This window comes from Marinobacter sp. LM1 (assembly GCF_042763285.1).
Taxonomy (GTDB): Bacteria; Pseudomonadota; Gammaproteobacteria; order Pseudomonadales; family Oleiphilaceae; genus Marinobacter; species Marinobacter nauticus.
In genome coordinates this window covers 4011003-4068332 of sequence record NZ_CP114373.1, presented here as the reverse complement: position 1 = coordinate 4068332, position 57330 = coordinate 4011003, and the positions used below count along the sequence as shown (strand labels likewise).

Here is a 57330-nt window from a genome sequence, read left to right as displayed (position 1 = left end):
CTGCCGCCCGCCAAGCCCAGCAGATCGCCGTCGTCACTGACAATGGGAGCCAGAAAAGACAACAGCGGCAATCCGGTGGTACGGCCGATAATGGGGCGGCTGATCACCGCTTGTCGGCTGGTCAGGGCTTCCCGGAAATGCGGGCGGTCTGAGTAGTTGGTGCCGATTCGTCTGGGCACAAAACGGTTCTCTGCAATGGCGACACCCTTGTCATCAAAAATGAGCAGACCGCCTTCGAAATAGCGTTCAAGACTGGGTTGGCGCCCGAGAAGCTCTTTCAACTCAGGCAGAGGGCGCAGGTTGTCGCCGTCTGTGAGAAAAGCCGAGAAGGCCTTCAGGGCCTCCAGGCGAATCTGAAGTTGTTGGTCCACGATGCGCGCAGCCGAGTCGGTTTCCAGCAGCTGCCTTTGGGTCAGAACGTTCTCGAAATCCCTTACCAGCCCGTTGTAGGCAAAAAACAACACGGCTGCCATGGTCGCAATACTGCTGGAGATCGTAATCAGGGTAACGCGTATACCTAACGATGGGGATCTCAACGGTAATCCTTAGTGGCGTGGTCGAGAGCGGAAAAACGTGGTTACATAGAGCTTAGAGTATTTCCAGAGTCGGAAAAACCAGGATTCGGGGAGTTTTTTTGGATAACCAGCAGCAAGATTACATCAGTGATCGCCTGAACGTTTTGAAACTGCGTTTTATCGAGCGATTGAGGGGCGAGTTGGCGTACCTTTCAGGCTTTGCTGACCAGGTTAGGAAAGGTCATGTTGATGAACTGGCACTTAATGACTGTCGTCAGAGACTTCATAAGTTGGCGGGATCTGCAGGCACGTTTGGTTTCCCCTCCCTTGGAGAATTTGCACGAGATCTCGAAAAACGTCTCAAGCGGGAGCAGAAAGCGTTGGCGAAGGGATCCGACGCCCAGTTCGATTTTCTTCCCGTTGATGAAAACGTCGCCGACCAGCTCGAACTCCTGATTGGCATCGCCGACCTGGATAACCCGTTGTCCACGGAGCGGGAGCGGTCGGCGCAAGCCGATGAAGAGCTGGTCTCCCATGGCATGCAGGTTCGGCTGATCGTGGTTCTTGACGCCACGGATCAACTGGAGTCCTTGCCGGATGAATTGCAGAAATACGGGTTTTCTGTCGAGACGATAGAGAGCCGGGAAGGCGTGGTGAAGGCCTCAGGTACTGATCCTGGTAATGCCGCAGCCGTGCTCTGCAGCGATGCCAGTATTGAAAGTGTGGCTCGTTGGTTGGAGGCCCATCCCCGCGGCGCCTATCAGCCACCGGTGCCGGTTGTTTGCATCGGACAGGCCGAAAACTTCGATCGTCGCTATCATGTTGCCCAGCACGGGGCACGTGCGTTCATGTCGGCGCCGGTGGATTTGCCCGAGCTGGTGGAGCGGCTGGAAACCCTGGTTCAGGAACTGGCCGCCGGCACCAAGGGCCGCGTGATGATCGTCGACGACGACCGGGAACTGGCCGAGCACTATTGCCTGGTGCTCAATTCTGCCGGTATTGAGGCCCATGCCGTATCGGACCCTTTGACGCTGCTGTCAGAACTTTATGCGTTCGAGCCTGAGCTGTTGCTGATGGATATTGAGCTAGGCGCGCATTCTGGCGTAGTTCTGGCTCGGATGATCCGCTTCCATGCTCGCTGGTTGAGCCTGCCGATTGTTTATTTGTCTTCCGAAGATGATCCGGAGCGCCAGCTTCGGGCGCTGTCCGGCGGTGCCGATGAGTTCCTGGTCAAACCGATTTCCGATGATTACCTCATCCGGGCCGTCCAGATGCGCTGTCATCGGGCTCGGCAGCTGTCTGAGCTGATGAACCGCGATAGTCTGACGCGACTGCTGAAGCACTCGGTAATCAAACAGGAAGTGGAAAGGGAGCGTCAGCGTTGCACCCGGGGCGATTACAGCTCTGTTGCGGTACTGCTGGACATTGATCATTTCAAGCAGGTGAATGACACCTGGGGGCATGCACAGGGTGATGTCGTCATCCGGACTCTGGCCAATCTTTTGCGCAACCGGCTGAGGGAATCCGATGCCATCGGTCGCTACGGTGGTGAAGAATTTCTTGTGGTACTGCCGCATTGTGAGCCGTCAGCAGCCCTGCGACTGATGTCCGGTATTCTTGAGAGCTTTTCTGAACTGGAGTTTTCCAGTGAAGACGACGTGTTCCACGTGACGTTCAGCGCGGGGGTCGCAAAAATCAATGATTTTTCTGCCGGTGATCAAATCATCGAGGCGGCTGACAAGGCACTCTATGAGCGGAAACGAAACGGCCGCAATGGCGTTACGTTGTATACCGATAACGCGTAGGTCAATCATGTTGCGGAGAATGCCTTGAAAGCATTGGTGCTTGAAGACGATGATCTCTTCTCGGAACTGCTGGAGACCGTAGTGGCGGGACTCCGTCCAGGCATGCGGGTGACGGTGGCGAGCCGGCTGTCCGAGGCCTTCCGGTTTGTTGACGATGACGATTTCGATCTGATTATTGCGGACTGGAACCTGCCGGATGGTTCGGGGCTGGAACTGGTTCGCAGGGTTCGTTCAGCTAAAGCGACCATGCCCGTTGTGATCGTCTCGGCCCGGGCCGATCGGGACTCCGTATTGAAGGCCGCCCATTACGGCATCAATGGCTATATCACCAAGCCTCTGGACGTTCGTGTCCTGCATCAAAGACTCACGGAGCTTCTTTCTGACACACCCGCCCGGTTGCCCGCGGTCTCGAGTTATCTGGCTGATGCTCTGGAGAACATCACGCAGTTGCCGTCCGATCTGGATGCTGCTGAGATTCTGGATTTATACCGGCGTCAGGAAGAGCTTTCTGCTTCGCAACTTGCAGAACGGTGGCGGGATCACCCAGCGCTGACGCTGCGCCTGCTGGATGTGGCCAACAGCACCTCCTTTCGCCGTACGGGTGAACCTCTGGATACAGTCCGGGACGCGATCAGTTCGATCGGGGTTGCGATGGCGTTAAACCAGGCGCTGGCATTGTCTCTGGATGTCTCGCGGAATATCCAGCATCCGCCGTTGCGCGCCCGGGCTGACGTCTATTATGGCCAGGCGCTCAGTGTCGCAAAATCCGCCCAGGCTCTGGCGCTGAGACTCAAAAAGCAGCCGATGCTGTTCCAGCAGGCTGGCTTGCTCAGTCGCCTTGGTGAGATGGCCCTGGTCAAAGTGCTGGATGAATACGTGGCGCTGGGTGGCGAGGTCGAGGAGGCCGCGTTTGAAGCCCTGTTTCGGGAATGGTCCGCACCGTTTGGAAACCGACTGAAAATTCACTGGCATCTGCCACTTGGTTTGAGGGAATTGATTGGGGCAGTGCATTCGCTTGGTTCTGACTGTACCCGTGAAGACCGGCTGCTGATGCGGGCGGCCTCTCTGGAAGCGGCGGGGGCGAAAGCCGGCGAAGAATGCCAGCGTTTACTGCGACGGCTGGGCCTGGATGAGACACAATCAGAGGAGTTAAAGCCCTCGTGAGCCAACAAGTTGATCGCGTGCTTTACGTTGAAGATGATGAGGACATTCGCAGTGTGGCTGAGCTGGCACTGGTGGATGTGGGCGGCTTCGACGTCTGCCTGTGTGCCTCTGGTCAGGAAGCCTTATCGCGCATTGAGGAATTTGGACCGGATCTGGTTTTACTGGATGTGATGATGCCGGGTATGGATGGGCCTCAGACTCTGAAAGCCTTGCAGCAGCGCCCGGAGGGGCTGAATATTCCGGTTATCTTTATGACCGCTCGTTTACAGCCCTCGGAAATTGAGGAATACCGGTTGCTGGGCGCCATTGGTGTCATTCCGAAACCCTTTGATCCCATGACTCTGGCCGATGATATCCGGCGTCTGGTGGCCGACAACCCGGAGCGTTGAACCGGATGCGTCGTCGTCGGTTTTAGGGTAGGCTGGCGCCCCGCAAATGAACTGATCACCGAGGTTGTCATGTCATCCCCCCAGTCGCCGGAAGAAATCAAGGCCAAACTCAACCTGGAGACCTCCCGCATTCACTGGCATGAGCTGCAAACCTATTATGCCCGGGGCCAGGTGGTGCGAGTGGCGCCAGAGCTGGACCTGCTGAATGTGGCGGCCCAGTTGGCGGCGGACAACAAGGCGCAGTTTGAGCACTGGATGTCCGGTGGGCAGGTGGGCGAGGTGGCACCGGACCTCGCGCGCGCCTGGTACGACCGCAATGCGGAACTCTGGGCAGTCGTCATTGCCCCCTGGGTGCTGGTACAGGACCGTTCTGGTGAGTGTCTTCACTGAACTGCACCGTTTTTATCCCTAGCTGTTCTGCTCTTTATCCCTGTCTTCGTCCGAGGTTTTCATGCTGACCGGTGCGCTCCTGATCCTGGCCCCGTTATTTCTGGGCTTTGCCATTGCCCTCTCCAATCGTCAGTTGATGACCGTGATTCACTATTCGGTGGAGGGCCTGGTGTATTTCATCCTGGCCCTGTTGGGATTGGGGCTGGGACAGATGGAAGGGCTATTGGGCCAACTGGGTACCATGGCTGCCCAGGTAGCGGGGCTGGTGCTGGTCCTGCTGGTGGCGAACATGGCGGGCCTGTGGCTGTTTCACCGTTGGCAGCCCATGCACACGGAGGCGGCTGAAACCGGTTCCAGGCCCGGTTATGGCCGCTTGTTTCTGGCAGGCCTCAAACCGCTTTTGTCCGTGCTTGTCGGTGCTCTGCTCGGGTATTTCCTGTTCCCGGAACTGCCGATGGTGGACGACGTGGCCACCTGGGCGCTGATGTTGTTGCTGTTCCTTATAGGGCTTCAGTTACGCAATGCCGGCCTGTCATTGCGCAAACTGCTGATGAACCGCCAGGGGCTGGGGATTGCACTGGCTCTGGTGGTTAGCTCCCTGGTGGCGGGGCTGGCTCTGGTGCCGGTACTGGATATCCCCTGGCATCAGTCTTTGGCCCTGGCCTCCGGGTTTGGCTGGTATTCACTTTCAGGCATTGTCATTGGCGATGCCCTGGGACCCGCCTGGGGCGGCGTCGCTTTCCTGAACGATGTGCTGCGGGAAATTATTGCCCTCGCCCTGATACCGTTGGTAATCCATACCCGGCCAGCCATGGCCATCGGCTACGGCGGAGCCACCGCCATGGATTTCACACTGCCGGTAATTCGCAGTAGTGGTGGCCTGGCCTGCGTGCCGGTGGCCATCGCTTCCGGCTTTCTGCTGTCTTTCCTTTCGCCGGTGCTGATGGGAGTCTTTCTGTCGCTGGGATAGCTTGATTTTGCTCAATTTGACCCGGTGCAATGCTTTGGTCAGATTTACGGTTATAGTGGCTACGGATTAGTATGCAAAGAATACCCACCTCTGTCCCGGAGCTTCTGGATGCACCGCCGTCACTTTCTGCACCTGACAATAGCTGCCGCTGTTGCTGCGGGAATGAGTGGTTGCTCCCGGCGAGATCCTCTGAGAACCGGTATTCATCCCTGGATTGGTTACGAACCCCTGTACCTGGCAGAAGAATTCGGCTGGCTGCCGGAGACAGTGCAGTTGGTGAAAGGCCAGGCGGCCAGTGATTCCATCAGCGGACTGGTCTCCGGCAATCTGGACGCCGCAGCCCTGACTCTGGATGAAACCCTCAGGGTTCTTGTCGCCGGGGTGCCCGTAAAGGCCGTTGCCGTCACTAATGTTTCCGTGGGCGCGGATGTGCTTCTGGTGCGGCCTGCAATTACCAGCCTTTCGGGTTTGCGGGGCCGACGGGTCGCGGTGGAGCTCGGCGGCGTGTCCGGCATCATGTTGTTTTCTGTGCTTGAGCGCGCCGGCTTGACCAGTAACAACATATCGGTGGTGGATTTACCGGTCCACGAACACATCGGGGCCTGGCAGCGTGGTGATATCGACGCTTCCATCAGCTACGAACCGGAGGCCTCCCGGCTGGCGGCCGAAGGCGCGGTGCGTCTGTTCGACAGCAGCCAGCTGCCGGAAACCATCTTCGATCTTCTGGTGGTCACTGATGCAGCGGTCAGTCGGCAGCCAGGCGCGGTAAGGGATCTGGTAAAAGGTCATTTTCTGGGCCTGCAACATCTGGTGCGCAACACGCACGATGCGGTCTATCGTGTTGCTACGCGCCAGCAGGTATCTCCGGAGATGGTGCGTCAGTCTCTGGCGACGGTGATGTTGCCGGAACTGTCTGCCAACCACCGCTATCTCACCCACAATGGCCGGCTGGAAGTGGTGGCAAAGATGCTGGCGAGTATTATGGCTCGTGAGGGGCTGATAGATGCGCCCCTGCACTATGAGCATCTGACCGATCCGGCTTTCCTGCCTCGGAGCCTGCCATGATGAAGGGGATGCTTTACCGCTGCCTGGTTTCGCTGTTGGTGGTTGCTGTCAACGTGCCGGCGCAGTTGGCAGCCAGCGACTCGGTCACGCTCGGCGTTTTTGCCTACCGGCCTGACAATGTGATCAACGAACGCTATCAGCCGCTGGCCGACTACCTGACCCTGGAAACCGGCATGGCAGTGAACCTGAAGGTTTTCAATCAGGATGACATGAACCGTGCCTTGGCGGCCAACCAGATCGACTTCTTCCTCACCAATCCCAGCCACTTTCTGGTGATTCGCAGTGAACGCAGTCTGACCGGAGCCCTCGCAACCCTGCGCCGCAGCTGGCGGGGTGAAACCACGGGCAGTATTGGTGGCGTGATTATTACCCGTGTTGAACGGGACGATATCAACCGCCTGCAGGATCTGGAGAAAAAGAGTATTGCCACGCCAGGGCTGACCTATCTGGGTGGCTATCAGGCCCAGGCGCTGGAGTTGGCCAGCGTGGACGTGGATGTTCGGCGCCATAACCGGATGGTGTTTCTGGGTAATCACGACCGGGTGATCCGCTCGGTGCTGACGGGCGATACCGATGTCGGATTCATCCGAACCGGCATCTATGAAGAACTGCTGAACGAGAACCCGAGCCTTGCAGATGAGCTGAAAATCATCAATCCGCAGCAGCTGCGAGGCTATCCGTTTGTTCTGTCCACCCGGCTGTACCCGGAGTGGCCTCTGGTTTCTCTGCCCCATGTCGACAGCAGGACGGTACGCCGGGTTGCTTCCGCCCTGTTTGCTCTGGAGCCAGAGCATGCGGCGGCGCAGGCGGCGGGTCTGGCCGGGTTTTCGCCGCCTGCAGATTACCAGTCGGTCGAAATGCTGAGCCGAAGCCTGCGGATGCCGCCGTACGATCAGGTGCCGAGGGTAACCTGGGTCGACATACTCCACCAATACCGTAACTGGGTGATTACCGTTGCTGTGCTGTTTGTACTGCTGGTAATCACCAGTCTCTGGCTCGGCCGCAAGAAAAAGCAGCTGGCCTCTGAAGAGCGCAGGCTGCGCACACTGATTGCCAGCTGGCCCCAGCCGATGCTGATGATCCGCAATGGTGAACTGGTGGACTGCAACCGGGCGGCCGTGGATCTGGTTGGCTATACCTCCGAAGCTTCTTTGTTGGGCAAGTCCCTGGCGGCTTTCTCTCCCCATAGCCAGCCGGATGGAGCTCCGTCGTCACAGAAATCCGAGGCGCTCTTTACCCGGGTGACGGCTGGAGAGGTGTCCCAGACGGAATGGCTGTTTGTGCGTTCGAACGGGGAACGGGTGTGGGTGGCCATGACCCTGGCCCCGGTTTATGAACACGGCAGCGACATCCCTTCGGTACTCTGTTCCTGGCATGACATCACGCGCAGAAAGCAGGCCGAGGAACAGCAGCGGTTGGCGTTAAGGGTGTTCAAGAATGCCCGGGAAGCGATTTTTATCACCGATGCCCACGGCGTGGTGATGGACATCAACGAGGCCTACACCCAGATCACCGGGCGGGATCACAAGTCTGCTATTGGCAGCCTACCGCCCATGCCGGTAGATGAAGGCAGTGCCATACTGGTGGCCGCCAGCAGGCATGGAGTGTGGAGCGGAGAGTTTGCAGCCCGGCATCAGGACGGCCAGGCCATTGTCTTGAACCTGAGTCTGAGCAGTGTGCTGGACGAGCAGGGCGAACTGTCCCATTTTGTGGGTGTCTTCAGTGACATCACAAGGCAGAAAGAGATCGAGAAGCAGCTCCGGATCATGGCCCACTACGACGCCCTGACCAATTTACCGAACCGGGTACTGTTCTCGGATCGTCTGCACCAGTCCATGGCCCAGGCCCGTCGGCAGAATTACCGGTTGGCGGTTGTCTACATCGATCTGGACCAGTTCAAACCGGTGAATGATGCCTTTGGTCACGATGCCGGTGATGGCTTGCTGGTGGAAGTGGCCCGGCGCATGCGTGCGACCCTCCGGGAGGAGGACAGTCTGGCACGATTGGGCGGCGACGAGTTCGCCGCCATCATCGTCAATGTCCCGGACGCGGTTACCCTGGATATATTGCTCTCGCGTTTGCTAACGGTCATTGCCGAACCGGTGTGGGTGGCCAATCACAGCGTTGAAGTGTCTGCGAGTATGGGTTACACCCTGTACCCTCAAGGCGAGGAAATAGACGGAGATCAGCTGCTTCGCCAGGCTGACCAGGCCATGTATCGGGCCAAGCGTGAAGGCAAGAACCGCTATTACTGTTTTCAGGATGCCGATGCCTGATCATGGCTTTGGTTGAGTAGCCCCACGCCGTCCTGCCAATACAGCGCCTTGCTCCACTGATCGGTGAGCCGGCGCACGGCGCTGAGCTCATCCAGAACCTCGGCCCCCAGGCTGGAACTGAATTCCCGCCGGATCATCTTCTGCAGGGTGGCTGCTTTCAGCTGATGGTAGACGGTTTCGGCTTCCTGTAGCTGCTCCGGTACGGGCGTTTCTGAGGCCACCAGCGCCCGAATAACCTCGAAATAGCGGTTGAAAACCGACTCCAGCGTCTCGAAATCCCTGCGCCGGGCCAGCGCCCGGAGTCGAACCAGATGCAGGGTCAGCTCGGTGGCTTCCGCCAGGTAACGGCAGGTGCGAATGCTCAGCGTCAGGGCATCCACCACCGACGGATGCATTTTCTCGGCTCTCAGGCGCCCGATGTAGTCGGTAATGGCCAGGTTCAGGTTGCGCACGGCATCGGCCTTCGGGCGCACATCGGATTCCTCCAGGCTTTCCCGGTCCAGGCATACCCGCAGCAAACCCCGGCTGTGACCAATCAACCGCTTCATTTCCTGATCCACGGCGCCGATGGCCAGTTCCGGTGTCGTCACCAGAGTGTCATCGAGATAGCGGGGTTCGGCGTTGTCCTCTTCCTTGCTGCGAAACAGCCGGCCGAGAAAACGGGCGAACGGTTGGGTGAAGGGCAGCATGATGGCGGCACCCAGAACGTTGAACAGCGTATGGAATAAGGCCAGCGAAACCGCCGGGTTGGCTTCCAGGTCCAACAGGTTGGTCAGGGTATTCACCAGCCAGAGCATGGCCGGCAGCACCAGCAGGGCGATGACGCCGGTGACCAGGTTGAACAGGATATGCCCGGTGGCCAGCCGGCGGGCGTTTGCCGTGGCTTTCAGGGCCGACAGCGCGGCAGTCGACGTTGAGCCCAGATTGGCCCCAATCACGGCCGCGGCGGCATTGTCGAGCGGGATCAGGCCGCCAGCTGCAGCGGTGAGTACGATGGCCAGGGCGGCGCTGGAGGACTGGGTAAGAACCGTGGCCAGCAGGCCAATCAGCATGAAGGCCGGCAGGCCATAATCGGCGTTGATCAGGTGGCCGTTCTGGAAGCCGAGAGCCGAGGATTCGAGCGCGGTTTTGAGAATCGACAACCCCAGGAAAAACAAGGCAAAGCCTGCCAGAGCTTCCCCCAGAAACTGGTTTCTCGGGTTGCGGCTGACCAGTTTGAAGCCCACCCCGGCGGCCAGCAGTGGCAGCGCCATGGCTTCGATCTTGAAGCCGAAGCCAATCAGGCTGACCAGCCAGCCGGTCATGGTGGTACCGATGTTGGAACCGAAAACAACGCCCAGGGACTGGGCCAGAGTCATCAGGCCGGCATTCACAAACCCAATGGTTGCCACGGTTACCGCCCCGGAATGCTGCACGATACCGGTAATAACAAAGCCGGCGAATAGTGCCCGCAGAGGCGTTCTGGTCCAGTGCCCCAACATATGGCGGAGATGATGGCCGGCGGCGTTTTTCAGACCATTGGTCATCATCTCCATGGCCAGGAGAAACAGGGCCAGACCGCCCAGAACCTGGAAAACCGATGACAGCATGATGGATTATCTTTTTTATGGATGGGGCGTTAACACAAGCCTAGCAGAGCCCGGGCAGCTTTCAGAGTGTCAGACCAGAAACTTTCGGATATCGAGTTTGTAGTCGTCTGGATCGACCGCCCGAACGATCCGGTCCTGGTTGCCGGGGCGAGACAGATCAATGGTATGCACGGTTACAGGCATTCGGAACTTCGTGTTGTACATAACGCGCACCACGGGCAGTCTCTGGTCAGATTCATTCGTTTCGATGACCACGCCCAGCTTGCCGCTTTCAAGCAAGACCAATGAACCTATCGGGTACAGCCCAACGCAACGGATAAACTGTTTCACCAGCGTCGGATCCAGGTGATCCCCGGACCATTCCAGCAGTTTCTTCAGCCCTTGAGTCGGCGTCAGGCCTTTGTGGTAAACCCGGTCAGCAGTGATGGCATCGTAAACATCCGTGATGGCAACCATGCGTCCGTACTCGGTGATTTCGTCGCCTTTGAGACCCTCCGGATAGCCGCTGCCGTCCAGTTTCTCATGATGTTGGGCGGCGGTTATCACGGTGATCTCGCCGATGCCTTCGGTGCTGGCAAGAATGTCACGGGAATGGCGGGCGTGCAGCTTCATGACCTCGAATTCTTCCGCCGTCAGTCGGCCAGGTTTGTGCAGAACCTCATCGGGCGTAAGAATTTTTCCGATGTCGTGCAACAAAGCACCTACGATGGTCTGGTGCAGAACATCCTGAGAGAGGTTTCGGTAATGTCCGAACAGTGACATCAATACGCTCAGGTTGACTGAGTGTTCCAACAGGTAATTGTCTTTCTCGCGGATCCGTCCCAGGCAGCTCAGGGCATTGGCATTGCGTAGTACTGAATTTTGCAGCTCGTCTGCGAGCTGGTGGATCGGGGCCACATCAATTGCACCACCAATCTTGACGTTGGTCATGAAGCTGCCCACCAGGCTTTGGGCCTGGCTGTGCACCTGTTGAGCAATAACTATTTCTTCCGCCAGAGGGGCCTTCGGGGTGTATCCCGGCTTCAGGGCTCCGGCGTTCTGCAGGGCCGTTTCATTGCGCTGATCCACATGCGCCGCCGGCTCGGAATCCTGGCAGTCGGCGCCCCGGCTGACATCAATGTAGATGTATTGCACGCCCATCTTGCGGATTTTTTCAATGGTCTCTTCCCGCTTGATCACCCCTTGCTTGCGCTGTGTGTTATGGGGGATCCAGTCGTTGTTCAGGTCGGTGATGTACATGCCGACCTTCAGGGCGGAGACAGGAATGCGCTTGATCATTGATGGGGGAAAAACGTTCTCAGGCTGTTTTGATAGGTCTGACTTAATACCTGATCCATCGGCAACTCCTTAACGTCGGCAATTTTCTCGGCCACGAACGGCAGGTAAAACGGTGCGTTTTCGCGGCCGCGATAGGGTACGGGTGTCAGGAACGGGGCATCGGTTTCCAGCAGGATCTGTTCGATGGGCGTCATGCGTACGATATCGCGCACGTTCTCGGCCTTATTGAAAGTGGTGATGCCGTTGAAGCCCAGGCACCAGCCCTGGTCGATGGCGTATCGTGCCAGCCCGGGCCCGGAGGTGAAGCTGTGAATAACCCCCCGGCGCTCAAGAGAATGCTCGAACTCTTTCAGAATAGCTATGGTATCGTCGTCGGCGTCGCGGCTGTGAATCACCACCGGACGGTCGCTGTCGCAGGCAATCTGAAGCTGCCGGCGAAACACCTCTCGTTGCACGGAGCGATCGGCATTGTCGTAGAAATAATCCAGCCCGATCTCGCCCACGGCCACGATCTTGTCGTCGGTGGCATGCTGGCGGATTTCCGCTTCCACCTCATCAGTATAGGTTTCCGCTTCATGGGGATGAATGCCCTGGGTGCCAAACACCCAGTCAGCGGAACCCGCCAGTTCGCGCACGGCGGCGAGGTTATCTGGCGACACCGCAATGGTGATCACCTTTTCGATGTTGACCCGCTGGCTTTGCTCCAGAGTATCGGACAACGGCCGGTCTTTCAGGTAGTCCAGATGGCAGTGGGTCTCGATGATCGGATGATCAAATACGGGAATCTCCCGACGTTTCTTGCTCATGCCAGGGTACTAGACTCCATCAGGGTCGGTGTATGGATGCTATTCTGAGAATCTGATCACGTAAGTGTATCACTTTGTACGATTATTGACCTGCAACGGGGCGATAGGGAGTTTCCTTGATGAAATATACGGCATTTGCCCGTTCCTGGTTCTTGAATCCTGATCAACCGGCTCTCGAAGGTTATCCGTCGCTGTATGAGGGCGACGACAAGTTGCCTGCGCTTGAAGCCAGTCTGGAGGAGATCGGAGAGTACCAGCGGCGGTTGTGGGCCAATCGTAAGCAGGCATTGCTGGTCGTCATCCATGGCCCGGACACCAGCGGCAAGGACAGCCTGATCCGGACGCTGGCCACCTACGCTGATCCGGCCGGCTTTCACGCCTGGTCATTCGGGCGACCCAATGCATCGGAAGCCGCTCATGATTTTCTCTGGCGGGTGACACCCTATCTCCCCGCCTATGGCCAGATGGTGGCCTTCAACCGCAGTCATCACGAGGCCGTCATCGGCGAGCGAGTATGGCCCGTGCGAGATGCCGGCACCTATCACTGGCCGGCCCGGTTCGAGGCCATACGGAATTTTGAGCGTCACCTGGTCAGCGAAGGCACCTGTGTCGTAAAAATCTGGCTCAACCTCTCCGAGGATGAACATAAACAGCGATTGCTCAAACGCCTGGACAAGCCCAGGAAGCGCTGGAAGTTTGACCGCTCCGACATCGAGGGCTGGAAGCAGCGCGCCCGTTATCAGGCCTTCGCCGAGGAAGCCCTGGCGCAGACCCACACCGAGGAAGCGCCCTGGTTCATTGTGCCCGGGGACCGCAAACCCCAGGCCCGGGCGATTGTGGCGGCCTTGCTGGCCGGGGTGCTGAAACAGCTTGCGCCGGACTACCCGGCGGAGCATCCGGATGTACTGGAAGACTATCGTCAGCTGCTGGCAGCGAATGGCGTCAGCTAATGGAGGCAATATGCACATCGCAGTGGTAGGGGGTGGCGTGGTCGGTGTCACCACCGCCAGGGAACTGATTCGCCGGGGGCATCAGGTAACCCTGCTGGAGCGACACGACCTTGCCGGTAACGAGACCAGCAAAGGCAACGCCGCCCAGCGGTCTTACGGCGTGGTTTACCCCTGGGCTGATCCCTCCATGGTCTTCAAGGCACTGCCCTGGCTGTTGAAAACCGACGGCCCACTCAAGCTGCGGGTGCCGCCTTCGGTCGACGCCGTCAAATTTATGTTTGCCACCCTGCGCTATGCCTGGAGTCCTGGCCTGTTTGGTCTCAACAAGCGGGCCATGCTGCGCCTGGGTGTCCACAGTCGGGAGCGATTTCTGGCTCTGGAACAGGAGCATGACCTGAACTTTGATGGCGACCACAAGGGCCTTCTGCACCTGGCCAGCAGCCCTGAGGCCATGGACGGTTATCGTGAGATCCACGACCTGCTGAATGAGCTGGGCATCGCCTCGCGGCTGCTCACGCCCGAGCAGGTGCGCGCCGTGGAGCCGGGTATGACCGGGGATGGACCTCTCTATGGTGCCATCAGCTATGACACGGATGGCACCGGCGATTGCCACCTGTTTTCCCGGGCACTGGCGCAGGTGTGTGAGCAGCATGGTGCAAGTTTTCACTATGGTGTCGAGGTTGAGCGGCTGTTGTTTGATGATGAAACTGTGAACGGGCTCGAGTATCGAGCCCGCAGCGGCGAATTGGTCACCCTGGAAGCCGATGCGGTGGTGGTTTGCGCCGGATGCTGGTCACCGCAGTTGGTTCGGCCCCTCGGGCTGGACCTCCCGATCTACCCGGTCAAGGGTTACAGCCTGACGGTGCCCCTGATTGATCCGGACAAGGCCCCGGCCAGCACGATCCACGACGATAACCTGAAGGTGGTGTCTACCCGGTTGGGTAACCGGCTCCGGGCCACGGGCTTTGTCGAATTGGCGGACTTCAATCGCGACATTCCCGAGGCGCGCATCGCCACCATCAAGAAATCCGTGCGTTCACGCTTTCCCGGCTGCGCGGATCTTGAGGCTGCCGAAACCTGGACCGGTTTCCGCCCCATGACTCCGGATGGCCCGGCCATCATTGGCCGCGGACCCCGCCGGAACCTGTTCTTGAATACCGGCCATGGCACCTTCGGCTGGACCCTGTCGGCGGGCAGCGCCTCGGTGATTGCCCAGGTCATCGACGGTGAAGAACCGGCCGTGTCGCTGGATGCGTTCCGGCCCGGGAGGTTTCAGGAATAGGCTCAGAGTTTGCGCTCGAGGTTGCCGCACAGGGTGTGAGCAAAGCCGACGTCACGCTCGGAAAGCATGGGCAGGCGCTGGAATACCCACTGCGACAGCTTGCTGTCGGCCGGTGCCTCCAGCGCCGGTAACAGTGTTTCCAGGCGTTGTCGCAAGGCACTGAGGCTGGCATCCGAGGCGACCTTGGGCGTGCTGTCACTCTGGCGCGCCAGTCCGGACAGCTCCCAGGCATACAGCATGACCGCCTGGGACAGATTCAGGGACGGATAGCTGACCGCCATCGGAAAGCCGGTAAGCAGATCGCACAGCGCCAGTTCTTCATTGGCCAGGCCCCGGTCCTCACGACCAAACACCAGCGCCGCCGTCGCCACCGAGCCGCCTTTATTGGCCAGTACCGAGCGCAGTGCGCCGGGTTCATGCCAGTCCCGCCGATGATGGCGGGGCTTGGCTGAGGTGCCCATCAGCAAATCCGCGGAGTTTCTAACCGCGGCCAGATCGGGGAAAATGCGCGCATTATCCAGAATGTGGTCACTGCCATGGGCCAGCCAGTGGGCTTCGGGCCGCGTATGCAGGTCGGAATTGACCAGCCATAGCTCGGAAAAACCCATGGTGCACAGGGCCCGCGCAGCGGCGCCGACATTTTCCGGGACTTTCGGTTCAACCAGTACAAAGGCCAGTTTCATGACATTACCTCCGGCGGCGAGTTTACACCAAGCCTCGGGTTGTTTTTACCAGCGCTGGCAGTCTTTGAATGACTGGCTGCGAGAACTGGAGCCACTCTGGCGCCCCATCCCGTTCATGGAACCTGCCCCCGCCTGGCGCGACGCGCATCCGGACCTGGCGCGCTGGCTGGAGGCGCTTCCTGAGGAGGACTGTCAGGACTGGGAGGAGCGGCTCCCGGAACTGTCCTCGGTGTTAGCCGGGTATGTCCCGGCGCTGGCCCGGTACCGGGATCTGCTTGATTTACCCCGTCTGGCGACCGAGGCCGAGGGCCGGCAGGCGGAACTGGCGGAGGTGGCCGCCGTTGATATGCCTGGCCGAAAACGACAGCAGGCCGGCGCATTCGCCGCTGCAATTTCGCCCCTGGGCTATCCGGTACTGGACTGGTGTTGTGGCAAGGGGCATCTGGGCCGGACCCTGGCCCGGCGGGGTGTGGTGCAGGTAACCGGATTTGAGTGGAATCCGGAACTGGTGACCGATGGCAACCGCCTGGCCGAACACTATGGCGACCCGGTTCGCTTGTCTCATCAGGATGTGATGGTTGATGGCCTCAAACTGCCTGAGCGCCACCATGGGGTGGCGCTGCACGCCTGTGGTGATCTGCACCGCCGGCTGATGCAATCCGGTGCCCAGGCGCGTTTGCCCCGGCTCAGTCTCTCACCTTGCTGCTACCACCTGACCGGGGATGAACGGTATCAGCTTCAGGCCCGGCAAACCCGGGAGTATGGCGAGTGTTTGTCGGTAGACCGCAACGATCTGAGGCTGGCGGTTCAGGAGATGGTCACGGCACCGGAGCGGGTGCGCGAGCAAACCACACGCATCAGTACCTGGCGTCTGGGGTTCGATGCGCTGCAACGGGAGCTGACCGGCAACGGGCACTACCTGCCGGTGCCGTCGCACCCGGCCCGGCTCAATAATGGCCGTTTCGAGGACTTCTGTCGCTGGGCGGCGGCAAAGAAACAACTGACTCTGCCCGCCGATGTTGACTGGGCAGAATGGCTGGCGCGCGGCGAGGCACGATATCGTCAGGTGCGCCGGCATGAACTGCTGCGCCATCTTTTCCGGCGGCCCCTGGAGCTCTGGCTGGTCCTGGACTACGCCGTGTTTCTGGAAGAACAGGGTTACCGGGTTCGACTGGGTATCTTCTGTGATCGTCAGCTGACGCCAAGAAACCTGTTATTGGATGCAGAACGTGAGGGCGGTTGAAAGCCTGAGCGCTTTCTGACTGCGGAATCAAAAAGAAAGGCGCCCGAAGGCGCCTTACCGAGGTTGCCCGGATTACCTTAACGGCGAACCTGGATGCGTGCCTCAACACGACGGTTCTGGGCACGGCCAGCCGGCGTATCATTGGTTGCAACAGGCTCGGCTTCACCATAGCCCACCGCGCTGACACGGTCCGGATCGACACCCAGAGGCCCGGTCAGTCGACCAGCAACCGCTTCCGCCCGGCGCTGGGACAGAAACTGGTTATAGCCCGCTTCACCGGCGCTGTCGGTATGGCCAGCGATCTCAACGGTGGTTTCCGGGTATTCCTCCATGAAATCGGCGACGCGACGAATTTCGTTGTCATAGGCGTTGTCGATAACAGAGCTGTTGGTGGGGAACTGAACCCGCAGTTCAATGGTTTCCACCGTTTCAGTAATGCCCTCACAGCCGGTTTCATCGACCGTGGCGCCCGCGGTGGTGTCCGGGCATTGATCCTGGCTGTTCACCACACCGTCGTTGTCGCTGTCGAGCTCACAGCCGCGACTGTTAACCTCGGCCCCGGCTGGGGTGTTGGGACACTGGTCGCGGCTGTCCGCCACGCCGTCATTGTCGCTGTCCAGCTCGCAGCCGCGGCTGTCGACGCTGGCACCGGCCGGTGTGCCCGGGCACTGGTCGCGATTATCGGGCACGCCGTCGTTGTCGGCATCGGCCGGGGCTTTCGGGGCCGGGGCAGAAACCGTGCGGGTAAAGGCCCAGCTCAAGCCAAGCGAGACCATGGTGTCGAAGGTGCTTTCATCAATGCCATGGAATTCCCGCAGATCGCCACGAATGGAGATGCCATCACTGACGTTGTAGCGGAAGCCGGTACCCACATTGACACGGGTTTCATCGTGATCGGTACCTGCCGAGCGGTAGGAAATGGAATCTCCCAGCCCGAAGTCGGCATGGCCCGCCCCCAGAGACACGTAGGGATTCCAGGCAGCTTCCGGGCCGGCGAAGTAATAGGTGCCGTCTACCCGGATTTCGTCGAAATCGGATTCGCCAGACACATATTTGCGGTCGGCATCGGCCCGTGAGTACACGGCTTCGACTGACCAGTGAGGGCGGAAACGGTACTCAACACCAACACCGAAGGTGCCGGTTTCACTCAGGTCCCGTTTATCGTCAAAGAGCTGGAAGCCGGCAAACGGGTTGATGTAGATGGTTTCCTGGCGTTCCGCCAGGGCTGGCGTCGTAAGGGATGTTGCAAGGGCGGCCAGAGCGACCGGGCGCATGAGTTTCATGCAGAACCTCCTGTCTGATTATTATGTCCTGAAGCTGTCTCCGTTGAAGACGGATAAACTCCGGTAAAACACCACGTTACTGAAAATCTAGGCCAGTAAGCCATAAAACACAAAATTTGGCATCTCTCGACGTCTTCGCATTTGTACGCAGCCTTCACAAGCGACAGATCAATCATTCGCTGGCCTGAAATACAGGTGCGCGCTTTTTTTACTGAAATTCAGCGTGTCGCCATTGCCAAACCGGACCTCGAACGAGCTTTCATCTTCCGAGATAACCTCGCCCGTGCCAAAGATGGCATGGGTCAGACGCTGCTGATGCCACACTGGTTCCGCCGTGTTTTGGCTGACCGTTCCTTCGCTTTCCAGCTGAACACCCTCGCGTTCAGCGTATCGCAGACTCACGGGGGTTAACGGATGGTCCAGCTTCAGGGGCTGGTCTGTTGGGGCAGTACCGGTATCCAGCGCGGAGCCGAGTTCCTGAGCCAATCCAAAGCACAGTTCGGAAACGAATCGACTGGGGCCTAGTTCGCCCGCCAGGTGCGGGCTGGCCGTGGTGGGCCGGGTGATCAGGTGCAGATGGTGGCGGGTGCGGGTCATGCCCACGTAAAGCAGCCTGCGCTCGCTTTCCAGCAGGGCCCGGGCATCGTCCTGGGGACGCGGGCTGTAGGGCAGATATTTCTCCTGCAGGCCGGGAATGATTACCACGGGCCATTCCAGTCCCTTGGTCCGGTGAATGGTGGACAGCAGGACACCCTCGTCCCGATGTTCGCTGGCCTGTTGTTTCAGCAGGCTCAGGTGGTCCAGGGCTCCGTCGGCATTGACTTCCAGGCTTTTCAGGTAGTCGCGAAAACCCTGAATGGTATCAATCCGCTCCTCGGCACTGTCATGGGTCAGTGCGAGACTGCGAATACCCTCATAGAGATCCATGTGCTCGGCATAGACGGTGATCAGGCCAGCTACCGGCCCCTGATAGCGGTCGAGTTGCTGCAGGACTTCACCGAGTTTTTTCAGCTTTCTGGCCGCCATGGGCGCCAGGGCGTCGAAATCCAGACTGAGCAGCCGTTCGTGCCAGCCGGTGTCGAACGCCGCCAGGAACCGGGCCAGGTTTTCCAGTTCCGGTTCTTTCAGGCCCACATGGGGGAACCTCAGAATCTGGCGGGCAATGTCCAGTCGGTCATTTTCTGCCAGCTTGTCGAGCCGACGGGTAACCACCAGCAGCAAGGCCTGCACCGCCTGAACCTCGCGGCTGAACAGCGCGCCCTTACCGGCGTCGATCCGGTAGGGGATCTGGCGTGCCAGCAGTTTCAGTTCAATCGGCACGCTCTGGCTCCAGACCCGGAACAGGATGGCGCTCTGGCTCTGTTGTTCCGGCGCGAGTCCCTGCAGGATAGAAAGCACCTGGTTGCCATCGTTTTCGGCCTGATGCAGATGGATTTCGGTGTCGGGGGTACCCGGGTGGGAATGGCACATCACATCCCGGCGGCCGGTGTTGTGGCAGATCAGATGGTTGGCCAGCAGTGCCACCCGGTGGCCGTAACGGAAGGTGTAGCTGAGGGTCTGCTCCAGCGGGCTTTCAAACTCATCACTGAACTTGCGCAGAATGAACTCGGGCCGGGCACCACGGAATTCGTAGATGGTCTGGTCCGGGTCGCCGACCACGGTTACCCGGGCGCGGTCACCGGCCACATAACGCAGAAGCAGGTGCTGGATCTCGTTGGTGTCCTGGTACTCGTCCACCAGGATCAGATCCATTTTGTTACCCACCAGGCGCTGCAATGGCGGGTTCTGATGGATGGCCATCACCGGCTCATACAGCATGTCGGCGTAGCTGATACGGCTTTCGCTTTTACGCCACTGCTCGAAGGAATGGAACAGGTCAATCAGGTAGCGGTGTTTGTCGGAGTAGCCCAGCTCCTCGAACACCACCTCCGCGGGTGCCAGCCCGGTTTTGACGCGGTCGATAAAGCCGGTGGCGGTTTCGACAAAATCCTTCTTGTTGCGGCGGATTTCATCGGCCAGTTCCTCCGGTGCCAGCCGCCGGGTCAGCAGCCAGGCCTGGAAGCCGATCTCCTGTTCGGTCAGGATCTTTTCCGAAAAGCCCGGCAGATAGCCTTCGCGGACGAACCGACGATACAGCCGCAGGCCCATGGCGTGGTAGGTGCGGATTTCCGGCAGAGCCAGCCCGCTCTGATTGCAGACGGACTGTAACTTGCGCTCAAAGTCCACCTTGGCGCTGCGGTTGAACATCAGCACCAGCATCCGGTCCGGATCGTGGCCCTGGGCCAGCAGGTAGCGGATGCGCCAGGCCAGCGTGGAGGTTTTACCACTGCCCGCCACGGCCGTAATCACCGCATGCTCGTAACCGGCCGTGATGATGGCGCGCTGCTCGTCGGTCAGGTAATCCGGTAGGGACAGGTGGTCGGGGGCTTGGGTTTGGCTCGGCATAGTCGCTATTGTACTGGCCAACTGGTAGTGCGGATAGCGCTGCCGCATAATCCCGGCATAGCTCAGGCGCAAATACCTTCTTATGGCCAGCAGGTCCGAATTGACGTGAATGATAAAACCGAGACAATCGCCTCAGGCTGGCGCGCGTTCCAGCACATCCTGGCAGCTCGCGGCCATCGCCGGCTGGTATTGGTTGAGGGTGATCGGCAGGCGGCGATCGCCTGGGTAGCCGGGTTGTTGCAGGCGTTGTCGAGCGCCGAAGGTATTTGGGTCGGGCGCGAGCAGGATGCGGCCAGGGCTGGGCTCGGTCATCTGCGTGTTAAAGACTACCGGCGTGTACTGGGCCGGGAACTGCCCGTGCTGGTCTGGGATGGCTGGGAGGGAACGTCTCCGGACGCGTTTGTGGCACTGTCCGGCACATTGCGGGCCGGTGGGTTGCTGTTCTGGCTGATGCCGCCGTTGGCGCAGTGGTCGGATTTTGATGACCCGGACTATAGCCGAACCGGGCTGGATCGGACGAGTGCTCATCCCTTTGCTGCCCGGTTGGCGGCGATACTGGCCGAAGATCCCGATGTCATTCGGCTTGTGGCGGAAGATGCCAGCGTGCCTGATCTTAACCGGCCGGAACCGGGCAGGGCGGGCTTTCAACCCGGGCAGACGGCCGAGCAGCAGGCTCTGGTTGCCGACATTGTGCGCACTGGCCAGGGCCGCCGCCGACGGCCGCTGGTGATTACTGCCGATCGCGGCCGAGGCAAATCGTCGGCCCTTGGCATGGCTGCTGCCCGCTTGCTCGGAACCGGCCGCAAACGGGTGCTGGTAACGGCACCTTCGGCTGATAACGTGGCTACCCTGTTCGCTCACGCCCGGCAGGCACTGGGTGATGCTCTGGCACTGGATACGCCGACCCATCTGACCACCCGGTCCGGTCATGAACTTTGCTTTCTGCCGCCACAGGAGTTGCTGTCGCAGCGGCCGGAGGCGGAAGTGGTCTTGGTTGATGAAGCGGCGGGTTTACCGGCCCAGTGGTTGAAAGCCGTGTTGCTGGGCTGGCCGAGGGTGGTGTTTGCCAGTACGGTGCATGGCTATGAAGGTACCGGCCGGGGCTTTGCCTTGCGCTTTCGACAGATTCTGGAACAGGAAACTCCGAACTGGCGCGCCGTCAGCGTTCGCGAGCCCATTCGCTGGGCGCAGGGTGACCCGCTGGAGCGACTGGTTTTCCAGCTGTATCTGTTATCGGCAGACGCGCCGGAGCCGCAACCGTTCGTCGCCGGCGACGTGCGCATTGAACGCTGGCAACCTGCCGCGGCCAGCGAACAGACCCTGGCGGAGGCCTTTGGTCTGCTGGTCAATGCCCATTACCGGACCACGCCCGCCGATCTTCGGCAATGGCTGGATGACCCCGCCGCGATGACCTGGCGGGCCAGCGTAGAGGGGCGGACCATTGGCTTGCTCTGGGCATCCACTGAAGGTGGCCTGGCTCCTGATCTGGCTGAAGAGGTGGTCGCTGGAAAACGGCGGCTCAGGGGCCATATGCTGGCCCAGTCACTGGCCAATCATGGCGGCGCCCCCGCCGCTGCTACCCTGAAAACCCTTCGAGTGGTCCGCGTAGCGGTGGCGGAATCGGCACGCAGGCTTGGGGTCGGCCAACGGTTGGTGGCGGCTGCCCATGAGGCCTGTGTTCAGGATGGAATGGATGCATTGGGTACCAGCTTTGGCGGCGAACCGGGTTTGTTGGCGTTCTGGCACCGATGTGGCCTGCGCATCGTGCGTATGGGTCTGAGCCAGGAGGCGTCCACCGGAGAGTTTCCCCTGCAAATGCTGATGGGCACCTCTGAGCCGGGGCAGCAACTTCAGCAACAGCTGAGCAGCCGGTTCGCCCGACACCGGCAACATCTGGTGTCCCGCCATTGGTACCAACTGGACCATGAACTATTGCTGGCCATCTGCGACGCCCTGCCATCATCGGCGTGGCTGGATGACGATGATCGCCGGGATCTGACTAACTTCGCGTATGGCTTTCGCGGCTTTGAACTAACCTTGCCGGTTTTGCAGGAGCTCTCTGGCTGCAAGGGTATGGCTCAGCGAATTCAAAGCCATCCGGAGGCAAAGCTCTGGTGTCGTGCGGTATTGCAGGGCTGGTCCTGGGTGAAGTTGCAGGAGGCCGGCCTATGCCGGGGCCAGCGCGATGCAGAGGCGCGGCTGCGGTTGCTGGCTCGAGAACTTCTGCAAAACGAGACGGAGTTGTGACCGGTTCGATTTAATTCCGGTGACTGGCTGAGCAGAATAGCTGCAAAACGCAAACAAGAGACTTCCGACATGGGCAGGGACGCGAGCAGCTATTTCCACCTGGTATTTTTCCTGGCACTGACGCTGCTGGCCGGATGCAGTACAACCGGGTCAGCACCTGAAACCGGAGAGGCCGGTGCCGGCCCGGAGGAGCTGATGGCTGCGGTGCGCGCGAATGAGGATCGGGCGGTACTTGAGCTGCTGTCCAGCGGGGTAAGGCCGGATGCCCAGGCCGGAGCGGAGCAAACCCCGCTTATGGTGGCTGCCACCAACGGTAACCGCCGCATTGTCCGTTTGCTACTGGCTGCAGGCGCAGAGGTGAATGCACGCAGTGCCGACGGCAATACCGCGGTGATCCAGGCTGCTGAAAATGGTCATCTTGCGGTGGTCCGGGCCTTGCTGGCGGCGGGCGCCAACGTGAACGTCAGCCAGGGTGGCGAATCCCTGTTGATGAAAGTGGTGGCCAGCGGTGATCTTCTGACCGCCGAAATGCTGCTGGCGGCCGGTGCCGATGTGCACTATCGCCGGGCGGATGGCACCACCGCTCTGGATCTCGCCCGCGCCAGCAACAATCAGGATCTTGAAATGCTGCTGGTGCAGGCGGGCGCCGCCCGCTGATTCAGAGGCTGTCCAGCATCATCGGGTCGGTCGTGTCGTCCCACACTGGCTGGAAATGCCGTTCAACCACCTCTTGCGGCACTTCGGCAACCGAGGGGTAAGACCACTCTGGGGAGCGGTCCTTGTCGACCAGCAGGGCGCGAATGCCTTCGGCCAGATCGGGTCTCCGGGTGCATTCTTCGGCCATGGCCAGTTCCATACGGAATACATCTTTCAACGACATCTGCTGGCCTTTCTGTATCTGGTGCCAGATCAGCCAGGCGGTGACCGGGCAGCCGGTCTTCAGGGTATGGATGCACGCCTGCCACCAGGGGTCGGTACTCTCCGAATTCCCCAGTTTTTCAACGATGGCCGGTAGCTCATCGCCTGCACTCAGGCGTGCGATGGTCTGTTCGTGCTGTTCCAGGTGCCCCGGAGCCAGCGTGCGGTAATCCAGCGCTTCCAGCTGGTTCAGCAGGCGGAACAGGCGGTTGTCGTCGGCGGCGGTTTCACCGCTCCAGCGTTCCTCCTGCAGCCGTTCAAGCAGGGCGCTGCTCTGGTCTGCTTCGATCACCATATCAGCCAGGCCCACTCGCAAGGCGTCGGCGACATTCAGTCGAGCGCCAGTCAGACCCATAAACAATCCGAGCCGGCCCGGGAGACGGTTCAGGAACCAGCTCGCGCCCACATCGGGAAACAGACCGATGCTGATCTCGGGCATTGCCATGGAGACATTCGGGTAGATTAACCGGTAGCGGCAGGCTGCCAGCAAGCCCAGGCCCCCGCCCATGACAATGCCGCCGGCCATGCCCACCACCGGCTTGGGGAACCGGTGCAGGGTAAAGTCGAGACGGTATTCCGCCGCAAAGAACCGCGCGGGCGCGGCTTTGTCGCCATCGCCTGTCAGTGCCGGGTACAGGGCCCGGATATTGCCTCCGGCACAGAACGCCCGGTCTCCCGCCCCCTGCAGAACCACCAGGCAGATACGGGAATCCTCGGCCCATTGCGCCAGCGCCTGCTGTGCCTGGTTGACCATCTCCTCGGTCAGGGCATTGAGTGTGCCCGGCTCGTTCAGGGTGAGCAGGCCGATGTGTCCTTCCCGGCAGGGGAGCTCCTGTACCTCAACTGGCATGGCTTGGTTCTCCGGTGGTATCTCTGATTGGGTATTTGTGGTTTGTTCGTACTGTCGTTCACAATGCTCAGGCGTAAAAGAGGACTATGGTCGCACGAAAGTCCTTGATCTATCACATTTGAGCTCACGGGCGGGTGTGCTATAAGTGAAACCTGAGTTACTGACCGGTTTTATGCCGGAATGTGAACGTTAAAACGATGAGAGGGTTAACACAATGAATCTGAAGCATCTTGCAGTAGCGGGCCTGTTCGCAGCTGGCGCGATGGTACCGGTCGCTTCCATGGCCGCCGGTGACATCGAAGCTGGTAAGGCCAAGGCCGCCGTTTGTGCCGCGTGCCATGGCCAGAACGGTATCTCTCAGGTGCCCATCTATCCGAACCTGGCTGGCCAGAAAGAGCAGTACCTGGTTGCAGCTCTGAAGGCGTACAAGGCAGGCCAGCGTCAGGGTGGACAGGCTCCGGTGATGCAGGGTCAGGCCACAGCCCTGAGCGATGCTGACATTGCCAACCTGGCAGCTTTCTACGCCAGCCTGCCGGCCGACGGCGGCAAGTAAGGCGTTGTGTTTGTCAGTGCTGCGGCTCAGGCCGCACCACTGACAATGCGATAGCTCGGACGGTAGGCTGAGGACCCGGGTAGCTTCATCCGGTTCTGCGCCACAAACTGCTCCAGCATGGCCTCCAGAGGCTTGATCAGCGTCGGGTCACCGGCGATTTCAAACGGCCCTTTCTCCTGCACCTGCCGGATTCCGCTTTCCTTCACGTTACCCGCCACAATCCCGCTGAACGCTTTGCGCAGATTCGCCGCAATCAGGTGAACCGGTTGATCGCGATGCAGTTCCAGAGCCCGCATGTTGTCATGGTTCGGCTCGAACGGTAGCTGGAATACCGGATCTATCTTCAGCATCCAGTTGAAGTAGTAGGCATCCTGCATGGCGCGGCGGAAGGTCTCCACGTCTTTCATGCCCTGCTTCATGGTCTGGGCGACCCGTATCGGATCATCGATGATGATCTCGTATTTGCTGGCAGCCTCATCGCCCAGGGCGTTGCGGATAAACTTGTCGATCATTTCGAAGTATTCGGCATTTTCCTGGCGGCCGGTAAACACCACCGGGAAAGGCAGGTCAACGTTGTCCGGGTGCAGCAGAATGCCGAGCAGGTACAGAATCTCCTCTGCGGTGCCTACGCCGCCCGGGAATACAATCACACCATGGCCACAGCGAACAAAGGCCTCGAGACGCTTCTCGATATCCGGCATGATCACCAGCTCGTTTACAATCGGGTTTGGCGCCTCGGCACCGATAATGCCCGGCTCAGTAATGCCGATGTAACGGCCATTCTTCACCCGTTGCTTGGCGTGGCCGATGGTGGCGCCTTTCATCGGGCCTTTCATGGCGCCCGGGCCGCAACCGGTGCAGATACTCAGGCCGCGCAGCCCCAACTGGTGCCCGACATCCTTGCTGTACTGGTATTCGTCGTGGCTGATGGAATGGCCGCCCCAGCACACCACCAGGTCTGGCTGACGCCCCGCCTCCAGTACCCTGGCGTTGCGCAGAATGTGGAACACCAGATTCGTTAGGTCTTCGGGGTTGTCTTTGCGGAAGCCGGCCACGCTGTTGGGCAGGGAGTGGCTGTAAACGATATCGCGCAGCACAGAAAACAGGTGTTCCCGGATGGCGCGTAGCATTTCGCCGTCCACAAAGGCGTGGCCGGGCGCATTGATCAGTTCCAGTTTCAGCCCCCGGGGCTGGGGCACCAGCCGTACATCGAAGTCGGCGTGGGCTTCCATCAATTCCTTACAGTCGTCGGTTTCGACGCCGGTATTGAGCACGGCCAGTGCACACTGACGGAAGAGGCGATACAGACCACCCTCGCTCTTGTCCTTGAGCCGGTTTACCTCGTAGTTGGAAAGGATCTCGAGGCTGCCCTCGGGGGAGACCAGGGCATTCATGGTGGTTTCAGTCATCGTTGGTGAAGCTCCTGATGGTTTCGGCAATGACGGATTTTGAGCCAGTCTGGCGAAAGGGTACACTAAGGCCTTTCTGGCTTTTACGCCACCCGACGTTATTCCGATCAAAGTCTTTTTTATGAAATTGCTGATTCGTCCCGCCCCGGAAGTGGCTATCAAGAGTAAACCCGTTCGCCAGCAGCAGATGCGCCAGTTGCGGCAGAATATCCGTAAATTACTGGCCCGGCTGGATCCGGAGATCCGTGTGGATGGCAGCTGGGACCGGGTGGACGTGGATGTGCCCGATGGCCGCAGCCTTGCCGGCCCGGTGATTGATGAGCTGGTGCGCATCCCCGGCATCTCGACCATCCAGGAGATCGGGGTGTTTCCGTTTGTCGATCTTGACGATGTGGGCGAAAAGGCGGTGCAGGCCTATGCCGAACGCCTGAAAGGCAAGACGTTTGCCGTTCGCGCCCGCCGTCATGGCGATCATGATTTCCGTTCCATTGACCTGGAGCGTTCGGTGGGCGCGGCGTTGTTGCAGGGCTCCGACGCCAAAGGCGTGGATCTGAAATCACCGGATCTTGAAGTTCGTATTGAGGTAAAGGACGACAGCTACCACATTGCCCATCGTCGCCACGAGGGGCTTGGCGGTTATCCGCTGGGGACGGTGGAAACGGTGATGACGCTGATTTCCGGCGGCTACGACTCGTCGGTGGCTGCCTACCTGATGATGCGCCGCGGCATTCGCAGTCATTATCTGTTCTTTAATCTGGGCGGTGCGGCCCATGAAGTGGGCGTGCGCCAGGTGGCTCACTACCTGTGGGAGCGTTATGGTTCGTCCCACAACGTCAAGTTTATTTCTGTGCCGTTTGAGGGTGTGGTCGCCGAGATCATGCGCTCGGTCAACCATCGCCATTGGGGCGTGGTGCTCAAACGGATGATGCTCAAGGCCGCTGCCGAGATCGCCCGGGATTACAACGCCTCGGGGCTGGTGATGGGCGATGCGGTGGCTCAGGTCTCCAGCCAGACCCTGACCAACCTGAATGTGGTGGACCGTGCCAGTGACGAGGTGGTGCTGCGCCCGCTGATTGCCATGGACAAGCAGGAAATCATCCAAATTGCCAAGGACATCGGTACCGAGCCGTTCGCCCGCAACATGCCGGAGTATTGCGGCGTGATTTCCAGCAAGCCGGTCACCCGTGCCAAGCTGCATCGGGTGGAGGAAGAAGAGGCGAACATGGACCCGGCCGCCCTGGCCGATGCCATCGCTAACCGTACCGACACCATGGTCAGCCAGCTCCTGGACAGCACCCAGACGCCGGAAGAGGTGGAGTTGATCCAGACGCCGTCGGTAGATGACGTGATTATCGACGTTCGCCACCCGTCTGAAGAAGAACGCTCGCCACTGACCCTGACCAACAACGACGTGCTCAAGATTCCTTTCTACGAGTTGAATCAGCAGGTGGCGGAACTGCCGGGCAACCGCCAGTACCTGCTGTACTGTGACCGGGGCACCATGAGCCGCATGCACGCCGGCCACCTGAAGGCTGAGGGGCATGGCAATATCAAGGTGTATGCCCCGGCGGTCTGATCAGCCCTCCAACCCCTTGAAAAACTGCTGGACGTTCTCGCTGAGGGCGTCCAGGTCATACCCGCCTTCCTGCACCACCAGCGTGGGTAAGCCCAACTGACGAAGGTGCGTACTCAGCCGACAGAAGCCTTCGGAAGTCACCGAAACTTTCGCCTGCGGGTCGTTCTTGTAGATATCGAAGCCCAGGGTCAGGATCAGCACATCCGGCTGGTACAGGCGAATGGCGGCCAAGGCTTCATCCAGTTTCGCGAAGAAATCGTCCTCGCTGGAGCCGTGGGGCATGGGCAGGTTGATGTTGTAGCCATAGCCTTCTCCTTCCCCACGTTCGTCCTCGAAGCCGCTGACCACCGGATAGAAATTGGTGGGGTCGCCGTGGATGGAGATGTACAGCACGTCGCTGCGGTCGTAGAAGATCTCCTGAATGCCCTGGCCGTGATGCATGTCGGTGTCCAGGATGACCGTTCGCGGGAACCGGCTCTTCAAGTGCTCGGCCGCGATGGCGGCGTTGTTCAGGTAGCAGAATCCACCGGCGGCATCCTTGCGGGCGTGATGCCCTGGTGGCCTGCACACAGCGTAGGCGTTGCGCTCTCCGGCGATCAGCGCGTCGGCGGCACCCAAGGCGGTCTGGGCCGACCAGTAGGCCGCCTTCCAGGTATTTTCGCCAATGGGGCAGCTGCCGTCTGCCAGGTAACAGGCGGCTTCGGCCAGGACGCCCCGCATGGCGTTGGGGGAACGTACGAAAATATTCGACATTACCTCGTCGCCCCAGTCTTCCATTTCCATCCAGCGCCGGTGGGCGGATTCGAGGAATCGCAGGTAACCCAGGTCGTGCACCTTGGAGATCGGGCCGGCGCCCTGGTCGGCCGGCTGCAGTACCGGGATGCCCATGGCTTTCAGGCCTTCGAGCATCTGGCCGGTGCGATCAGGCACCTCCTGAGGCTGGCGCATCTGGCCACGGGTGAAATAGGTTTTCGGGATGTGCAGGTCCTGCGTCGGATGAAAAAATGCTTTCATGAATCCGTCTCCTTGGGGTGTCAGGGAGAGCCTGTAAAAACTCTCCTTCGAGTATAGGCAGTCACCCGCCCGGGTCAAAAATGACGGCCAGGAAATCTCCCCCTGACTTTACAGGCCGCCACTCAGGATCCACTATGAAAGGCACGCGTTGCTTTTGAACTCCGCCCCGGTCCGGGGCGTCACCAGTCATGCAAGAGGAGCCGAGATGATCGAGTCACCACTACTGGAAAACCTCACAGGCTACATTGGCGGGCGCTGGAAAGACTCTGCCGGCGGTGCCACGTTCGACGTTTACAACCCGGCCACCGGCTCGGTGATTGCCAAGGTTCCGTCGATGCCGGAGGAAGATGTTGTGGCAGCGGTGGAGGCTGGACAATCAGCGCTCCGGCTCACCAATCCCTGGCCGATTGAAACCCGCCGCAAGTGGCTGGAGGATATTCGTGACGGCCTGAAAGAAAACCGCGAAGAGATTGGCCGCATCCTGTGTATGGAGCATGGCAAGCCCTGGAAGGAAGCCCAGGGCGAGGTGGATTACGCCGCCGGTTTCTTCGATTACTGTGCCAAGCACATCAGCGCTCTTGATTCCCACACGATTCCGGAGAAGCCCAAGGACTGCACCTGGACGGTTCACTACCGGCCCGTGGGCGTGACTGGCCTGATCGTGCCCTGGAATTTCCCCATTGGTATGATCGCCAAGAAGCTTTCGGCGGCCCTGGCAGCGGGTTGTCCTTCTGTCATCAAGCCAGCCAGCGAAACCCCGCTGACCATGATCGCGTTCTTCAGCGTGATGGATAAACTCGACCTGCCGGATGGCATGGTCAACCTGGTAATGGGTAAGGCCAGCGTGATCGGCAAGGTGCTGTGTGAGCACAAAGACGTACCCATGCTCAGCTTCACCGGCTCCACAGAAGTGGGCCGCAAACTGATTGTCGACACCGCCGAGCAGGTGAAGAAGCTGGCACTGGAGTTGGGGGGCAATGCCCCGTTCATCGTCTTTGACGATGCCGACCTGGAGGCCGCCGCCGATAACCTGATTGCCAACAAGTTCCGCGGTGGCGGCCAGACCTGTGTCTGCGCGAACCGTATCTTTGTGCATGAGAAGGTGGCGGATGCCTTTGGTCAGAAGCTGGCGGAACGTGTGAACAAGATGACCGTGGGCGATGGTATGAACGATGGCATCGACATTGGCCCGCTGATCAACAAGCAAGGCTTTGATAAGGTCAAACGACACCTGCAGGACGCCCTGGATAAGGGCGCCAGCCTGGTGGCCGGCAAACAGCCAGCGGAACTGGGTGATGGCCTGTTCTTCCCGCCCACGGTGGTGCAGGGCGTGGACCGGGAGATGCGCTGTTACCAGGAAGAAACCTTCGGCCCGCTGGTGCCCATGGCGCTGTTCCGGACCGAGGAAGAAGTCATCGAAGCCGGTAACGATACCGAGTTTGGTCTGGCCTCGTACGTGTTCACCGCCGATGCCGAGCGTGCCCAGCGGGTAGCCGCCGGTTTGAGGTTTGGCCATGTGGGCTGGAATACCGGTACCGGACCAACGCCGGAGGCGCCATTTGGCGGTATGAAAGCCTCGGGTATTGGCCGGGAAGGTGGTCTGGAAGGGCTGTTTGAATTTGTGGAGGCCCAGACTGTGCCGAGAGGTTTCTAGGCAGCCGGTCTTCAAACAGCAAAAAGGCGAGCTTCGGCTCGCCTATTTGCGTTCTGCACGGCAGAGATCAGGGCGTCAGGATAACCTTGACACTGTCGTCCACATCCGCGGAATCGATGTAGCCGATGGCGCCTGGTGTGGAGGCGACCTGGGCCTTCATGCCCGAAGCACTGCCGGCTTCCGCCGGAGGTTGACCACGACCGGTGAACACCTGTTGGGACCAGAAGGCCTTCAGTTGGGCATCGTTACGGCCGGTCACCTTGTCGTGGAACTCGGCACGGGTGGCGTTGCCTTCCGGGAGTTCAAACGGCTTCGCGCTCTGGCCATTCGGCAGGGCTTTGCTGCGGTTCAGATACAGATCCCGTACTTCGTTGGCGCTGATGCTGTCCGGGCCAGACGGGTTGCCGATCACCACGACTTCAGCCAGGGCCAGGGGGCTTGCCAGCAAGCTGGCCGCAAACAACAGGCTAAGCTTTTTCATGGGGCCTCCTTAGAATGCCGAGTCGATTTTGAGGGTGTAGACGTTGGTGCTGTCCGTGCCCGAAGCCAGAATATAACTTGGGTTCAGGTTGCCAGTGCCCTTTTCGAAACCACGGGAATGGGTGTAATCGGCTTTGATGGCCACGCCCGGAGTAATGTCCCAGCGCGTGCCGATGCTGAAGTCTTCACGCTGGAAGTTCAGGATGGATTCGGGGGCGATCGGAGTGCCTCCTGTCGTTGTAACAAATCCGAGTCGCTCATCATCGTCCTTACTTTCAACCCAGCCAACTGCGATGTACGGCGTCCAGCTGCCAAACCGATGGCCGACAGACAAGTAGGCGGAGTCGGTATCGGCAAATTTGCCATCCACTTCAACGCGGGTGACTTCACCGATGATTTGCCAGGCACCATCGTCGTAACTAGCGCCGATGCCATAGAAATTGCCTCGTTCCCCATCGGCAATGACCGTATCTACGCTTACATTAGCGGGGGCCTGGGCTCCTAGCCGGGTCGCATCAATATCCGCCTCGGCGGTTGCCGCCACACCACGCACAGTCCACACGTAGTCGGTCCAGGTCAGGTTCATGCCTGCGATGTTGCGCAGCTGTACGTCGCCGGAGTTGCCATCTTCATCGGTAAAGCCGGTGAAGCCGGTTGCGGTCAGCGAGGAGTTGTCGAAGTTCAGGTTGTAGCTGGCATCCGCACCGACATAGCTGGTCACGGCAATCGGGCCATACACGCTTTGGGGCGGGCGTGCCCACGGCTGGGCGTAACCGACTTCCAGGGAGTCGGAGTACATGAAGAACGGAATCCGCATCTTGCCGGCCCGAATCTGCAGGTTGTTGGTGGGGCGGTGGCTCAGATAGGCCCACTCCACCTGGGGTTCCCAGTCATCTTCGCCCCGGCCGACCAGTTGCATCACAATCTGGCTCTTCTGTGTGACGTCAAAGGTGCCCTGCAGGGCGAACAGGCTCAGATCCGCCACTTCGGATTCGTCGGTGATTCCGGCGTAACCGGCATCGTTGCTGGCCCGGGCGAAACCGGTGCTGAAAAAGCCGTTGAAGCGAATGCCGGTGTCTTTCGCGGAGTTCAGCTGTTGTTGCATGGCATTCAGCTGCTGCTGCATGCGCTCGAGGGTGTCCTCGGCACTCTGTGCCAGAGCCGGGGTCGCGGCAATGGCGAGCGCCAGGGGCGCTGCAGTAAACAGTTTTTTCATCAGGAGTTTCCTTTTTCTGGGGTTTTACTTAAACGCGGAACTGCCCGGCCACGCTCTGCAAGCCATTACTGACGTCCTGGATCTTGCGGCTGACCGTATCCAGCTCATCGGTGCTTTCCATCACGGCCTCGGCGTTGCGATGCATGTCGCCCATATGGCCAGTGACTTCGCTGAAGGTGGTGCTTTGTTCATAGGTGGCCGCGGCAATCTGCTCGTTCAGTTCGCTGATCTGCTGAACGTTCTCGAGAATCTTGCGCAGGACCTCGCCAGACTCGGTGGTGGCATCCACGCCCTGCCTGGCCATGTCTACGCTGCCTTGCATGGAATGCACGGCGGCACCGGAGGCTTTGGAGAGTTCTGAAATCACCTGCTGGATTTCTTCCGTGGCCTTGTGGGTGCGCACCGCCAGGCCGCGAACTTCATCTGCGACCACGGCAAAGCCACGGCCGTGTTCACCGGCGCGGGCAGCTTCGATGGCGGCATTCAGGGCCAGCAGGTTGGTCTGCTCGGCCACGGTCTGAATGGTTTCCAGCAGACCGCCCACCTTCACGGAGAACTCATCGAACTGGTTGACCAGGCTGGCAGTGTTCTCGATTTCTGCCATCAGTCGCTGGATGGTCTGTATGTTGCCCTCGACCTTCTGCTGCCCGGTGGTCGCAAACTTGGATGCGTCCTGGGTCTGGTCGGAGGCGCTGGAGGCAAAGCCCGCCACTTCCTCAACGCTTTTTACCAGCTCTTCCACGGAATTGCGGGTGGAGGAGATGGCCTGGGCCTGCTGGCTGATGCGTTCAAGATTGGTGCGGCTGGTGCTGCCCAGATGCGTGGCGACGCCGTTAAGCTCACCGATGTCCTGCTGGATGGTGGCAAAGGATTTATGCAGTTTTTCAACAAAGCGGTTGAACTGGTCCACCAGATCCCGGAGTTCATCCTTGCCGGTGTACTCGATGCGGGAGGTCAGATCGCCTTCGCCAGAAGCCATGTTCCGCAGGGAACTGATGATTTGCTGCAGGCTGCCGGAGACCGATCGACCGATAATCAGGCTCAGTGCAATCAGGACAACCAGGGCGACCACCACGATCGTCACGGAGACGGTGGCGGCTTCGCTGCTGGCCGCCGTGGTGTCGTCAATGGCCTGGGTCAGGCGGCTCTCCATGGCATTACGCATCTGGTCGAGATCCGAGCGCAGGCCCGCCAGGCGCTCGGCGTTGGCGGATGCTTCCTGGCCTATGCGACTGAAATCGGCGGTGCCCTCGATAATCGCGGTGGCGATGCGAGTGGCGGTGCTGTAGTAGCCGTTCAGTTCGGATTTCAGCGCTTTTACGTCGCTCTGCTGGCTCGGGTTAAGCTGGGCAATGCGGTCAAGATTCTCAATAATCTCGGCGAGTTGCTCTCGGGTAGCCGCGATCTGCTGATCGTCGCCTGTGGTCACGGCGCTGTTGATCTGGTTTTCGATGAGTTGCAGCAGACCCCGGTTGATGGTGGAGAGTTCCAGGGACGGATAGAGCTGGTTGCGCACCTCACCCAGTCGTTCCGAGTTGTTTCGTTCCGTGATGATGGAAAAGGCCTGGCTCACTACGAAAGCCACCACGGCTACAATCACCAGCAGCGCGAGTTTGTGTGAGATCTTGAGAGATGAAAGCATGTATGAAATCCCTGTATGCGTGGCCCACAACTCTGAACGGCGCGAGTGTAGGTTGTTTTTTGAACGCATGACACAGAATTAATGTGTCAGTGTGTTAAGTGCTGTATCGGCCACACTGGCTGTCTCTTTAAGCCTAGAGCCTTGAATTGGCCTGTATATACTCTTGAGGGGGTAGTTTGTGCCAGGGGAGGCAGCCGGGCTCTTGGCTGGTATACTGGGCTGTAAATTTAACCAGTAATGAAGCCTTGCTCCATGGATGTCTCTCATATTATTGATTCCCTGAACGACGCCCAGCGCGAAGCGGTGACGGCGCAGAACGACCATTTGCTGGTGCTGGCCGGTGCCGGCAGTGGCAAAACCCGCGTGCTGGTGCACCGGATGGCATGGTTGATGTCGGTTGACCGGGTGCCGCCCACGTCCATTCTGGCGGTGACTTTCACCAACAAGGCCGCCAAGGAAATGCGTTATCGCGTGGAGCAGATGATGCAGATTCCCACCCGTGGTCTGTGGATCGGCACCTTTCACGGAATTGCCCATCGTTTGCTTCGTTCCCACTGGAAAGACGCCGGCTTGCCGGAAAACTTCCAGGTGTTGGACAGCGACGATCAGTTGCGGCTGATCAAGCGGGTGATGCGGGAAAACCGCATTGATGAAAGCCAGTGGCCGCCGAAACAGGCCCAGTGGTTTATCAACAGCCAGAAAGATGAGGGCTTGCGGGCGGATCATATTCAGGAGAATCCGGGCGATCACTTCACCAATACCATGCTGAAGATCTACCGCCAGTACGAGAAGCTCTGCCAGCAGGGCGGCCTGGTGGATTTTGGCGAACTGTTGCTGCGGTCCCACGAACTCTGGCTGCACCGGCCGGAATTGCTGAGCCACTACCAGCAGCGCTTCCAGCACATACTGGTGGACGAGTTCCAGGACACCAACACCATTCAATACGCCTGGCTGCAGGTGCTGGCCAGCAACCGGGTGCCGCTGACGGTGGTGGGCGATGACGACCAGTCCATCTACGGCTGGCGGGGCGCGAAGATCGAGAATATCCAGCAGTACCAGCGGGATTTCCCCAATTCCCGGCTGGTCCGGCTGGAGCAGAACTACCGCTCCACCAAGACCATTCTGAAAGCCGCCAACTCGGTGATTGCCAACAACCAGGGGCGTTTGGGCAAGGAACTCTGGACTGACGGGGTGGAAGGTGAGCCGATCAGCCTGTACGCCGCGTTCAACGAGCAGGATGAAGCCAATTATATTGCCGATTCCATCTCGGCCTGGGTCAGCGAGGGCAATCTGCGCAGCGAGTGCGCCATTCTCTATCGTTCCAATGCCCAGTCCCGGGTGCTCGAAGAAGCCCTGATGCGCCAGGGTATTCCTTATCGAGTTTACGGCGGGTTGAGGTTCTACGACCGTCAGGAAATCCGAAACGCGCTGGCTTACCTGCGCCTGGTACATTACCACCGGGACGATGCCGCTTTTGAGCGGGTGGTGAATATTCCCACCCGCGGCATTGGTGCCAAGAGCCTGCAGGAAATTCGTGAATACGCCACCGGCCAGGGTATTTCCCTGTGGGAATCGTCCGAGCGGTTACTGGCCGCGGGCCAGGTAAAGGGCCGGGCGAAAACCGGCCTGCAGCAGTTTATGGAGATCATCAACACGCTGTCTGAAATGGCGGGGCACGCTTCCCTGCAGGGGCTGATGAAGCAGGCCATAGAGTCCAGTGGCCTGAAGGATTACCACGCCAGTGAGAAGGGCGAGAAGGGTCAGGCCCGGGTGGAGAACCTGGAGGAACTGGTCAGTGCGCTGGCGGATTATGATGTAGAAGAAGGCGTAGATCCGCTGGCGGAGTTTATTGCCCAGGCGGCGCTGGATGCCGGCGAATCACAGGCCGATGCCCATGAGGACAGTGTGCAGTTGATGACGCTGCATTCGGCCAAGGGGTTGGAGTTTCCGGTGGTGTTTCTGGCAGGCGTTGAGGAAGGTTTGTTCCCGCACAGTATGTCGCTGGAGGAGCCCGGGCGCATGGAGGAAGAGCGCCGCCTGGCTTATGTGGGCATTACCCGGGCCATGAAGAAGCTGGTACTTACTTACGCGGAATCCCGTCGGTTGTATGGTCAGGAGAAGTTTCACGCACTGTCCCGGTTTGTGCGGGAGATCCCGGGGGACTGCCTGCAGGAGGTGCGGTTGCGTAATACGGTGACGCGGCCGGCGATGGTGGAGCGACCGAATGAGAGTCTGTTTGCCCAGGATTCGGCCCAGCAGTCCGGTTTCAGCTTGGGCCAGCGAGTGCGTCATCCGAAGTTCGGCGAGGGTATTGTGATGAACTCAGAGGGCACGGGGCATCATACGCGGGTGCAGGTGAACTTCGATGAGGGCGCCAAGTGGCTGGTGCTGGCTTATGCGCCTTTGGAGGCCTGTTAAACGGTTGACATAGCGTCATGCAGCCTTCGAGTAAGGGGGCTGCATGACGGTGGGAACGTCTTTCCAAAAAGCGCTCGAGCCCTCCATGGGCGCTTGTGTTCCGCCATCCCTGGCTCCACAAATTTTTGGAAAGACGTTCCCACCGCCATGCTCTGACGTTTCGGCAATCCGCAATAGTCCATGATCCTTGATTTCTTGGAAGGCTAGCTCAGAAGTTCGGGGCAGGTATCGGGGTGTGCCTCCCAAAAATGTGTGGAGCCAGGGATGGCGGAACAGAAGCGCCACAGGGATGTGCCGCCAGGAGCGGTTTTTGGGAGGCACACCCCGATGCCTGCCTGACTCCAAGGTCAGCAATTCAAACTGCAGACGGTCACATCAAGACGGCGTAAATTACACCTGCCAGAATGATCCGGTAGATCACATACGGCCACATGCCCACCTTGTTCAGCCACTTCAGGAAGAAGTGGATGGCGGTAATGGCCATCAGGAACGAAGTGACGCCGCCAATCAGGAAACCATTCCAGTCCACGATTACGTCGGATGTGGCCACTTCCAGCAGCTTTACCGCCGACGCCAGCACGATAATCGGAATCGCCAGCAGGAATGAGAACCGGGAGGCGGTTTCCCGGGTCATGCCCAGGAACAGGCCGGCGGTGATGGTGACGCCCGAGCGGGAGGTGCCGGGGACCAGAGCCATGGCCTGGGCGACGCCAACGATAACGGCGTCTTTCCAGTTCAGGGAATCCATGGTGCGCTGGCGTTTGGGCAGCCAGTCGGCAATGCCAAGAAGGATGCCGAACACCAGGGTGGTGAAGAAGATCACCGAGGCGCCCCGCAGTTCGTTGTCGATCATGTCGAGCAGGGCCAGGCCCGCGAGGCCCGCCGGGATGGTGCCGATCACCAGGTACCAGGCCAGGGCGCCCTGGCCGACGATTCTGCGCTGGCCCATGGAAATCAGGCCGTCCCGGGCGATGCCGAAGACATCCCGGCGGAAGTAGAGCACCACCGCCAGCAGTGTGCCCACGTGCACCGACAGGTCAAAGCCGACGCCCTGGTCTTCCCAGCCAAAGAAGGCCGGTGTCAGGATCAGGTGGGCGGAGCTGGATATGGGCAGGAATTCGGTCAGTCCCTGGAGGAGGCCAAGGAAAAGGGCCTGGAAAATATCCATTCTTTTAATTCCGGTCGGTGGTGCTGATTAACGGGTTCGACGCTCAAAAAACGAGCGCGATATTAGCAGGGTGGTTGTCGGCTGAACAGGCGCGGATAGCGACGCGCCTGTTCAGCTTAATCGTTCAGGCCGGGAACTTGTCCCGGGTGTTATTGGCAATGCGTACCAGCGCCAGCATCAAGGGCACTTCCACCAGTACGCCCACCACCGTGGCCAGGGCCGCGCCGGATTTCAGGCCGAACAGGGCGATGGCCGCCGCCACTGCCAGCTCAAAGAAGTTACTGGCACCGATCATGGCCCCTGGGGCGGCGATGCAGTGGCGCACGTTCCACAGCCGGGCCCAGCCATAGGCCAGCAGAAAGATAAACACGGTCTGGATAACCAGTGGCACCGCAATCAGCAGTATGTGCAACGGATTTTGCAGAATGACTTCACCCTGGAAGGCGAACAGCAAGACCAGGGTGACGATCAGCGCGGCAGGCGTCACGGGGCTGAGGCGTTTCATAAATACGTTGTCGTACCACTGTTCGCCGTGGCGTGCGATCAGGGTCCGGCGGGTCAGGTAGCCGGCGGTGAGGGGAATCACGATGTATAAGACCACCGACAGAATCACCGTATCCCAGGGCACCTGGATGTCGGAAATCCCCAGCAGGAAGACCACAATGGGCGCAAAGGCGAACAGCATGATGATGTCGTTCAGGGATACCTGCACCAGGGTGTAGGCGGCATCGCCTTTGGTCAGGTAACTCCAGACAAATACCATGGCGGTGCAGGGCGCAGCCCCCAGTAGAATGGCGCCGGCCAGGTATTCGCTGGCCAGTTGTGGGGCGATCCAGGGTTTAAACACCACCATCAGGAAAAACCAGGCAATGGCGAACATGGTGAAGGGTTTGATCAGCCAGTTCACGATAGTGGTGATAGCGAGGCCCTTCGGCTCTTTTCGCACCCCGACCACGGCGCTGAAATCGATCTGCGCCATCATCGGGAAAATCATCGCCCAGATCAGGATGGCGATAGGGATGGACACCTGGGCGTATTCAAAGCGGGACAGGGTCTCGGGAATCGAGGGGGCAAGCTGCCCGAGGGCTACACCGGCCACAATGGCCAGTGCCACCCACACGGACAGGTAACGCCCGAACAGGTCCAGGCCGCCGTCAGTGGTTTCAACCGTGTTCACATCGCTTTTGCTGCTCATGGCATATCCTTAAATGGAACGTTGGTTCACACGCTTCGACAGTTCTTCGGCGCTTTCCTTGCGTTCGGAGTAGCGGTCGGTGAGGTAATCACTGCGGTCCCGTACCAGCAGGGTGAACATTGAACAGCTCAGCTTTGATATTGGGAAGATCCGCGGTTGGCATGTTGATCGTCGATCCTTTACGTCATCACTGTGTCACACTAATATGCGAAAAACTGCATATTCGAATAAGCGTATATATTGGTCGGTAAATATGAAAGGTCAAGCCCATTACAATCCGGTGACTGTGTTCAAGGCATTGGGAGATGAACTCCGGCTGGCAGCCACGCTGCTGATCTACCGCCATGGCGAGCTGTGTGTGTGTGAACTGATGGCGGCCTTTGAAGCGCCCCAGCCAAAAGTCAGCCGCCACCTGGCATCGCTGCGTGAAGCTGGCTTGCTGGAAACAGAGCGCCGGGGCCAATGGGTCTATTATTACCTTAGTCCGCACCTGCCAGACTGGATGGTGCGGGTGCTGGAGGAAACTGCCGTTAACAACCCGGCACTGATTAAGCAGCCGCTGGCCAGATTACAGGCCATGGCGGATCGCCCGGCGGTGCAGTGCCCCTGATCCTTTATCGCACATGCGGATCGCGAAGGTCGCAAGGAGAACATCATGAGCAAGATCAAAGTAGGCATTAACGGGTTTGGTCGCATTGGCCGGCTGGCGCTGCGGGCGGCCTGGGGCTGGCCAGAGTTCGAATTCGTCGCCATCAACGATCCCGGCGCGGACACCCACACGCTGGCGCACCTGTTGAACTTTGACAGCGTACACGGCACCTGGAGTCGTGAAGCGATGGCCGATGATGACGATATGTTGATTGACGGCCAGCGCATCCGGGTAACCCATAACAAGGCCATCGCCGATACCGACTGGTCCGGCTGCGACCTGGTGATCGAAGCCAGCGGTGTGAACAAGAAGGTGGCTGTTCTACAGAGCTACCTGGACCAGGGTGTCAAGCGGGTGGTGGTCACCGCCCCGGTGAAAGAGCCGGGCGCGAAGAATATTGTCATGGGCGTGAACGAACACATTTTCGATCCGGCCAATGACTGCATCATCACCGCGGCTTCCTGCACCACCAACTGCCTGGCGCCGGTGGTGAAGGTGATCCACGAGAAACTCGGTATCAAACACGGTTCGTTGACCACCATCCACAGCCTGACCAACACCCAGACCATTATCGACGCGCCCCACAAGGACCTGCGCCGGGCCCGTGCCTGTGGTAGCTCGCTGATTCCCACCAGCACCGGTTCCGCCACGGCGATTATCGAGATCTTCCCGGAGCTTAAAGGCAGGCTGGATGGCCATGCGGTGCGGATTCCGCTAACTAATGCCTCACTGACCGACTGCGTCTTTGAAGTAGAGAAACCCACGGATAAGGAAACTGTGAATCAACTGCTCAAGGACGCGGCCGAGGGCGAACTGAAAGATATCCTGGGCTACGAAGAGCGCCCGCTGGTGTCCATCGACTACAAGACCGACCCCCGTTCTTCCATCGTTGATGCCCTGTCCACCCTGGTGGTCAACGGCACCCATGTGAAAATCTACGCCTGGTATGACAACGAATGGGGCTACGCCAACCGCACCGTCGAACTGGCGCGCAAGGTAGGCCAGGCCTGATATGAATGCCGCCATTCGCCAGTACCTGGTGATCACCGGCAACTACTGGGCCTTCACATTGACCGATGGCGCCCTGCGAATGCTGGTGGTGTTGCACTTTCACCAGCTGGGCTATTCGCCCCTGGAAATCGCCCTGTTGTTCATCTTCTACGAGTTCTTCGGGGTGGTGACCAACCTGGTGGGCGGCTATCTCGGCGCCCGGATGGGCCTGAACCGCACCATGAATATCGGGCTGTTCCTGCAGATTGTTGCATTGGCCATGCTGGCCGTGCCGGCGGCCATGCTCACGGTGCCCTGGGTGATGGCGGCACAGGCGTTGTCGGGTATTGCCAAAGACCTCAACAAGATGTCCGCCAAGAGCGGTATCAAGCTGCTGGTACCGGACGAGCAGCAGGGCACCCTTTACAAATGGGTGGCGATTCTCACCGGCTCCAAGAACACCCTGAAAGGGGTGGGATTCTTTCTGGGCGGCGTGTTGCTGATGGCCGCCGGGTTTACCGGTGCGGTAATCCTCATGGCGGTAGCGCTGGGGCTGGTGTGGCTGGCCAGTCTGTTCCTGCTGGGTCAGGACCTGGGCAAGAGCAAGGCCAAACCCAAGTTCAGCGAGATCCTGTCCAAAAGCCGGGCCATCAACGTGTTGTCGGCCGCCCGGATGTTTCTGTTTGGTGCCCGGGACGTGTGGTTTGTGGTGGCGTTGCCGGTGTATATGGCCACGGTGTTCGGCTGGGACCACTGGCAGGTGGGCGGCTTTATGGCCAGCTGGATTATCGGCTATGGCTTTGTCCAGACTCTTGCGCCCAGAATCACCGGCCACGCCAACGGTAAGTCCGGTGCCGTGCTTTGGGCGGCAGTGCTGGCGTTGGTTCCTGCCGCCATTGCCGGTGGTCTGATGGCCGGCTGGCCGGCACAGATGGTGGTGGTTGGTGGTTTGCTGTTGTTCGGGGTACTGTTTGCCATCAACTCTTCGCTGCACAGCTACCTGATTGTCAGCTACGCCCGGGGCGACGGTGTATCGCTGGATGTGGGGTTCTACTACATGTCTAACGCCGCCGGCCGGCTGCTGGGCACCATTCTCTCTGGCTGGGTGTATCAGGCCTACGGGCTGGAAGCCTGTTTGTGGATTTCCGCTGCCCTGGTAGCCACAGCGGCAGCGTTGTCAGTATGGTTGCCGGAACGAGCGGAGAAACCAATAGGAGAAAAAGGCTATGTCTGATTCCAATGTGGTGGTCATTACCGGTGCCAATCGGGGTGTTGGTCTGGAACTGGCCCGGCATTATGCCGCCGAAGGCTGCGAGGTCATTGGCGTATGCCGACAGTCCTCGGAAGAGCTTGCCGGTGTGGCGGGTCAGGTGATCGACGGCGTGGATGTCACCACCGATGCCGGCATCGATAAGCTGAAATCCGGTCTGGCCGGCAAGTCCATCAGCCTGCTGATCAATAACGCCGGACTGCTGCAGGACGAGCAGCTGGGTAGTATCGACTTCGATTCCATTCGCACCCAGATGGAAATCAACGCCTACGCCCCGCTGCGCGTGGCCGAAGCCCTGGTGCCTCTGATGGGGCAGGGCAGCAAGATCGCCAATATCACCAGCCGGATGGGCTCCATTGCCGATAATGACTCCGGCGGCCGCTACGGCTATCGCGCCTCCAAGGCGGCCCTGAATGCCTTTGGTAAATCACTGGCCGTGGATCTAAAACCACGGGGCATTGCCGTGGCTCAGTTGCATCCCGGTTATGTGAAAACGCGAATGGTGAACTTTGGCGGGCTGATCACGCCGGAGGAGTCTGCCAGGGGGCTGGCCGAACGCATTGCCAATCTGACCCTGGAGAATACCGGGTCGTTCTGGCACAGCAATGGTGAGGAACTGCCCTGGTGACTTGGCTTTGACCGGGCTGTTGTTGCAAGGGGTCAGCGTTGGCGCGCTGCGTGAAGTAACGCTGACCGTTCCCGGCGGACAGGTAGCGTGCCTGTCCGGTGCCTCTGGCAGTGGCAAGAGCCGGTTATTGCGCGCGGTGGCCGATCTGGAGCCCCACGGCGGTCAGATTTCTCTGGATAACCTCGATCAACAGAGTGTGCCGGCACACCAGTGGCGACGGCAGGTGGTAATGGTGCCGGCGGAAAGCCAGTGGTGGTTTGATGAGGTAAGCGCACACTTTCCTGAGGGGGCTTGTGAGCGTTTGCCTGCCGCTCTGGGTTTCACTGCCGAGGTTATGGACTGGTCGGTCAGCCGCTTGTCCTCCGGTGAGCGGCAAAGACTCGCGTTGTGGCGGGCCTTGATTCAGGAACCAGACGCGCTGCTGCTGGATGAACCGACCGCCAATCTGGATAACGAATCGACAGAGGCGATCGAACGCTGGCTGTTGCAGGAGATTGAACAGCGGCAGATCGCCACTCTGTGGGTCGCCCATGATTCCGCCCAGATTCATCGGGTAGCCAACGCTCACTATCGGATTCGAGGATCCGCACTGGAGCCTGTCCATGGAAGTGATTGACCTGGCCTGGTGGAAGCTGGGCCTGGCGGCCTTGCTGGTACTGGCGTTGGCAGCGACAGCCTACCTGGGGCGGCTGGGGATCACCCGCAGCCTGTTGGTGGCGGCCATACGAACGGTTATTCAGCTGGCTTTGATTGGCCTGGTACTGGAAGCCCTGTTTGCCTCTTCCGCCTTCTACTGGATTGCGCTGCTGGCGGCGGTCATGCTGCTGGTGGCAGGCCGGGAAGTGGTGGCGCGCCAGAGCCGACGCCTGAAAGGCGGGTGGGCGTTTGGTATTGGCACCGGCGCGATGTTCGTGTCGTCGTTTACCGTGACCGTGCTGGCACTGGCGGTGGTGATTGGTCCGGAGCCCTGGTATACCCCTCAGTATGCGATTCCTTTGCTGGGCATGATGCTGGGCAACACCATGACCGGGGTCAGCCTGGCCCTGGATCGCCTGAATGACTCGGTCTGGCGCCAGCGGGCGGTGATCGAGAACCGGCTGATGCTGGGCCAGACCTGGCAGCAGGCACTGGAAGATATTCGCCGGGAAGCCATGCGCAGTGGCATGATGCCCTCCATCAACGCCATGGCGGCGGCCGGAATTGTCAGCCTGCCGGGCATGATGACCGGCCAGATACTGGCGGGCAGCCCGCCCGCGGTCGCCGTTAAGTACCAGATATTGGTTATGCTGTTTATTACCGTCGGCACGGGGTTTGGTGCAGTGATGGCGGTCAGTTGGGGAGGCCGGCGGCTGTTTGATGACCGGGAGCGCCTGCGGCTGGATCGTTTAACCAAACCGTGATCGGGCACCAAAGTCGCATGGGGTCTCAGTCGGGTTTCGAGCTAGGCTTGGCTTTCCGGTAACCACAAAGACAATAATATGACTAGCCTACTGCAACGTTATCCTTTGCCAGTCATTGTGCTCGCACAATTGTTCGGCACCTCCCTCTGGTTCAGCATCAACGGGGTCTGGCTATCCCTGTCCGCCGAACTCGGGTTAGCGGAATCGGATCTGGGCCGGCTTACGCTCTCTGTTCAGGCGGGTTTTATTGCCGGTACGCTTGCTCTGGCGGTGACCGGCCTGGCGGATCGCTTCGGCGCCAGCCGCATCTTCCTTATTTCGAGCCTGATGGGCGCACTGGCGAACGCCGGCTTTGTAGTGGTGGCCGGGGTGTTTCCGCTGGACAGCCTGTTCCGGTTCGCTACCGGCCTGTGTCTGGCCGGAATCTACCCCCTGGGTATGAAACTGGTGATTGCCTGGACACCTAAATACGCCGGCGCCGCCCTGGCCTGGCTGGTGGGTATGCTGACTCTGGGTACCGCTCTGCCACATCTGATGCGAGGGGTAACATCAGGTATGCCCTGGGAGTGGCCACTGTTTGCATCGTCCTGTCTGGCGCTACTGGGCGGGCTGTTGGTGTTTCTGTTGGGTGACGGGCCGCACCTGCCCAAAGCCAGTGGGCGGCTTCCCCTTAGACAGGGACTGTCTGCTTTGCGCCTGCCCCGGTTCCGGGCCGTGGCGGGTGGTTATTTTGGCCACATGTGGGAGCTATACGCCTTCTGGACGCTGGTGCCGCTGTTGATCGGGCGAGAACTGCAGCGGCTGGGACAGGGTGATGCCTTGATCCCCTGGTTGTCGTTTGCGGTGATCGGTATGGGTGCGGCTGGATGTATTGGCGGCGGCCGGATCAGTCGGACTCTGGGTAGTGAGTGGGTTGCCCGGCGGGCGTTGATGGTGTCCGGGGTATTGTGCCTGCTCTATCCCTGGATGAACGGGCTGCCCCCGGAGTTGTTGATGGCGGCGCTACTGGTTTGGGGCGTCGCTGTGGTGGCCGATTCCCCGCAATTCTCCGCGCTGGCTGCAGTCACGGCCCCGAAAGAAACCGTTGGCTCATCTCTGGCGGTCATGAACGCGGTCGGCTTTGGCCTGACCCTGCCGGCCATCTGGCTCACCAGTGGGCTCTGGAATGCCTGGGGTGTCTGGGTAGCGTTGCTGCTTTTGCCGGGACCGGTGTTCGGCCTGTGGTCTCTGAGCCGGGGAAAGCCCGAGGCCTGATATACTTGCCGATTACGTCGACCTCCTGCTTTGGACCGTCATGACCCAACGCATTCTGTTATTGTCCGCTTATGATGCTGCCAGTCATCAGCGCTGGCGCGAGCAACTGGTCACCATGCTGCCCGATTATCATTGGCAGACGCTGGCGCTTCCGCCCAGATTCTTTCAGTGGCGGATTCGAGGTAATCCGGTGAGCTGGCTGCATCAGCCCGGCCTGGACGAATCCTGGGACCTGGTCATTGCCACTTCCATGGTTGATCTGGCCACCTTGCGCGGGCTGCACCCTCGAATCGCGAACACCCCCTGCCTGCTTTATATGCATGAGAACCAGTTTGCCTTTCCGGTCAGCGATCAGCAGCGAGGCCGGGTAGAGCCGCAGATGGTCAATCTTTACAGCGCTCTGGCCGCCGATGCGGTGGTCTTTAACAGTGCCTGGAACCGGGACAGCTTTCTGCAGGGCGTCGAGGGCTTTCTCAACAAAATGCCGGATGCGGTGCCCGGCGGGGTGATAGAAATGCTCAGGGAAAGGTCTTCGGTGCTGCCGGTGCCGATTGAAGACCGGTTGTTTATCGAGCAGCCACGGTCCGTGAACCGGGAACGGCCGCATCTGTTATGGAATCATCGCTGGGAATACGACAAGGGGCCCGACCGGTTGTTCGGCCTGCTGGAACAGCTGGAGCAGCGCAAGCTGGACTATCGCATCAGTGTGGTGGGTGAAGGTTTTCGCAGCCGCCCGCAAGCCTTTGACCGGATTTACCAGCAATTTGCCCGCCGAATTGAACACTGGGGCTTTCTGGAGCACCGGCAAGATTACGACCAGCTGTTGCGCAGTGCCGATATCGTGGTGTCGACCGCCCTGCACGATTTTCAGGGTCTGGCGATGCTGGAGGCGATGGCATCCGGGTGCTTGCCGCTGGCACCGGACCGGCTGGCCTACCGGGAATATGTGCCGGCAGACTGCCGATACCGGAGCCTGGAATCCGATCCCGGCGGTGAATCTCTGGTGGCCGCTGAACGGCTGGTACGTCTGCTAAAGAAACCTCCCGAGCTTAACCCGCCACAAGGCTGGCGGGCGTCGGAACTGGCCCCTAAGTACCAGGCGCTGGTTCAGCAGTTAATGGCGAGGGCTTAGTGATTCTGCTCCGGAACTTCCCGGATGCGGCCATGCTCATCAATCGCCACGTACACAAACAGACCTTCAGTCACCTTGCGGGGTGTCTTGGAGGCGCGGTCCAGTGTCCAGACTTCCACGTTGATTTTCATGGAGCTGCGGCCGATGTCCACCAATTCACAGTAGCAGCCCACCTGGGAGCCCACACGCAAGGGTGACAGAAACTCCATTCTGTCCATCGCGACGGTGGCATTACGGCCCTGGGAAATGCGACCGGCCATGGTCGCTGCCGCAATATCCATCTGTTTGACCAGCCAGCCGGCGAAGACGTCGCCGTTGGCATTGGTGTCTGACGGCAGTGGCACCACCTGCAGCATCATCTCGCCCCGGGGGGCCGGTTTGTCATCATCGTACGCAGTCATCAGGATCGCCTGTACAGCTTGTGAGTTGTTTTCTGTGCATGGTAACGGGCTGGCGCGGGGCTGCAAGAAAATTTGAACAATGACAGCTATATTTCAAAAGCTGTAACAAAGTTGTCACAGAGTGCCCCTAGGATGCAGTCATCGGTAAAGCAGATCCGACACAACGTCCAAAGTAAATAATGGAGACTCGACGTGATGAAACTGAACAAAGCACTTGCAACCGTTGCGCTGGCCGGCTCTGTTGCCGCCCTGTCTGCACCGGCCATGGCCCGTGACACCATCAGCATCGTGGGCTCTTCCACCGTGTATCCGTTCGCTACTGTGGTAGCCGAGCGTTTTGGTGCCAACACCGATTTCCCGACACCCAAGCTGGAATCCACCGGCTCCGGTGGCGGCCTGAAGCTGTTCTGTCAGGGCGTAGGCACCCAGCACCCGGACATCACCAACGCTTCCCGTCGTATGAAGCCGTCCGAGTTTGATCTGTGCCAGAGCAACGGCGTGAAGGACATCACCGAGTTCCGCATTGGTTCTGACGGCATCGTGATCGCCAGCTCCAAAGAAGCCGAAAATCTTGAAGTAACCCTGGAGCAGCTGTTCCTGGCGCTGGGTAAAGAAGTACCCAACCCGAAAAACGAGAGTGAGCTTATCGCCAACCCGTACAAGAACTGGAGCGACATCGATTCCAGTCTGCCGAACAAGCCGATCCGTGTGATGGGGCCGCCTCCGACTTCCGGTACCCGTGACTCCTTCAACGAGCTGGCTCTGCAGGGCGGCTGTGAAGACCTGCCTGCGGTTGCCAACATGAGTGAAGATGGCATGGAAGGTGTGTGTCAGAGCATTCGCGAAGACGGCGCTTTCATCGAAGCGGGTGAGAATGACAACCTGATCGTCCAGAAACTGATTGGTGATACCGGCATGTACGGCGTCTTCGGTTACAGCTTCCTGGAAGAGAATGCTGATCGTCTGCAGGCCGCTACTCTGAACGGCAAGGTTCCGACTGCCGAAGCGATCGCTGCCGATGACTACCCGGTTGCCCGTTCACTGTTCTTCTACGTGAAGAAAGCCCACGTGGGCGTGGTTCCCGGTATCCAGGAATACGCTCAGGAGTTCACCGGCATGGGCGCCATGGGCCCGAATGGCTACCTGAAAAGCGTTGGTCTGATCGTTCCGCCGCGCGATGCGCTGATGGATCTGCAGGAGAAGGCTGAAAAGATGCCTAACCTGACCAAAGACGAGCTGATGTAAGCGCGGACTACCGCGAGTAGTGAGCGAAAGGGTGCGGCTCTGAAGGGCCGCACCCTTTCGCACGTAAGATAGTTGAAAGTGCGAATTGGTTTTTTACGCTTTACACTTGTGACCTGCTAAACGTGTCAAACAGGAATTTTCATGCAACCGGCTAACCTCATGCTATTGGTCATTGCCTTCGTGGTGGTGGCTTATGGTCTTGGATATGCCCGCTCCCGCTCATTGGCCATGCCGATGGGTGGTATCCGGCATCTCAAATCCCTGCCGTTCTATTACGGTGCCCGTGCTGCGCTCTGGTGCGGCATTCCGGCATTGATTGTGCTGGCACTGTGGGCGGCATTTCAGGGTAAAGTCATTCAGTTGCTGGTGATCGGCTCCCTGCCACCAGACCTGGTGCCGGAAGGGGCAGGGCAAGCCAGTCTGCTGCTCAGCAAAATCAGCAATGTGGCCAGTGGCGCCCTGCCTCCGGGCTTTGTCGAGGCTCCGATTGCCGAGGCAGCCGAGCGGTTGCAGGCGTTGCGTGCTCAAAGTCGGCTCTACATGTCGGTTCTGGTTGTGGCCGTTGCAGTGCTGGCGGGTTTTCTGGGCTGGATCCGGATCAGCCCGAAGCTGAATGCCCGGAGCCAGGTTGAAACCACCCTGAAGTGGATCTTTTTCGCCTGTGCTGCGCTGGCGATCCTCACCACGGTTGGCATTGTCTTTTCGGTTGCCTTTGAGACCTTCCGTTTCTTCCAGAAGATTTCCTTCTTTGAGTTTTTCTTCGGCACCCAATGGAGCCCCCAGACGGCGTTGCGCGCCGATCAGGTGGCAGCCGAGGGCGCCTTCGGGATGGTGCCCCTGTTTACAGGCACGCTGCTGATCTCTGCCATTGCCATGGTGGTTGCGGTCCCGGTAGGGCTTTTATCGGCTATCTATCTGTCTGAGTATGCCAACAAGCGGGTAAGGGGTATTTTCAAGCCGCTGCTGGAAATGCTGGCGGGTATTCCGACTGTGGTTTACGGCTTCTTTGCCGCCCTGACGGTGGCGCCGTTTATCAGTGATTTTGCCGCTTCCCTGGGTATCAATGCGTCTTCCCAAAGTGCCTTGGCAGCCGGTGGGGTGATGGGCATCATGATTATTCCTTTCGTTTCTTCTCTTTCCGACGACGTTATCAACGCCGTGCCGCAAACGCTCCGGGATGGTTCGCTGGCGCTCGGCGCCACCCAGTCCGAAACCATGAAAAAGGTTATCTTTCCTGCGGCGTTGCCCGGGATCATGGGCGGGATACTGCTGGCGGTATCCCGGGCCATTGGTGAAACGATGATCGTGGTGATGGCTGCAGGCCTGGCGGCGAATCTGACCGCTAACCCGCTGGAATCGGTGACCACCGTAACCGTGCAGATTGTCACCCTGCTGACCGGTGACCAGGAGTTCGACAGCGCCAAAACTCTGGCCGCCTTCGCCCTGGGTGCGATGCTGTTCCTGGCCACGCTCCTGCTTAACGTTATTGCTCTGAAAATTGTCCGCAAATATCGGGAACAGTATGACTGATCAACGTTCACAGGCGGAACTTGTCCGCCAGTCACTCAAGCGCCGTTACCGCAAGGAACGCCGCTTCCGTGCCTATGGTATCGCTGCCATCGCCATTGCCCTGTCGGCTCTGGTGATCCTGTTTGCCGATATTATTGGCAAGGGCCATACCGCCTTTATCAAAACCACCGTTACCCTGGAGGTGGATATCGACGGTGAGGCCATGTATCTGGACGACGCGTCCGACGAACGCCAGATGAAAATGGCCGACTTTGTCGAGCCCTTGATCCGCGCCTTGATGAAAGAAATCCCGGAAGCCGGGGAGTCGGACAGGGACGATGTCCGGGATCTGATCAATCCCTATGCCTCCAATCAGCTGCGGGATGCGCTTCGGGAAAACCCGGAGTTACTTAATACCACCCAGACCATGACCTTCCTGTCCCATACCGATGTGGATGTGTACGTCAAACATGCCGGGGATGAGAACTACTCCATCAAGCTGAACGAGAAGCAGCAGGCGTGGGTAGATGCATTGTACGAGCGCGGCGTGGTGGATACCGGATTCAATGACGTGTTTTTCAGCCGGGGCGATTCCCGGGATCCGTCCCGTGCCGGCATTCTCGGGGCGATTGTTGGCTCTTTGCTGACCATGGTTGTGACTCTGGCGCTGTCGTTCCCGATCGGGGTGGCTGCGGCCATCTATCTGGAGGAGTTCGCGCCCCAGAACAAACTGACGGACTTCATTGAGGTCAACATCAACAACCTGGCGGCGGTACCCTCGATCATCTTCGGTCTGCTGGGTCTGGCGGTGTTCATCAACCTGTTCGGCATGCCGCGTTCGGTGCCGGTGGTGGGTGGTCTGGTACTGACCCTGATGACCCTGCCCACTATCATTATTTCCAGCCGTGCGGCGATCAAGAGTGTGCCGCCTTCCATCCGTGAGGCGGCCGAGGGCATCGGTGCCTCCAAGATGCAGGTGGTGTTGCACCATGTGCTGCCGCTGGCCATGCCGGGCATGCTGACCGGTTCCATCATCGGCATGGCCCAGGCCCTGGGAGAGACTGCACCCTTGCTGTTGATTGGCATGGTGGCCTTTATCGTGGATGTGCCCGATGGCTTCTTCGATTCCGCCACGGTATTGCCTGTACAGGTGTTCCTGTGGGCCGGCAGCCCGGAACTTGCCTTTATCGAACGAGCGTCAGCAGCCATCATGGTGCTGCTGACTTTCCTGATTGGAATGAATGCATTGGCCATCTGGCTTCGTAAGCGTCTTGAGCGCCGATGGTGAGGAGGAGTTTTATGAATACCCTGAATACAACGGTAACCAGTGAGGCTGATGTGCCCGAAGAGAAGGCGATTCCGGTGCAGGACGAACGACCGGCAGAGACAGTGATTGAAGAGGGTAAAACGGTCGGTACACCGTTTGCCGATGACCCCAAGTTCAAGCTGCGTAATGTCGAGGTTTTCTACGGTGAAGACCGGGCCATCAAGAACATCAGCCTGGACATTGCCCGCAATGAGGTGATTGCGTTTATCGGGCCTTCGGGCTGCGGTAAGTCCACCTTTCTGCGTTGCCTGAACCGCATGAACGACAGCATCGACATCTGTCGGGTCAAGGGCTCGCTGCAGCTCGACGATCAGGACATCTACGATTCCAAGCGGGATGTGGTGGAGTTGCGTGCCCGCGTGGGCATGGTGTTCCAGAAGCCCAATCCGTTCCCCAAGTCGATCTACGATAACGTGGCCTATGGCCCCCGTATCCATGGCCTGGCCAATCGCAAGTCGGATCTGGATGACATCGTGGAGAACAGCCTGCGCAAGGCGGGGCTCTGGAACGAAGTGAAGGATCGTCTGGATGCCACCGCTACCGGTATGTCCGGCGGCCAGCAACAGCGGCTGTGTATTGCCCGCGCAATTGCCGTGAGCCCGGAAGTGGTGTTGATGGACGAGCCCTGTTCCGCGCTCGACCCGATTGCCACGGCCAAGGTGGAGGAGCTGATTGCGGAGCTGTCCGAGAGCTACACCATTGTCATCGTGACCCACTCCATGCAGCAGGCGGCCCGGGTGTCTCATCGCACCGCCTATTTCCACCTTGGCCATCTGGTGGAAGTGAACGAGACCGACAAAGTATTCACCTCTCCGGAACATGAGCTGACGGAGTCATACATTACCGGCCGTTTCGGCTGATACGTGTTCGGGGATAACGGAGACAGACACTATGCCTACAAAAAAGGACGATGTTTACGGGGATCACATTTCCCACAAGTTCAATGATGAACTGATGGAGCTGAAGACCCAGTTCCTCAAGATGGGTGGAATGGTGGAGACCCAGGTTGAACGGGCGGTGCAGGCCCTGGTAGACGGTGATGGCCATCTGGCCGAGGAAGTGCGGGCCAACGACAAGAAAGTCGACAAGATGGAAGTGGATCTGGACGAAGAGGCGACCCTGATCATCGCCCGTCGTCAGCCTACGGCACGGGACCTGCGCCTGGTGATTTCAGTGATCAAGATGGTGGCTGACCTGGAACGGGTCGGTGACGAAGCCAAGAAGATTGCCAAAATGGCGATCAAGCTGACGGAAGAAGGTCAGGCGCCGAGGGGCTATGTGGAAATTCGCCACATCGGTACCCACGTGCTGACCATGCTGCATGACTCACTGGATGCCTTTGCCCGGCTGGATTCCGAACAGGCACTGCGGATCATGAAAGAAGACAAACGGGTGGATGAAGAGTACCAGGCTGCGGCCCGTACCCTGCTGACCTTCATGATGGAAGATACCCGGAATATCTCCCGCTGTATGTCGGTGATGTGGGTGCTTCGTGCCCTGGAAAGAGTGGGGGATCATGCCTGTAACATTGCCGAGAACGTGATCTTCATGGTCAAGGGCGAAGACGTTCGCCATACCCCGATGGAGGAAGCAGAGCGGGTGGTCAGCCGCTGACCCGTGACCTTGTGAAACTGCTGCCATTGGTGGCAGTTTCCCCCTTGTTCCGGCCAGCAGTTACGCTATCATGGCCGGGACAAATCCACGTCTGAGGCCCTATGATTCTCCTTGTCGCATTCGCGATTATCTCCATCGGTTTTTCGTTTATCTGTTCTATCCTCGAAGCAGCTTTGCTGTCTATCACGCCCAGTTACATCGCGTCCCTGAAAAATGATCGTCCACAACTGTTCGCACGCTTGCGCCGGCTCAAGGATGAAATCGACGATCCGCTTTCCGCAATCCTGACCCTCAATACCATTGCCCATACGGCCGGCGCTACCGGCGTGGGAGCCCAGGTGGCGGTTGTCTTCGGTGAGGTCTGGCTGGGTGCTGCGTCAGCGGCGATGACCCTGGCGATACTGATCTTTTCGGAAATCATCCCGAAAACCATCGGCGCCAAGTACTGGCGTGTGATCGCCCCTTCGCTGCCGGCTGTGCTGGGATTCATGATGAAAGCCCTGCTGCCGTTTGTCTGGCTGTCGAAGCAGGTTACGCGCAGGATTGCCCCGGGTGACGGCGATACCGACATCCGGGCGGAAATCAGTGCGCTGGTAGAGATCGGCCGTGATCAGCAGGCTCTGGATGAGGAAGAGCGCCGGATTATCCACAACGTACTTCGTTTCCACGAGATCAAGGTCAGTTCCATCATGACCCCCCGCACGGTGTGCAAATTTATTGATCCGGACACCACCGTGCCGGAATTCCGGGATAAAGTGATGAAGTCGCCGTTTTCACGCTACCCGATGATTGATGAAGACGGGGAGACTCTGGGGTACGTGCATCGGGCAGACCTGATCAGCATGAGCGACGATGACGACCTGCAAAGCCGGCTGCGCCAGATCAAGCAGGTAAAAGCCAACACCAACATCGAATTTCTGTTTTCGGAAATGCTGCGGGAGCGCCAGCACATTGCGGTGGTGTACGACGAACTGGGGACCTGGCTTGGGGTGGTGACTCTGGAGGATATTCTGGAAACCCTGCTGGGTACGGAGATCATGGATGAGACCGATAATGTCTCCAACCTGCGCCGCTATGCCAAACAGCGTTGGAGCCGACGATTGAAGCGGTCGGCCGTACAGTAACCAAAAAGGGCAGCCTCGGTGCTGCCCTTTGTCATTCTGTGAGACAAGTCTGTGAGAAGGATGCTCAGGCCTGTTTCATCTTGTCGGTGTATGGCGGCCAGCCCAGGGGCTTGCCGGCGAGCAGATGCAGGTGAATGTGGAACACGGTCTGGCCGGAATTCTCACCGCAGTTCATCACTACCCGGTAGCCATCGTCGGCAAAGCCCATGTCTTTGGCCAGCTTTGCCGCCACCCAGTAAAGATGGCCGACCAGCTCACGGTCGTCTTCCTCAATGTCATTGATGGTGGCAATGGCTTTCTTCGGAATGATCAGCAGATGCACCGGGGCCTGTGGATTGATGTCCTTGAAGGCCAGGCTGATGTCGTCTTCGTACACGATGTCGGCGGGAATTTCCCGGTTGATGATCTTGGTGAAGATGGTTTCAGACATAACGGCTCCTTGTGTCGAGTAAATGCGCGTACGCCACTATAGGCCACCCAGGCCGGGCAGGCGATTAACGATTTGTTGAATCGGCGCGGGCAACTGTTCATCCAGGCCCATGGCGTAGCGAGCGACGCGATTGCGTGCGAACGGCAGTACCCGGGCCGCGCCAAGCCCGAGATTGCGGGCCAGGTGCACCGGCGGAATGGCATTGCTGAACAGGTGGTAGAACAGATCCATGGTCAGCATCATCCGCTGGTTGGCGGGCCGGCGGCGATGTTCATAGAGTTTGAGCCAGTGCGCACTGGCCAGGTCTTCGCCCCCGCGCCGGGCTTCTTTCAGCACGCCCTGCAGGCACTGGGCGTCCTGGAAGCCCAGATTGACGCCCTGGCCCGCCAGCGGATTGATGGTGTGGGCGGCGTCGCCTGCCAGCACCACCCGGTTCTGGTAATAGTGCTTGGCATGCTGGCGGGCGATGGGAAAGCTGGCCCTGGCGTCAATGTGGGTCAGTTCCGGTAGTCGTTCGGGGAAATGCTGCTGGATATCAGCCATCAGTTGCTGTTCGTCCATGGCCTTGAGTTCGTCCAGTCGGGCCGGGTGGTCGTACCACACGAGGGAGCCCCAGCTCTCTCCGGGGTGTTGCTCGCCGGCGCTGTGCAGGGGCAGGAAGGCCCTGGGGCCGCTGGGGTAAAAGCCCTGCCAGGTAATGTCTTCCACGCCGCCCCGATAGCGCGCCGAAATCACCATGGCCTGCTGCTCATACTGATCCCGGGTAACGCCGATACCTGCCAATTCCCGCACCCGGGACATAGCGCCATCGGCGCCGACCACCAGCTGGGCCTGCAACTGGCGGCCATCATCCAGGGTCACCGTGGCGTACTCTGCGCTCTGGACCAGATCCCGAACGCTGTGGCCTGTGATCAGGGTGACATCCGGTTCCGTTTCGGCAGTTTGCCACAGGGCCAGTTGAGTAATGCTGTTTTCAACGATATGGCCAAGATGTGGCGCGCTCAGGCTGTTGGCGTCAAATTCCACCTCAGTCAGGCTTTGGGGAATCAGTCGTTTGAGCGGATTTGGTGTTTCGTCCCAGACCGCCAGGCGGCAATATGGAGTAGCGCGCATGGCCAGTATTCGGGGCCAGGCACCCAGGCTGGTCAGATAGCGTTCGCTGCCGGCGCTGAGGGCAGATACCCGGATATCCGGGTGGCTGTCTGGCTGATAGGGGGCGGGGGAAGCTTGGTCGATCAGCGCCACGCGGATGCCCTGCTGGCCCAGCCCGGTCGCAAGTGCGGCGCCGACCATGCCGGCGCCCACAATGATGGTGTCAAAGGTCTGTGTCATATCCGGTTCCTGTCTGCTGGCCTCAGTTTACGCGATGCCGTGCTGCAGACAAGCGACCGGGGTCAATCCCGGGTGGATCAGTAGCCGGCCATGGAGGTAGCGGTTGCCTCCTCACGGTTGCCGGTGCGGCGGGGATTACGGACCAGCCAGGCCGGTTTGCGGGCGCCCGGGCGAGTGAAGCCCTGGTTAATCACCATGGGTTGCACCAGATTCAGGAAGTCCCGGGTGTTCATGTGGATCGACTCGGTGTGGCTGCCGGCGGCAAAGGCCAGTTCCGGCTGTTCGGTCAGAGCCTCGGCACAGTAAACGCTCATGCCAAAGAGGTTGCCAAATGGTGGCATGGCGCCCACTTCGCAATCGGGGAAGCGATCCTGGAAGGCCTGTTCGTCGGCCAGGTCGACAAAATCGGTATCCAGAATCTTGCTCAGTCTGTCCCAGCGAATACGCCAGGTGGCGGGCATGACCAGCATGGCCATTTTGCCATCGAGTTCGATAATGACGGTTTTGACTACCCGATCTCCGGCGATCTTGACGTGATGGGCCAGTTCCTGGGCGGTAAAAGCTGGGGGGTGAGCGAGGCACATGTAGTCCACACTTGCCTCATCCAGAAATGTTTTCAGCTGCTTTGCCGGCATGTTCACAACCTCCTGACAGCATCGACAGTGTTGTGGAGCCATCCGCCTTTCTCGGGCCGGGCCCCGATGGCAGGCGGGGTTTTTACCCCCGCCTTGTCGTCAGCTTAGTTCAGGATGCGCACTTTGCGAGTAACCGGATGTTTCCGTGTGAAACGGTTCCGTTTAATCAGCCTTGTACATATGCACGTCCCGTTGCGGGAAAGGAATGGAAATACCCTCGGCGTCGAACGCTTTTTTCACCCGCTCCTGCATATCCCAGTAGAACGGCCACAGATCGGCGCCCTTGGTCCAGGCGCGCACGGTCAGGTCTACCGAGCTCTCGCCGAGGGCACCAACAACAATCAGCGGCTCCGGGTCTTTCATGGCGCGCTCATCTTCTTCGATCAGGCGTTTGCAGATGGCCTTGGCCTTGTCGATATCATCTCCGTAACCGATGCCGAAGGTCATGTCGCAGCGGCGGGTTTCGTAGGCGCTCAGGTTGGTCAGGCTGGCGTTGGAAAGCTGGCCGTTGGGGATCACGATCCGGCGATTGTCGAAGGTGTCGACAATGGTGTAGAGGATGGTGATTTCCCGCACCGAGCCAAGAAAGCCCTGGGCATCAATGACGTCACCGACCTTGAAGGGCTTGAAGATCAGGATCAGCACGCCACCGGCAAAGTTGGCCAGGCTGCCCTGCAGGGCCAGACCCACAGCCAGGCCGGCGGCACCGATGATGGCGACAAATGAGGTGGTAGCGATGCCCACCATGGAGGCGACGGAGATCAGCAGCAGAATCTTGAGGATGGCACTGATCAGGCCACAGAGGAATTTGTTCAGGGTTGGGTCTTTTTTGCCAAGGCGGTTGTCCAGCACGTTGACGAACCGGTTTATCAGCCAGAGGCCGATAATCAGCGTGACAATAGCCAGCAGAACCTTTGGAGCATAAGCCATGATCAGAGCAATGGCCTGATCCGCCCATTCCGAGGCCTGTCCGTTAGCATTGAATAACTCTTCCATACGAAGCAGCTCCTTGATCGTTAGTATTTTCTGAGTGAGTTCTGATCGACAAATGACGTGGTTCAGCGGGATTTGTCTGAACCAACTATATAGCAGACAAAGCTGTAAACGGCATTACCGTCAACGGCCAGGATTACGTGCTGGCGTGGGATCTGGCCCACTCGGTGATCATGTCGGGCCCGCCCCTCACCAGTATCTCGCCCTGTTTCTGGGTAAGCTGGTAGTCGTACATGGGGTCGTAGTAGTCGGTCAGCAGGGCTTCAATCCAGCCGTGGTGTCCTTCCAGGGAGCCATTGGCTTCCTGCTGATCCAGAGCCTGTAGCATCAGATTGCGGAGTTTCTGATAACGCTCGCCGCCCAGGCGTTTGCGAATGCGGTCGATGGCGCTCAAGAGGTAGTCCCGGAAGTTCAGCCAGCCGGCGTCTTCACCGTCCCGGGCCCGGTAACTGGCCAGCATACCTTCAACGTAGTCGGCCCGGATGATGGCAATGCGCTCTTCCATAGCCTGTTCCAGAATCAGCAGGGGCGATTCCGACATCCTGGCCCGAAGGGTTTCCGGAAGGGCGCAGCGGCCGATCAGGCGGCTTTCGTCTTCAAGGTAGATTGGCCCTCCCACCTGGTGCCTGGCCTTGAGCATGGCCACCGCAAGGCGGTTCTCGAAGTCGATCTGGGAGGGTTGAGGGGTCACTTGCCGGCCGAAGCTGGAGCCCCGGTGATTGGCCAGGCCTTCCAGATCGACCGGGTTGGGCAGCTGCATCAGTACCCGGGTCTTGCCGGTGCCGGTGCGGCCACTGAGAATCCGGAACTGGCCCGATTCGATCTGTGCTTCCAGGCTGTCGATGAGGAAGCGACGCAGTGCCTTGTAGCCACCTATTACCAGCGGGTAGTCGATGCCGGAATCCTTGATCCACTGCTGGGTCA

The 57330-nt window shown here is 59.4% G+C and carries 51 protein-coding genes and 1 pseudogene (2 of these 52 running past the window's edge); 30 read left to right on the top strand and 22 right to left on the bottom strand.

The window, feature by feature from the left end; genetic code table 11:
- Nucleotides 1–473: the beginning of an ATP-binding protein gene (locus OZ656_RS19040; RefSeq protein WP_227548848.1), read on the bottom strand. Its footprint begins 1252 nt before the window's first position; only the first 473 of its 1725 coding nucleotides appear in the window; it begins with the start codon at nt 471–473; its stop codon lies off the left edge, out of view.
- A gap of 161 nt (nt 474–634) precedes the next feature.
- On the opposite strand from OZ656_RS19040, the gene OZ656_RS19035 reads away from it, so the two are divergent.
- The 7 genes from OZ656_RS19035 (at nt 635) to OZ656_RS19005 (ending at nt 8574) form a co-directional block, all read left to right on the top strand.
- Complete coding sequence (locus tag OZ656_RS19035; RefSeq protein WP_153740284.1) at nt 635–2320, top strand: diguanylate cyclase; 1686 nt, start codon at nt 635–637, stop codon at nt 2318–2320.
- A gap of 24 nt (nt 2321–2344) precedes the next feature.
- Nucleotides 2345–3484, top strand: a complete 1140-nt coding sequence (locus tag OZ656_RS19030; protein WP_153740283.1) for a response regulator — start codon at nt 2345–2347, stop codon at nt 3482–3484.
- Complete coding sequence (locus tag OZ656_RS19025) at nt 3481–3873, top strand: response regulator (RefSeq protein WP_023009447.1); 393 nt, start codon at nt 3481–3483, stop codon at nt 3871–3873. Before OZ656_RS19030 ends, OZ656_RS19025 begins: the two co-directional genes overlap by 4 nt.
- 69 nt (nt 3874–3942) lie before the next feature.
- Entirely contained in the window at nt 3943–4263 is a 321-nt protein-coding gene (locus OZ656_RS19020) for a DUF2288 domain-containing protein (RefSeq protein WP_153740282.1), read from the top strand.
- A 61-nt stretch (nt 4264–4324) separates the two neighbouring features.
- On the top strand, nt 4325–5233 hold the full coding sequence (locus tag OZ656_RS19015) for a lysine exporter LysO family protein (RefSeq protein WP_153740281.1): 909 nt from the start codon (nt 4325–4327) through the stop codon (nt 5231–5233).
- Between the two features lie 108 nt (nt 5234–5341).
- Complete coding sequence (locus tag OZ656_RS19010; RefSeq protein WP_153740280.1) at nt 5342–6298, top strand: ABC transporter substrate-binding protein; 957 nt, start codon at nt 5342–5344, stop codon at nt 6296–6298.
- Nucleotides 6295–8574, top strand: coding sequence for a diguanylate cyclase domain-containing protein (locus tag OZ656_RS19005; protein WP_153740279.1), 2280 nt, complete (start codon nt 6295–6297; stop codon nt 8572–8574). Before OZ656_RS19010 ends, OZ656_RS19005 begins: the two co-directional genes overlap by 4 nt.
- Here OZ656_RS19005 and OZ656_RS19000 read toward each other — a convergent pair.
- From OZ656_RS19000 to OZ656_RS18990, 3 genes are all read right to left on the bottom strand, one after another.
- Nucleotides 8556–10163 carry a Na/Pi cotransporter family protein gene (locus OZ656_RS19000; protein ID WP_022993239.1) on the bottom strand — a complete coding sequence of 536 codons (1608 nt, stop codon included), beginning with the start codon at nt 10161–10163 and terminating at the stop codon, nt 8556–8558. The genes OZ656_RS19005 and OZ656_RS19000 overlap by 19 nt on opposite strands.
- A gap of 69 nt (nt 10164–10232) precedes the next feature.
- The gene (locus tag OZ656_RS18995) at nt 10233–11441 is read right to left on the bottom strand and encodes an HD-GYP domain-containing protein (RefSeq protein ID WP_113879098.1); all 1209 of its coding nucleotides are present in this window, start codon (nt 11439–11441) and stop codon (nt 10233–10235) included.
- The gene (locus OZ656_RS18990; RefSeq protein WP_022993237.1) at nt 11438–12247 is read right to left on the bottom strand and encodes a TatD family hydrolase; all 810 of its coding nucleotides are present in this window, start codon (nt 12245–12247) and stop codon (nt 11438–11440) included. The genes OZ656_RS18995 and OZ656_RS18990 overlap by 4 nt, the downstream gene beginning before the upstream one ends.
- Before the next feature lie 119 nt (nt 12248–12366).
- Here OZ656_RS18990 and OZ656_RS18985 point away from each other — a divergent pair, with 119 nt between their 5' ends.
- Both OZ656_RS18985 and OZ656_RS18980 read left to right on the top strand, forming a co-directional pair.
- Entirely contained in the window at nt 12367–13197 is an 831-nt protein-coding gene (locus OZ656_RS18985; protein ID WP_022993236.1) for a polyphosphate kinase 2 family protein, read from the top strand.
- Nucleotides 13198–13207: 10 nt separating this feature from the next.
- The gene (locus OZ656_RS18980) at nt 13208–14479 is read left to right on the top strand and encodes a D-amino acid dehydrogenase (RefSeq protein WP_113879099.1); all 1272 of its coding nucleotides are present in this window, start codon (nt 13208–13210) and stop codon (nt 14477–14479) included.
- 2 nt (nt 14480–14481) lie between these two features.
- On the opposite strand, the gene OZ656_RS18975 is transcribed toward OZ656_RS18980, so the two are convergent.
- Complete coding sequence (locus OZ656_RS18975) at nt 14482–15162, bottom strand: tRNA/rRNA methyltransferase (protein ID WP_113879100.1); 681 nt, start codon at nt 15160–15162, stop codon at nt 14482–14484.
- Between OZ656_RS18975 and OZ656_RS18970 the strand changes: the two genes are divergently transcribed.
- Nucleotides 15161–16405 carry a methyltransferase gene (locus tag OZ656_RS18970; RefSeq protein ID WP_379944797.1) on the top strand — a complete coding sequence of 415 codons (1245 nt, stop codon included), beginning with the start codon at nt 15161–15163 and terminating at the stop codon, nt 16403–16405. The genes OZ656_RS18975 and OZ656_RS18970 overlap by 2 nt on opposite strands.
- Nucleotides 16406–16482: 77 nt before the next feature.
- Here OZ656_RS18970 and OZ656_RS18965 read toward each other — a convergent pair whose 3' ends face one another.
- Complete coding sequence (locus tag OZ656_RS18965; protein WP_379944796.1) at nt 16483–17688, bottom strand: OmpA family protein; 1206 nt, start codon at nt 17686–17688, stop codon at nt 16483–16485.
- A 168-nt stretch (nt 17689–17856) separates the two neighbouring features.
- On the bottom strand, nt 17857–20181 hold the full coding sequence (locus OZ656_RS18960; protein WP_379945224.1) for an ATP-dependent helicase: 2325 nt from the start codon (nt 20179–20181) through the stop codon (nt 17857–17859).
- Between the two features lie 57 nt (nt 20182–20238).
- Here OZ656_RS18960 and OZ656_RS18955 point away from each other — a divergent pair, with 57 nt between their 5' ends.
- Entirely contained in the window at nt 20239–22380 is a 2142-nt protein-coding gene (locus OZ656_RS18955) for a tRNA(Met) cytidine acetyltransferase TmcA (RefSeq protein WP_379944795.1), read from the top strand.
- Nucleotides 22381–22449: 69 nt separating this feature from the next.
- On the top strand, nt 22450–23037 hold the full coding sequence (locus OZ656_RS18950) for an ankyrin repeat domain-containing protein (protein ID WP_014422904.1): 588 nt from the start codon (nt 22450–22452) through the stop codon (nt 23035–23037).
- A 1-nt stretch (nt 23038) separates the two neighbouring features.
- On the opposite strand, the gene OZ656_RS18945 is transcribed toward OZ656_RS18950, so the two are convergent.
- A complete protein-coding gene (locus tag OZ656_RS18945; protein ID WP_286714408.1) occupies nt 23039–24148 on the bottom strand; it encodes an enoyl-CoA hydratase/isomerase family protein in 1110 nt (369 codons plus the stop codon).
- Nucleotides 24149–24362: 214 nt separating this feature from the next.
- Between OZ656_RS18945 and OZ656_RS18940 the strand changes: the two genes are divergently transcribed.
- Complete coding sequence (locus tag OZ656_RS18940; protein WP_206853750.1) at nt 24363–24701, top strand: c-type cytochrome; 339 nt, start codon at nt 24363–24365, stop codon at nt 24699–24701.
- Nucleotides 24702–24727: 26 nt separating this feature from the next.
- On the opposite strand, the gene ppnN is transcribed toward OZ656_RS18940, so the two are convergent.
- Nucleotides 24728–26110 carry a nucleotide 5'-monophosphate nucleosidase PpnN gene (ppnN, locus tag OZ656_RS18935; protein ID WP_011787057.1) on the bottom strand — a complete coding sequence of 461 codons (1383 nt, stop codon included), beginning with the start codon at nt 26108–26110 and terminating at the stop codon, nt 24728–24730.
- A gap of 121 nt (nt 26111–26231) precedes the next feature.
- Here ppnN and thiI point away from each other — a divergent pair, with 121 nt between their 5' ends.
- A complete protein-coding gene (thiI, locus tag OZ656_RS18930) occupies nt 26232–27686 on the top strand; it encodes a tRNA uracil 4-sulfurtransferase ThiI (protein ID WP_286714409.1) in 1455 nt (484 codons plus the stop codon).
- Here thiI and OZ656_RS18925 read toward each other — a convergent pair whose 3' ends face one another.
- On the bottom strand, nt 27687–28700 hold the full coding sequence (locus tag OZ656_RS18925; protein ID WP_379944794.1) for a histone deacetylase family protein: 1014 nt from the start codon (nt 28698–28700) through the stop codon (nt 27687–27689).
- 205 nt (nt 28701–28905) lie between these two features.
- On the opposite strand from OZ656_RS18925, the gene OZ656_RS18920 reads away from it, so the two are divergent.
- Complete coding sequence (locus tag OZ656_RS18920) at nt 28906–30354, top strand: NAD-dependent succinate-semialdehyde dehydrogenase (protein WP_199452847.1); 1449 nt, start codon at nt 28906–28908, stop codon at nt 30352–30354.
- A 67-nt stretch (nt 30355–30421) separates the two neighbouring features.
- Here the strand turns inward: OZ656_RS18920 and OZ656_RS18915 are convergent, their stop codons facing one another.
- Genes OZ656_RS18915 through OZ656_RS18905 form a run of 3 tightly spaced genes read right to left on the bottom strand, consistent with a single transcriptional unit; the run spans nt 30422 to nt 33692 of the window.
- Nucleotides 30422–30835, bottom strand: a complete 414-nt coding sequence (locus OZ656_RS18915; protein WP_011787053.1) for a substrate-binding domain-containing protein — start codon at nt 30833–30835, stop codon at nt 30422–30424.
- A 9-nt stretch (nt 30836–30844) separates the two neighbouring features.
- Nucleotides 30845–32050, bottom strand: coding sequence for a hypothetical protein (locus tag OZ656_RS18910; RefSeq protein ID WP_379944793.1), 1206 nt, complete (start codon nt 32048–32050; stop codon nt 30845–30847).
- Between the two features lie 28 nt (nt 32051–32078).
- Nucleotides 32079–33692 carry a methyl-accepting chemotaxis protein gene (locus OZ656_RS18905; protein ID WP_014422897.1) on the bottom strand — a complete coding sequence of 538 codons (1614 nt, stop codon included), beginning with the start codon at nt 33690–33692 and terminating at the stop codon, nt 32079–32081.
- Nucleotides 33693–33944: 252 nt separating this feature from the next.
- Here OZ656_RS18905 and uvrD point away from each other — a divergent pair, with 252 nt between their 5' ends.
- Nucleotides 33945–36110, top strand: a complete 2166-nt coding sequence (uvrD, locus tag OZ656_RS18900; RefSeq protein ID WP_379944792.1) for a DNA helicase II — start codon at nt 33945–33947, stop codon at nt 36108–36110.
- 370 nt (nt 36111–36480) lie between these two features.
- On the opposite strand, the gene OZ656_RS18895 is transcribed toward uvrD, so the two are convergent.
- The 3 genes and pseudogenes from OZ656_RS18895 to OZ656_RS18885 form a co-directional block, all read right to left on the bottom strand.
- Nucleotides 36481–37278 (bottom strand): undecaprenyl-diphosphate phosphatase, encoded by a 798-nt coding sequence (locus OZ656_RS18895; protein WP_379944791.1) that lies wholly within the window; start codon nt 37276–37278, stop codon nt 36481–36483.
- A 124-nt stretch (nt 37279–37402) separates the two neighbouring features.
- The gene (arsB, locus tag OZ656_RS18890) at nt 37403–38473 is read right to left on the bottom strand and encodes an ACR3 family arsenite efflux transporter (RefSeq protein ID WP_228224180.1); all 1071 of its coding nucleotides are present in this window, start codon (nt 38471–38473) and stop codon (nt 37403–37405) included.
- A 9-nt stretch (nt 38474–38482) separates the two neighbouring features.
- A pseudogene (locus tag OZ656_RS18885) lies at nt 38483–38590 on the bottom strand (arsenical resistance protein ArsH); the annotation flags it as partial.
- Between the two features lie 136 nt (nt 38591–38726).
- Here OZ656_RS18885 and OZ656_RS18880 point away from each other — a divergent pair.
- The 8 genes from OZ656_RS18880 (at nt 38727) to OZ656_RS18845 (ending at nt 45796) form a co-directional block, all read left to right on the top strand.
- A complete protein-coding gene (locus OZ656_RS18880; RefSeq protein WP_379944790.1) occupies nt 38727–39083 on the top strand; it encodes a metalloregulator ArsR/SmtB family transcription factor in 357 nt (118 codons plus the stop codon).
- 45 nt (nt 39084–39128) lie between these two features.
- Complete coding sequence (locus OZ656_RS18875) at nt 39129–40133, top strand: ArsJ-associated glyceraldehyde-3-phosphate dehydrogenase (protein ID WP_379944789.1); 1005 nt, start codon at nt 39129–39131, stop codon at nt 40131–40133.
- Nucleotide 40134: 1 nt separating this feature from the next.
- The gene (arsJ, locus tag OZ656_RS18870; protein WP_379944788.1) at nt 40135–41346 is read left to right on the top strand and encodes an organoarsenical effux MFS transporter ArsJ; all 1212 of its coding nucleotides are present in this window, start codon (nt 40135–40137) and stop codon (nt 41344–41346) included.
- Nucleotides 41339–42010, top strand: a complete 672-nt coding sequence (locus tag OZ656_RS18865; protein ID WP_278351005.1) for an SDR family oxidoreductase — start codon at nt 41339–41341, stop codon at nt 42008–42010. Before arsJ ends, OZ656_RS18865 begins: the two co-directional genes overlap by 8 nt.
- Before the next feature lie 7 nt (nt 42011–42017).
- On the top strand, nt 42018–42626 hold the full coding sequence (locus OZ656_RS18860; RefSeq protein ID WP_286896573.1) for an ATP-binding cassette domain-containing protein: 609 nt from the start codon (nt 42018–42020) through the stop codon (nt 42624–42626).
- Nucleotides 42613–43410: an ABC transporter permease gene (locus OZ656_RS18855; RefSeq protein ID WP_286896575.1), complete on the top strand. Its 798-nt coding sequence runs from the start codon at nt 42613–42615 to the stop codon at nt 43408–43410. The genes OZ656_RS18860 and OZ656_RS18855 overlap by 14 nt, the downstream gene beginning before the upstream one ends.
- Before the next feature lie 78 nt (nt 43411–43488).
- Nucleotides 43489–44664, top strand: coding sequence for an MFS transporter (locus OZ656_RS18850; protein ID WP_272999112.1), 1176 nt, complete (start codon nt 43489–43491; stop codon nt 44662–44664).
- 40 nt (nt 44665–44704) lie between these two features.
- Nucleotides 44705–45796, top strand: a complete 1092-nt coding sequence (locus tag OZ656_RS18845) for a DUF3524 domain-containing protein (protein WP_272999113.1) — start codon at nt 44705–44707, stop codon at nt 45794–45796.
- On the opposite strand, the gene OZ656_RS18840 is transcribed toward OZ656_RS18845, so the two are convergent.
- Nucleotides 45793–46197 carry an acyl-CoA thioesterase gene (locus OZ656_RS18840; RefSeq protein WP_011787037.1) on the bottom strand — a complete coding sequence of 135 codons (405 nt, stop codon included), beginning with the start codon at nt 46195–46197 and terminating at the stop codon, nt 45793–45795. The two genes, OZ656_RS18845 and OZ656_RS18840, sit on opposite strands and share 4 nt — an antisense overlap.
- Nucleotides 46198–46389: 192 nt before the next feature.
- Here OZ656_RS18840 and OZ656_RS18835 point away from each other — a divergent pair, with 192 nt between their 5' ends.
- From OZ656_RS18835 to OZ656_RS18810, 6 genes are all read left to right on the top strand, one after another.
- The gene (locus OZ656_RS18835) at nt 46390–47442 is read left to right on the top strand and encodes a substrate-binding domain-containing protein (RefSeq protein ID WP_379944787.1); all 1053 of its coding nucleotides are present in this window, start codon (nt 46390–46392) and stop codon (nt 47440–47442) included.
- A gap of 141 nt (nt 47443–47583) precedes the next feature.
- A complete protein-coding gene (pstC, locus tag OZ656_RS18830) occupies nt 47584–48972 on the top strand; it encodes a phosphate ABC transporter permease subunit PstC (RefSeq protein WP_011787035.1) in 1389 nt (462 codons plus the stop codon).
- On the top strand, nt 48965–50239 hold the full coding sequence (pstA, locus tag OZ656_RS18825; protein ID WP_113879120.1) for a phosphate ABC transporter permease PstA: 1275 nt from the start codon (nt 48965–48967) through the stop codon (nt 50237–50239). Before pstC ends, pstA begins: the two co-directional genes overlap by 8 nt.
- Nucleotides 50240–50250: 11 nt before the next feature.
- The gene (gene pstB, locus OZ656_RS18820; RefSeq protein ID WP_206853723.1) at nt 50251–51138 is read left to right on the top strand and encodes a phosphate ABC transporter ATP-binding protein PstB; all 888 of its coding nucleotides are present in this window, start codon (nt 50251–50253) and stop codon (nt 51136–51138) included.
- A 31-nt stretch (nt 51139–51169) separates the two neighbouring features.
- Nucleotides 51170–51892 (top strand): phosphate signaling complex protein PhoU, encoded by a 723-nt coding sequence (phoU, locus tag OZ656_RS18815; protein WP_278351009.1) that lies wholly within the window; start codon nt 51170–51172, stop codon nt 51890–51892.
- Between the two features lie 101 nt (nt 51893–51993).
- Nucleotides 51994–53016 (top strand): CNNM domain-containing protein, encoded by a 1023-nt coding sequence (locus tag OZ656_RS18810; protein ID WP_278351010.1) that lies wholly within the window; start codon nt 51994–51996, stop codon nt 53014–53016.
- A gap of 64 nt (nt 53017–53080) precedes the next feature.
- Here the strand turns inward: OZ656_RS18810 and OZ656_RS18805 are convergent, their stop codons facing one another.
- From OZ656_RS18805 to mnmH, 5 genes are all read right to left on the bottom strand, one after another.
- Nucleotides 53081–53446, bottom strand: coding sequence for a histidine triad nucleotide-binding protein (locus tag OZ656_RS18805; protein WP_113879123.1), 366 nt, complete (start codon nt 53444–53446; stop codon nt 53081–53083).
- 36 nt (nt 53447–53482) lie between these two features.
- Nucleotides 53483–54778 carry an FAD-dependent monooxygenase gene (locus tag OZ656_RS18800; protein WP_379944786.1) on the bottom strand — a complete coding sequence of 432 codons (1296 nt, stop codon included), beginning with the start codon at nt 54776–54778 and terminating at the stop codon, nt 53483–53485.
- A gap of 77 nt (nt 54779–54855) precedes the next feature.
- Nucleotides 54856–55413 (bottom strand): YbaK/EbsC family protein, encoded by a 558-nt coding sequence (locus OZ656_RS18795; RefSeq protein ID WP_272999100.1) that lies wholly within the window; start codon nt 55411–55413, stop codon nt 54856–54858.
- Nucleotides 55414–55575: 162 nt separating this feature from the next.
- On the bottom strand, nt 55576–56409 hold the full coding sequence (locus OZ656_RS18790; protein WP_379944785.1) for a mechanosensitive ion channel family protein: 834 nt from the start codon (nt 56407–56409) through the stop codon (nt 55576–55578).
- Between the two features lie 133 nt (nt 56410–56542).
- Nucleotides 56543–57330, bottom strand: partial view of a tRNA 2-selenouridine(34) synthase MnmH gene (gene mnmH, locus OZ656_RS18785; protein WP_278351014.1) — the 3' portion only. The gene runs 316 nt beyond the window's last position; only the last 788 of its 1104 coding nucleotides appear in the window; its start codon lies off the right edge, out of view; it ends in the stop codon at nt 56543–56545.

Coding starts and splice junctions, on each gene's coding strand:
- OZ656_RS19020 (WP_153740282.1), top strand. CDS start 3,943: ATGTCATCCCCCCAGTCGCCGGAAGAAATCAAGGCCAAACTCAACCTG.
- OZ656_RS19015 (WP_153740281.1), top strand. CDS start 4,325: ATGCTGACCGGTGCGCTCCTGATCCTGGCCCCGTTATTTCTGGGCTTT.
- OZ656_RS19010 (WP_153740280.1), top strand. CDS start 5,342: ATGCACCGCCGTCACTTTCTGCACCTGACAATAGCTGCCGCTGTTGCT.
- OZ656_RS19005 (WP_153740279.1), top strand. CDS start 6,295: ATGATGAAGGGGATGCTTTACCGCTGCCTGGTTTCGCTGTTGGTGGTT.
- OZ656_RS19000 (WP_022993239.1), bottom strand. CDS start 10,163: ATGCTGTCATCGGTTTTCCAGGTTCTGGGCGGTCTGGCCCTGTTTCTC.
- OZ656_RS18995 (WP_113879098.1), bottom strand. CDS start 11,441: ATGATCAAGCGCATTCCTGTCTCCGCCCTGAAGGTCGGCATGTACATC.
- OZ656_RS18990 (WP_022993237.1), bottom strand. CDS start 12,247: ATGAGCAAGAAACGTCGGGAGATTCCCGTATTTGATCATCCGATCATC.
- OZ656_RS18985 (WP_022993236.1), top strand. CDS start 12,367: ATGAAATATACGGCATTTGCCCGTTCCTGGTTCTTGAATCCTGATCAA.
- OZ656_RS18980 (WP_113879099.1), top strand. CDS start 13,208: ATGCACATCGCAGTGGTAGGGGGTGGCGTGGTCGGTGTCACCACCGCC.
- OZ656_RS18970 (WP_379944797.1), top strand. CDS start 15,161: ATGACATTACCTCCGGCGGCGAGTTTACACCAAGCCTCGGGTTGTTTT.
- OZ656_RS18975 (WP_113879100.1), bottom strand. CDS start 15,162: ATGAAACTGGCCTTTGTACTGGTTGAACCGAAAGTCCCGGAAAATGTC.
- OZ656_RS18965 (WP_379944796.1), bottom strand. CDS start 17,688: ATGAAACTCATGCGCCCGGTCGCTCTGGCCGCCCTTGCAACATCCCTT.
- OZ656_RS18960 (WP_379945224.1), bottom strand. CDS start 20,181: ATGCGGCAGCGCTATCCGCACTACCAGTTGGCCAGTACAATAGCGACT.
- OZ656_RS18950 (WP_014422904.1), top strand. CDS start 22,450: ATGGGCAGGGACGCGAGCAGCTATTTCCACCTGGTATTTTTCCTGGCA.
- OZ656_RS18945 (WP_286714408.1), bottom strand. CDS start 24,148: ATGCCAGTTGAGGTACAGGAGCTCCCCTGCCGGGAAGGACACATCGGC.
- OZ656_RS18940 (WP_206853750.1), top strand. CDS start 24,363: ATGAATCTGAAGCATCTTGCAGTAGCGGGCCTGTTCGCAGCTGGCGCG.
- ppnN (WP_011787057.1), bottom strand. CDS start 26,110: ATGACTGAAACCACCATGAATGCCCTGGTCTCCCCCGAGGGCAGCCTC.
- thiI (WP_286714409.1), top strand. CDS start 26,232: ATGAAATTGCTGATTCGTCCCGCCCCGGAAGTGGCTATCAAGAGTAAA.
- OZ656_RS18925 (WP_379944794.1), bottom strand. CDS start 28,700: ATGAAAGCATTTTTTCATCCGACGCAGGACCTGCACATCCCGAAAACC.
- OZ656_RS18920 (WP_199452847.1), top strand. CDS start 28,906: ATGATCGAGTCACCACTACTGGAAAACCTCACAGGCTACATTGGCGGG.
- OZ656_RS18915 (WP_011787053.1), bottom strand. CDS start 30,835: ATGAAAAAGCTTAGCCTGTTGTTTGCGGCCAGCTTGCTGGCAAGCCCC.
- OZ656_RS18910 (WP_379944793.1), bottom strand. CDS start 32,050: ATGAAAAAACTGTTTACTGCAGCGCCCCTGGCGCTCGCCATTGCCGCG.
- OZ656_RS18905 (WP_014422897.1), bottom strand. CDS start 33,692: ATGCTTTCATCTCTCAAGATCTCACACAAACTCGCGCTGCTGGTGATT.
- uvrD (WP_379944792.1), top strand. CDS start 33,945: ATGGATGTCTCTCATATTATTGATTCCCTGAACGACGCCCAGCGCGAA.
- OZ656_RS18895 (WP_379944791.1), bottom strand. CDS start 37,278: ATGGATATTTTCCAGGCCCTTTTCCTTGGCCTCCTCCAGGGACTGACC.
- arsB (WP_228224180.1), bottom strand. CDS start 38,473: ATGAGCAGCAAAAGCGATGTGAACACGGTTGAAACCACTGACGGCGGC.
- OZ656_RS18880 (WP_379944790.1), top strand. CDS start 38,727: ATGAAAGGTCAAGCCCATTACAATCCGGTGACTGTGTTCAAGGCATTG.
- OZ656_RS18875 (WP_379944789.1), top strand. CDS start 39,129: ATGAGCAAGATCAAAGTAGGCATTAACGGGTTTGGTCGCATTGGCCGG.
- arsJ (WP_379944788.1), top strand. CDS start 40,135: ATGAATGCCGCCATTCGCCAGTACCTGGTGATCACCGGCAACTACTGG.
- OZ656_RS18865 (WP_278351005.1), top strand. CDS start 41,339: ATGTCTGATTCCAATGTGGTGGTCATTACCGGTGCCAATCGGGGTGTT.
- OZ656_RS18855 (WP_286896575.1), top strand. CDS start 42,613: ATGGAAGTGATTGACCTGGCCTGGTGGAAGCTGGGCCTGGCGGCCTTG.
- OZ656_RS18850 (WP_272999112.1), top strand. CDS start 43,489: ATGACTAGCCTACTGCAACGTTATCCTTTGCCAGTCATTGTGCTCGCA.
- OZ656_RS18845 (WP_272999113.1), top strand. CDS start 44,705: ATGACCCAACGCATTCTGTTATTGTCCGCTTATGATGCTGCCAGTCAT.
- OZ656_RS18840 (WP_011787037.1), bottom strand. CDS start 46,197: ATGACTGCGTACGATGATGACAAACCGGCCCCCCGGGGCGAGATGATG.
- pstC (WP_011787035.1), top strand. CDS start 47,584: ATGCAACCGGCTAACCTCATGCTATTGGTCATTGCCTTCGTGGTGGTG.
- pstA (WP_113879120.1), top strand. CDS start 48,965: ATGACTGATCAACGTTCACAGGCGGAACTTGTCCGCCAGTCACTCAAG.
- pstB (WP_206853723.1), top strand. CDS start 50,251: ATGAATACCCTGAATACAACGGTAACCAGTGAGGCTGATGTGCCCGAA.
- phoU (WP_278351009.1), top strand. CDS start 51,170: ATGCCTACAAAAAAGGACGATGTTTACGGGGATCACATTTCCCACAAG.
- OZ656_RS18810 (WP_278351010.1), top strand. CDS start 51,994: ATGATTCTCCTTGTCGCATTCGCGATTATCTCCATCGGTTTTTCGTTT.
- OZ656_RS18805 (WP_113879123.1), bottom strand. CDS start 53,446: ATGTCTGAAACCATCTTCACCAAGATCATCAACCGGGAAATTCCCGCC.
- OZ656_RS18800 (WP_379944786.1), bottom strand. CDS start 54,778: ATGACACAGACCTTTGACACCATCATTGTGGGCGCCGGCATGGTCGGC.
- OZ656_RS18795 (WP_272999100.1), bottom strand. CDS start 55,413: ATGCCGGCAAAGCAGCTGAAAACATTTCTGGATGAGGCAAGTGTGGAC.
- OZ656_RS18790 (WP_379944785.1), bottom strand. CDS start 56,409: ATGGAAGAGTTATTCAATGCTAACGGACAGGCCTCGGAATGGGCGGAT.